This is a genomic window from Pseudoalteromonas luteoviolacea CPMOR-1 (assembly GCF_001625685.1).
Lineage (GTDB): Bacteria > Pseudomonadota > Gammaproteobacteria > Enterobacterales > Alteromonadaceae > Pseudoalteromonas > Pseudoalteromonas luteoviolacea_K.
In genome coordinates this window covers 1-57671 of the sequence record NZ_AUYC01000029.1, presented here as the reverse complement: position 1 = coordinate 57671, position 57671 = coordinate 1, and the positions used below count along the sequence as shown (strand labels likewise).

General features: G+C 43.6%; 53 protein-coding genes and 2 riboswitches. Of the genes, 38 read left to right on the top strand and 15 right to left on the bottom strand.

The annotated features are described in order from the left end of the window. Positions 1 to 37 precede the first annotated feature (37 nt). A complete protein-coding gene (locus N473_RS12115) occupies positions 38 to 868 on the top strand; it encodes a Dam family site-specific DNA-(adenine-N6)-methyltransferase (RefSeq protein ID WP_063368144.1) in 831 nt (276 codons plus the stop codon). Between the two features lie 14 nt (positions 869 to 882). Here the strand turns inward: N473_RS12115 and N473_RS12110 are convergent, their stop codons facing one another. Beyond that, a complete protein-coding gene (locus tag N473_RS12110; RefSeq protein ID WP_063368143.1) occupies positions 883 to 1077 on the bottom strand; it encodes a DUF2970 domain-containing protein in 195 nt (64 codons plus the stop codon). Positions 1078 to 1097: 20 nt separating this feature from the next. Beyond that, entirely contained in the window at positions 1098 to 1391 is a 294-nt protein-coding gene (locus N473_RS12105; RefSeq protein WP_063368142.1) for a hypothetical protein, read from the bottom strand. Between the two features lie 172 nt (positions 1392 to 1563). Between N473_RS12105 and rpe the strand changes: the two genes are divergently transcribed. The 3 genes from rpe to trpS are packed head-to-tail and all read left to right on the top strand — an operon-like array spanning position 1564 to position 3940. Then, positions 1564 to 2253, top strand: a complete 690-nt coding sequence (gene rpe, locus N473_RS12100) for a ribulose-phosphate 3-epimerase (RefSeq protein WP_063368141.1) — start codon at positions 1564 to 1566, stop codon at positions 2251 to 2253. Next, positions 2253 to 2921, top strand: a complete 669-nt coding sequence (locus N473_RS12095; protein ID WP_063368140.1) for an HAD family hydrolase — start codon at positions 2253 to 2255, stop codon at positions 2919 to 2921. Before rpe ends, N473_RS12095 begins: the two co-directional genes overlap by 1 nt. 14 nt (positions 2922 to 2935) lie before the next feature. Beyond that, positions 2936 to 3940 carry a tryptophan--tRNA ligase gene (trpS, locus tag N473_RS12090; protein ID WP_063368139.1) on the top strand — a complete coding sequence of 335 codons (1005 nt, stop codon included), beginning with the start codon at positions 2936 to 2938 and terminating at the stop codon, positions 3938 to 3940. Between the two features lie 391 nt (positions 3941 to 4331). Here trpS and N473_RS12085 read toward each other — a convergent pair whose 3' ends face one another. The 4 genes from N473_RS12085 to dapA are packed head-to-tail and all read right to left on the bottom strand — an operon-like array spanning position 4332 to position 8286. Then, positions 4332 to 5444: a succinylglutamate desuccinylase/aspartoacylase family protein gene (locus N473_RS12085; RefSeq protein WP_063368138.1), complete on the bottom strand. Its 1113-nt coding sequence runs from the start codon at positions 5442 to 5444 to the stop codon at positions 4332 to 4334. Positions 5445 to 5446: 2 nt separating this feature from the next. Beyond that, entirely contained in the window at positions 5447 to 6652 is a 1206-nt protein-coding gene (locus N473_RS12080) for a PLP-dependent decarboxylase (protein WP_063368137.1), read from the bottom strand. After that, positions 6652 to 7392 carry a 2,3,4,5-tetrahydropyridine-2,6-dicarboxylate N-succinyltransferase gene (locus N473_RS12075; protein WP_063368136.1) on the bottom strand — a complete coding sequence of 247 codons (741 nt, stop codon included), beginning with the start codon at positions 7390 to 7392 and terminating at the stop codon, positions 6652 to 6654. The genes N473_RS12080 and N473_RS12075 overlap by 1 nt, the downstream gene beginning before the upstream one ends. A 9-nt stretch (positions 7393 to 7401) precedes the next feature. Then, positions 7402 to 8286, bottom strand: coding sequence for a 4-hydroxy-tetrahydrodipicolinate synthase (gene dapA / locus N473_RS12070; protein WP_063368135.1), 885 nt, complete (start codon positions 8284 to 8286; stop codon positions 7402 to 7404). A 121-nt stretch (positions 8287 to 8407) separates the two neighbouring features. Then, positions 8408 to 8584, bottom strand: a riboswitch (Lysine riboswitch). Between the two features lie 171 nt (positions 8585 to 8755). Between dapA and N473_RS12065 the strand changes: the two genes are divergently transcribed. Next, positions 8756 to 10510 (top strand): response regulator, encoded by a 1755-nt coding sequence (locus N473_RS12065; protein ID WP_063368134.1) that lies wholly within the window; start codon positions 8756 to 8758, stop codon positions 10508 to 10510. A 74-nt stretch (positions 10511 to 10584) separates the two neighbouring features. Here the strand turns inward: N473_RS12065 and N473_RS12060 are convergent, their stop codons facing one another. Next, on the bottom strand, positions 10585 to 11463 hold the full coding sequence (locus N473_RS12060) for a TraB/GumN family protein (RefSeq protein WP_231099564.1): 879 nt from the start codon (positions 11461 to 11463) through the stop codon (positions 10585 to 10587). Between the two features lie 517 nt (positions 11464 to 11980). Between N473_RS12060 and ilvG the strand changes: the two genes are divergently transcribed. The 8 genes from ilvG (at position 11981) to can (ending at position 21345) form a co-directional block, all read left to right on the top strand. Beyond that, on the top strand, positions 11981 to 13630 hold the full coding sequence (gene ilvG / locus N473_RS12055; RefSeq protein ID WP_063368133.1) for an acetolactate synthase 2 catalytic subunit: 1650 nt from the start codon (positions 11981 to 11983) through the stop codon (positions 13628 to 13630). Then, entirely contained in the window at positions 13627 to 13869 is a 243-nt protein-coding gene (gene ilvM / locus N473_RS12050; RefSeq protein ID WP_063368132.1) for an acetolactate synthase 2 small subunit, read from the top strand. Before ilvG ends, ilvM begins: the two co-directional genes overlap by 4 nt. 20 nt (positions 13870 to 13889) lie before the next feature. Next, positions 13890 to 14813 (top strand): branched-chain amino acid transaminase, encoded by a 924-nt coding sequence (locus N473_RS12045; RefSeq protein ID WP_063368131.1) that lies wholly within the window; start codon positions 13890 to 13892, stop codon positions 14811 to 14813. A gap of 69 nt (positions 14814 to 14882) precedes the next feature. After that, positions 14883 to 16739, top strand: coding sequence for a dihydroxy-acid dehydratase (gene ilvD / locus N473_RS12040; RefSeq protein ID WP_063368130.1), 1857 nt, complete (start codon positions 14883 to 14885; stop codon positions 16737 to 16739). A gap of 2 nt (positions 16740 to 16741) precedes the next feature. Further along, complete coding sequence (gene ilvA, locus N473_RS12035; protein ID WP_063368129.1) at positions 16742 to 18283, top strand: threonine ammonia-lyase, biosynthetic; 1542 nt, start codon at positions 16742 to 16744, stop codon at positions 18281 to 18283. Between the two features lie 71 nt (positions 18284 to 18354). Further along, positions 18355 to 19404, top strand: coding sequence for an ABC transporter substrate-binding protein (locus tag N473_RS12030; protein ID WP_063368128.1), 1050 nt, complete (start codon positions 18355 to 18357; stop codon positions 19402 to 19404). A 66-nt stretch (positions 19405 to 19470) separates the two neighbouring features. After that, positions 19471 to 20661 (top strand): methyltransferase, encoded by a 1191-nt coding sequence (locus tag N473_RS12025; RefSeq protein WP_063368127.1) that lies wholly within the window; start codon positions 19471 to 19473, stop codon positions 20659 to 20661. 9 nt (positions 20662 to 20670) lie between these two features. Beyond that, positions 20671 to 21345: a carbonate dehydratase gene (gene can / locus N473_RS12020; protein ID WP_063368126.1), complete on the top strand. Its 675-nt coding sequence runs from the start codon at positions 20671 to 20673 to the stop codon at positions 21343 to 21345. Positions 21346 to 21401: 56 nt separating this feature from the next. On the opposite strand, the gene ubiK is transcribed toward can, so the two are convergent. Beyond that, positions 21402 to 21665: a ubiquinone biosynthesis accessory factor UbiK gene (gene ubiK / locus N473_RS12015; RefSeq protein ID WP_063368125.1), complete on the bottom strand. Its 264-nt coding sequence runs from the start codon at positions 21663 to 21665 to the stop codon at positions 21402 to 21404. A 188-nt stretch (positions 21666 to 21853) separates the two neighbouring features. Here ubiK and rep point away from each other — a divergent pair, with 188 nt between their 5' ends. After that, the gene (rep, locus tag N473_RS12010; RefSeq protein ID WP_063368124.1) at positions 21854 to 23866 is read left to right on the top strand and encodes a DNA helicase Rep; all 2013 of its coding nucleotides are present in this window, start codon (positions 21854 to 21856) and stop codon (positions 23864 to 23866) included. Here the strand turns inward: rep and N473_RS12005 are convergent. The 3 genes from N473_RS12005 to elbB all read right to left on the bottom strand — a co-directional run bounded on the left by N473_RS12005 (position 23855) and on the right by elbB (position 27834). Beyond that, positions 23855 to 26425 (bottom strand): diguanylate cyclase domain-containing protein, encoded by a 2571-nt coding sequence (locus N473_RS12005; RefSeq protein WP_063368123.1) that lies wholly within the window; start codon positions 26423 to 26425, stop codon positions 23855 to 23857. The two genes, rep and N473_RS12005, sit on opposite strands and share 12 nt — an antisense overlap. Before the next feature lie 159 nt (positions 26426 to 26584). After that, positions 26585 to 26974, bottom strand: coding sequence for a c-type cytochrome (locus N473_RS12000; RefSeq protein ID WP_063368122.1), 390 nt, complete (start codon positions 26972 to 26974; stop codon positions 26585 to 26587). 206 nt (positions 26975 to 27180) lie between these two features. After that, positions 27181 to 27834, bottom strand: a complete 654-nt coding sequence (gene elbB, locus N473_RS11995; protein ID WP_063368121.1) for an isoprenoid biosynthesis glyoxalase ElbB — start codon at positions 27832 to 27834, stop codon at positions 27181 to 27183. Between the two features lie 420 nt (positions 27835 to 28254). Here elbB and polA point away from each other — a divergent pair, with 420 nt between their 5' ends. The 3 genes from polA to N473_RS11980 all read left to right on the top strand — a co-directional run bounded on the left by polA (position 28255) and on the right by N473_RS11980 (position 32575). Then, positions 28255 to 31005, top strand: a complete 2751-nt coding sequence (gene polA / locus N473_RS11990; RefSeq protein WP_063368120.1) for a DNA polymerase I — start codon at positions 28255 to 28257, stop codon at positions 31003 to 31005. 474 nt (positions 31006 to 31479) lie between these two features. Next, positions 31480 to 32046: a YceI family protein gene (locus N473_RS11985; RefSeq protein ID WP_063368119.1), complete on the top strand. Its 567-nt coding sequence runs from the start codon at positions 31480 to 31482 to the stop codon at positions 32044 to 32046. Continuing rightward, positions 32036 to 32575 (top strand): DUF1285 domain-containing protein, encoded by a 540-nt coding sequence (locus tag N473_RS11980; protein ID WP_063368118.1) that lies wholly within the window; start codon positions 32036 to 32038, stop codon positions 32573 to 32575. Before N473_RS11985 ends, N473_RS11980 begins: the two co-directional genes overlap by 11 nt. Here the strand turns inward: N473_RS11980 and yihA are convergent. Further along, positions 32572 to 33216 carry a ribosome biogenesis GTP-binding protein YihA/YsxC gene (yihA, locus tag N473_RS11975; RefSeq protein WP_063368117.1) on the bottom strand — a complete coding sequence of 215 codons (645 nt, stop codon included), beginning with the start codon at positions 33214 to 33216 and terminating at the stop codon, positions 32572 to 32574. The two genes, N473_RS11980 and yihA, sit on opposite strands and share 4 nt — an antisense overlap. A gap of 352 nt (positions 33217 to 33568) precedes the next feature. Between yihA and N473_RS11970 the strand changes: the two genes are divergently transcribed. The 12 genes from N473_RS11970 (at position 33569) to speD (ending at position 44928) form a co-directional block, all read left to right on the top strand. Continuing rightward, on the top strand, positions 33569 to 34201 hold the full coding sequence (locus tag N473_RS11970; RefSeq protein WP_063368116.1) for a c-type cytochrome: 633 nt from the start codon (positions 33569 to 33571) through the stop codon (positions 34199 to 34201). Positions 34202 to 34837: 636 nt separating this feature from the next. Continuing rightward, positions 34838 to 35488 carry a class I SAM-dependent methyltransferase gene (locus N473_RS11965; RefSeq protein ID WP_063368115.1) on the top strand — a complete coding sequence of 217 codons (651 nt, stop codon included), beginning with the start codon at positions 34838 to 34840 and terminating at the stop codon, positions 35486 to 35488. Positions 35489 to 35514: 26 nt separating this feature from the next. Then, positions 35515 to 36093: a Der GTPase-activating protein YihI gene (yihI, locus tag N473_RS11960; protein ID WP_063368114.1), complete on the top strand. Its 579-nt coding sequence runs from the start codon at positions 35515 to 35517 to the stop codon at positions 36091 to 36093. Beyond that, positions 36090 to 36605: a DUF2489 domain-containing protein gene (locus N473_RS11955; RefSeq protein WP_063368113.1), complete on the top strand. Its 516-nt coding sequence runs from the start codon at positions 36090 to 36092 to the stop codon at positions 36603 to 36605. Before yihI ends, N473_RS11955 begins: the two co-directional genes overlap by 4 nt. Positions 36606 to 37078: 473 nt before the next feature. Then, complete coding sequence (locus tag N473_RS11950) at positions 37079 to 37660, top strand: anthranilate synthase component II (RefSeq protein ID WP_063368112.1); 582 nt, start codon at positions 37079 to 37081, stop codon at positions 37658 to 37660. 45 nt (positions 37661 to 37705) lie between these two features. Next, positions 37706 to 38881, top strand: a complete 1176-nt coding sequence (locus tag N473_RS11945) for an HDOD domain-containing protein (protein ID WP_063368111.1) — start codon at positions 37706 to 37708, stop codon at positions 38879 to 38881. 323 nt (positions 38882 to 39204) lie between these two features. Continuing rightward, the gene (locus tag N473_RS11940) at positions 39205 to 40416 is read left to right on the top strand and encodes an aspartate aminotransferase family protein (RefSeq protein WP_063368110.1); all 1212 of its coding nucleotides are present in this window, start codon (positions 39205 to 39207) and stop codon (positions 40414 to 40416) included. A gap of 85 nt (positions 40417 to 40501) precedes the next feature. Further along, entirely contained in the window at positions 40502 to 41530 is a 1029-nt protein-coding gene (gene astA, locus N473_RS11935) for an arginine N-succinyltransferase (RefSeq protein WP_063368109.1), read from the top strand. Positions 41531 to 41543: 13 nt separating this feature from the next. Continuing rightward, positions 41544 to 43016 carry a succinylglutamate-semialdehyde dehydrogenase gene (gene astD, locus N473_RS11930; RefSeq protein WP_063368108.1) on the top strand — a complete coding sequence of 491 codons (1473 nt, stop codon included), beginning with the start codon at positions 41544 to 41546 and terminating at the stop codon, positions 43014 to 43016. Between the two features lie 195 nt (positions 43017 to 43211). Beyond that, positions 43212 to 43550 (top strand): DUF3802 family protein, encoded by a 339-nt coding sequence (locus tag N473_RS11925; protein ID WP_187301397.1) that lies wholly within the window; start codon positions 43212 to 43214, stop codon positions 43548 to 43550. Positions 43551 to 43618: 68 nt separating this feature from the next. Continuing rightward, positions 43619 to 44032, top strand: a complete 414-nt coding sequence (locus N473_RS11920) for an OsmC family protein (RefSeq protein ID WP_063368107.1) — start codon at positions 43619 to 43621, stop codon at positions 44030 to 44032. An 86-nt stretch (positions 44033 to 44118) separates the two neighbouring features. Then, complete coding sequence (gene speD, locus N473_RS11915) at positions 44119 to 44928, top strand: adenosylmethionine decarboxylase (protein WP_039607607.1); 810 nt, start codon at positions 44119 to 44121, stop codon at positions 44926 to 44928. Between the two features lie 44 nt (positions 44929 to 44972). Here the strand turns inward: speD and N473_RS11910 are convergent, their stop codons facing one another. Then, the gene (locus N473_RS11910; RefSeq protein ID WP_063368106.1) at positions 44973 to 47087 is read right to left on the bottom strand and encodes a TonB-dependent receptor; all 2115 of its coding nucleotides are present in this window, start codon (positions 47085 to 47087) and stop codon (positions 44973 to 44975) included. A gap of 107 nt (positions 47088 to 47194) precedes the next feature. On the opposite strand from N473_RS11910, the gene N473_RS11905 reads away from it, so the two are divergent. The 8 genes from N473_RS11905 to N473_RS11870 all read left to right on the top strand — a co-directional run bounded on the left by N473_RS11905 (position 47195) and on the right by N473_RS11870 (position 54707). Further along, on the top strand, positions 47195 to 47584 hold the full coding sequence (locus N473_RS11905; protein WP_063368190.1) for an acyl-CoA thioesterase: 390 nt from the start codon (positions 47195 to 47197) through the stop codon (positions 47582 to 47584). 97 nt (positions 47585 to 47681) lie between these two features. Beyond that, positions 47682 to 48089: an META domain-containing protein gene (locus tag N473_RS11900; protein ID WP_063368105.1), complete on the top strand. Its 408-nt coding sequence runs from the start codon at positions 47682 to 47684 to the stop codon at positions 48087 to 48089. 32 nt (positions 48090 to 48121) lie between these two features. After that, a riboswitch (TPP riboswitch) is annotated at positions 48122 to 48223 on the top strand. Positions 48224 to 48402: 179 nt separating this feature from the next. Beyond that, a complete protein-coding gene (thiC, locus tag N473_RS11895) occupies positions 48403 to 50355 on the top strand; it encodes a phosphomethylpyrimidine synthase ThiC (protein WP_063368104.1) in 1953 nt (650 codons plus the stop codon). A 50-nt stretch (positions 50356 to 50405) separates the two neighbouring features. Beyond that, entirely contained in the window at positions 50406 to 51428 is a 1023-nt protein-coding gene (locus N473_RS11890; RefSeq protein WP_063368103.1) for an FAD-dependent oxidoreductase, read from the top strand. Further along, entirely contained in the window at positions 51425 to 51622 is a 198-nt protein-coding gene (thiS, locus tag N473_RS11885; protein WP_063368102.1) for a sulfur carrier protein ThiS, read from the top strand. Before N473_RS11890 ends, thiS begins: the two co-directional genes overlap by 4 nt. Then, a complete protein-coding gene (locus N473_RS11880) occupies positions 51623 to 52420 on the top strand; it encodes a thiazole synthase (RefSeq protein ID WP_063368101.1) in 798 nt (265 codons plus the stop codon). 17 nt (positions 52421 to 52437) lie between these two features. Beyond that, complete coding sequence (thiD, locus tag N473_RS11875) at positions 52438 to 53958, top strand: bifunctional hydroxymethylpyrimidine kinase/phosphomethylpyrimidine kinase (protein ID WP_063368100.1); 1521 nt, start codon at positions 52438 to 52440, stop codon at positions 53956 to 53958. Further along, complete coding sequence (locus tag N473_RS11870; RefSeq protein WP_063368099.1) at positions 53955 to 54707, top strand: HesA/MoeB/ThiF family protein; 753 nt, start codon at positions 53955 to 53957, stop codon at positions 54705 to 54707. The genes thiD and N473_RS11870 overlap by 4 nt, the downstream gene beginning before the upstream one ends. A 62-nt stretch (positions 54708 to 54769) precedes the next feature. Here N473_RS11870 and asd read toward each other — a convergent pair whose 3' ends face one another. Next, positions 54770 to 55636 (bottom strand): archaetidylserine decarboxylase, encoded by an 867-nt coding sequence (gene asd, locus N473_RS11865; RefSeq protein ID WP_063368098.1) that lies wholly within the window; start codon positions 55634 to 55636, stop codon positions 54770 to 54772. A gap of 87 nt (positions 55637 to 55723) precedes the next feature. Then, a complete protein-coding gene (rsgA, locus tag N473_RS11860) occupies positions 55724 to 56776 on the bottom strand; it encodes a small ribosomal subunit biogenesis GTPase RsgA (RefSeq protein WP_063368189.1) in 1053 nt (350 codons plus the stop codon). A 174-nt stretch (positions 56777 to 56950) separates the two neighbouring features. Here rsgA and orn point away from each other — a divergent pair, with 174 nt between their 5' ends. Further along, complete coding sequence (gene orn, locus N473_RS11855) at positions 56951 to 57496, top strand: oligoribonuclease (RefSeq protein WP_023397748.1); 546 nt, start codon at positions 56951 to 56953, stop codon at positions 57494 to 57496. Positions 57497 to 57671 lie beyond the last annotated feature (175 nt).

Below are 57671 nucleotides of genomic sequence, written 5' to 3'. Positions count from 1 at the left end.
TGTAAAATCCCGCTACTTTTGGGTAATTAGATCGATCATGCAAAAAAAGACCAGAGCCTTTCTTAAATGGGCAGGCGGAAAATATAGTTTAGTGGAAGAGATCACTAAACGATTACGCAGTGCAAACAGTGAGGCAGATACCTTAGTTGAGCCTTTTGTAGGCGCTGGCTCTGTGTTTTTAAACAGTGACTTCAAACGTTATATTTTGAACGATATCAATGCCGATCTGATCAATCTGTACAAAGAAATTCAGCGTGCGCCTGATGAGTTTATCAGCGATGCGAAAAAGTTATTTGTCGAGCAAAATAATTGTGCTGATGCATACTATGAGTATCGCAAGCAGTTCAACGAATGTGTTGATGTGTATGAACGCGCAATCCTGTTTTTATATATGAACCGCCATGGTTATAATGGTCTGTGTCGATATAATTTGAAAGGTATTTTTAATGTCCCTTTCGGTAAATATAAAAAGCCTTATTTTCCAGAGAATGAACTGTATCACTTTGCAGCAAAAGCCCAAAACGCGACGTTCACTTGCTTAAGCTACGAGCAGGTATTTAAGCGTTTACCCGCAAACTCCGTAATATATTGTGACCCACCTTATGTACCTCTGAGTAAGACTGCGTCTTTTACCAGTTATGCAAAAGGGGGATTTAACCTTGATGATCAGGCACAACTGGCGAACTTAGCAGAACGTGCTGCGTTTGAGAGCAATAAACCGGTATTAATTTCAAACCACGATACTGTGTGGACGAGAAAGATTTACAGTGAAGCGTCACTCGATGTTATCCAAGTCAAAAGAACCATCAGCCCTAAGGGCAATGGGCGAAATAAAGTGAACGAGTTGATGGCTTTATATAATAAGTAAACATCATGGTGTGATTAGCTTCGTGATGCAGAGATAACGCCATTAACCAAGATGATGAGACCAATCACCAGTAGTACAACGAAAATTGTACCAACAACGGCATAGGGCCAAAAGTGTGTTTTATTGAAGTCGTGGTGATATTTTTTGTCGCTTTGTACACCAAACATAGCGGCAAGGACGCTCTGAAAGATGCTTAGAAAAGTCATCATGATGCGTCCTGTTACTTAGATTAGATATCAGAAATGCTTGAACTGTCTTGTTGATCATCAGAGCCGATCAATAGCTCTAACAAATCGAGGTAGTGAAATTGTGCGTTACTACTACCACCAGTTAACCACGCATACCAACTCGTGTGTGCCTCGCGCTTACAATGTTGTTCATTATAATTATACATTGCGTCGATGCATTCACATTGGCTGGTTTGTGTAACTTCGATATCGTCATTGCCAAACGAAAATACCCCTATCGAAACCACAGCTGCGATTGCCAACAATACTGTCCGTGTTTGAAGCCATGTTGCCATAACTATCCCCTCAGCGATTAGCTATTACTAAATCTTACACTATGGATATTTATTAAACAATCAATTTGTCTATTTTCTCTGTTTGTTGGGCTCAATTGGTCCCGAGCTTAGTCGTGTATTTCTCGACTATTTGGGTTAAAGTAGCGACGACAGCAAACTTTAAGGGGATCTCATGTCATTAGCGAATGCACAATCTGAATTTTTAATTGCGCCATCTATTTTATCGGCTGATTTTGCTCGTCTGGGGCAGGACGTAGAAAAAGTGATTACAGCGGGTGCAGATGTGGTGCATTTTGATGTAATGGACAATCATTATGTGCCTAATTTGACCTTTGGTCCGATGATTTGTGAAGCACTGAGAAACTATGGCATTACTGCACCCATAGATGTGCACCTAATGATTAAACCCGTAGATGCTTTGATCCCAAGTTTTGCAAAAGCTGGTGCAGATATTATTACTTTTCATCCAGAAGCCAGTGAGCATGTTGACCGCAGTCTCGCACTGATCAAGGAGCTAGGGTGTGAAGCTGGTTTAGTGCTGAACCCTGCAACGCCACTGCATTGTTTAGATTATGTCATGGATAAAGTCGATCAAATTTTATTAATGTCGGTCAACCCTGGATTTGGCGGACAAAGCTTTATTCCGAGCACACTGGATAAATTAAAGCAGGTGAGAGAGCGTATTGAAGCCTCAGGCAAAAAAATTCGTCTTGAAGTAGATGGTGGTGTGAAAGTTGACAATATCGCCGAAATCGCTGCAGCGGGGGCAGATATGTTTGTGGCAGGCTCTGCTATTTTCAATCAACCTGACTATAAAGCCGTGATTGATGAGATGCGTCAAGAACTAGCGAAGGTACGTTAATGAGTGTATCAGGCGTTTTATTCGATTTAGATGGCACCTTGGTCGACAGTGTAACAGAGATGCACTTGGCGTTAAATTTAGCACTTTCTGACGTGGCTTTTCCCGTTGTATCTCACGGGCAAGTACAGCAATGGGTAGGCAATGGCATTGATGTACTGGTCAAGCGCGGTCTGAGCTGCGATCTTGAGATCAACCCAGATCTATCTGATGCCTTGGTGACACAGGCCATCGCACGCTTTAAAGTACATTATCAGGCGTTAGTTGGCGAGTATGCTGCACTTTATCCTGGCGTTGAAGTCGGGTTGTACGAACTGGGGGCTTTACCAAAAGCACTTGTGACTAATAAAAATAGAGCATTTACCTTACAGCTTTTGCAAAAGCTTAACATTGCCAAGCATTTTGATGTTATTGTATGTGGAGATGATGGAAACAAAAAGCCGGATCCATATTTGCTTAAGCTTGCATGTGAACAGTTGGGCATAACAACTGAGCAAGCGATTATGATAGGGGATTCTAAGAGCGATATTTTAGCTGCACAAAGCGCTGAGATGCCTGTGATCGCGGTGAATTATGGATATAATCAAGGTGAACCGCTCTCACAGTTTAATCCACAGTACCTCTGTGAGCAGTTCTCGGATATAATTCCCATTTTAACAAACCAGAATTGATATAAAGGAACAAGATGACAAAACCAGTAGTATTAAGTGGCATTCAGCCAACCGGTGGTATGACTATAGGCAATTACGTAGGTGCCATAAACCAGTGGCTTAAGCTACAAGAAGATCACGATTGTTTCTTTATGTTAGTAGATCTTCACTCTTTGACGGTACGTCAAGATCCAGCGGTATTGCGTGAGCGAGTATTAGATGGGATCGCAATGTATACTGCCTGTGGTATTGACCCGAATAAATCTTCGTTATTTGTACAGTCACAAGTACCAGAGCATGCTCAGTTAAGTTGGGTATTGAACTGTTATGCTCAAATGGGCGAATTAAACCGCATGACACAATTTAAGGATAAGTCGGCAAAACATTCTAACAATGTCAATGTTGGCTTGTTCTCATACCCTGTGCTGCAAGCAGCAGATATTCTTCTTTATAACACAGATCAGGTACCTGTAGGCGAGGACCAAAAGCAGCATTTGGAGCTGACTCGTGATATCGCCACTCGTTTTAACAACATTTATGGCGAGGTTTTTAAAGTACCAGAACCTTACATCCCAGAATTGGGCGCTCGCGTAATGAGTTTACAAGATCCGCTAAAGAAAATGTCTAAATCTGATGACAATCCAAATGCGTTTGTGATGCTGTTAGATGAGCCGAAAAAGATAGAGAAAAAGCTGAAAAAAGCGGTGACTGACTCTGATGAGCAAGCACGTATTTATTTTGATCGACAAGAAAAACCAGGTGTGTCTAACTTATTGACGTTATTATCAGTAGCAACAGGGCGTTCAATTGACACGCTAGTACCTGAATACGAAGACAAAATGTACGGGCACCTGAAGAAAGACACTGCGGCCGCAGTCGTTGAAATGTTAGAGCCTATCCAAGCTCGCTTCCGCGAAATCCGCTCAGACCAAGCTCTGCTAGACAATATTATGCGCAGTGGTGCGGAAAAAGCGAGTGAACGAGCAGAGAAGACACTGAAGGCTGTGTATGATGCAGTCGGTTTTATCCCTCGTCCGTAGCATTCAACGCTGATCGCATATAAGAGCCAAAGCCCATACATGCTTTGGCTTTTTTGTTTTTAATGCCATTGCCATATAAGGGTGCCATTGAGTAAATCCCGCAGTTTTTCATGCAAAGCTCCCAGTTGAACTGCACCTTTAAGGCTGACAGCTGATAGTCGGTAAACCTGAGGCTGTGGGACTCCCTTAGCGCGTTGTTTACGCTGCCAGTACGTTGGTAATTTAACACGCGCTCATGCGTTTAACTATATAGTGAGACAGTTATCAAAATGTGTACATTGGCAGGGGTATAAGTGCGAGAAGCACTGTCATCAGAGGGGTAAAAAAGGGGAATGACAAGTCATCCCCCTTAGCAAGTAAGTCTGAGACCTACCTACTCTCACGCAATTTTTTATAGTTCAAAGTAGTTGGTGAACAATTTATATAATTCTGTCCCTTGGTTCACACTGGCAGAGGCAAAATGTAAGATGGCGATTGCATCTTGATCAAATGTGATTGGGTTCAATGCTTCACCTTGTGCGTATTTATCCAAGCGTAAAATATTCACCAATGTGTCACCTGCTTTTATGTGCCCACCAAGTGGTGCTTGGTATTCCACCATGCCACCCATAGGTGCATAAAACGCCGTGTAATCTTTTAAATAGCAGGCATAACGTGTCATAGGTTGAGGCTGACATCCGCCCTCTAAAATCACTTCTTTATGCGTCAGGTAGCTGAGAATACTCTCTGCATCATACTGAGCTTCGTTGAGATCAATGTGCTCTTGAGAGCCCAATTCCACAGTAAATGCTTCAGTTAATACGTCTAAATGCTTGCCATGTTGCGCAAGCGCTTCACTTAATTTCCACCAAGGGCAAAAACACGCTTCATCCATTGCACCATCAAATTCATTGGGGATCAGCAAGGTATGCGCAATATTAAAATAGTGTGCGCTTGTTAGTGCATACTCTGGACAATACAAATGTTTGGAAGACACAGGGCCAGTATGCAAATCCAAAACAAGATCTGCTTCGTGGGCAAGGCGCTGTAAATTGACCGCGATCCGTTTGCCTGTTTTCATTGTATGCATTGGCTGGGCAAGCAACGCGTCTGTTTGCTCAATTAACAGCTTTTTAAACTCGTTGCGGATCTCCTGTTCAGATGATTGAGCATGGCGTAATGCAAAGTCTTCTACAAGGTGCCCATGATCATGGTACAAGCGGTTCCAATTTTCACCAGTGATTGGGTCAAAGCGGCCAAGCGTAAATTCCCCTGATTTTTGGTTGCACCCTATAGGGTTTGCATAAGGGACTAAGGTGATTGAGCCGGATATATTCGCTGTTTTTAGTTTTTCTAATAAGGCATAAATAACGGCATTACCCTGTACTTCAGCGCCATGCATATTGGCTTGTATGTAAACTTTGGGACCTTGATTTTCATTTCCAATAGTAAACACCGGAATTGACATAGCTTGTCCATTTGCCAGCTCCGCAACTTGAATGGATGTTTGAGTGATCTGATTCATAGTTACCTCAAGTAATTCTCTGGTGTTAATGGTGGTCTGACACAGCGTATTTGGCCGGACTGATAAATGTATTCGCTCGGGAGGGTATGGCATAAAAAGTAAGGCATGCTTTCTGTAAACCCATAAGCGCCGCATTGGCCAAAGACCACCCAGTCATGCTCATCGATATCGTTGGGTAAGGTGTGCTCCCCTAAGTGATCCAGTGCAGTGCATAGCGGACCATGTAACGTGTAGGGCGCTGTGGTGCTCGTACTTTCACGCAACAATGAAGCCGGGAAAGCTTGTGATGTCACCGCTGGGCGAAGTATATGATTGATGCCTCCTGCTAAAATGAGTTGATTGCTGCCATAATTTTGCTTTTGTTCGACAACTGGGTTGACATAATAACCACATTCACCGACGGCGTAGCGACCTAGCTCCATCCAGAGTTCGTCAATATTTGTTTGTGTTTTTATATGCTCTAAGCTGCGTAAAATCGCCGGCCAATCAATATGAGGCTGCCCGTCAGCGTATGGGATGCCCAATCCACCACCCAAATCTAATACACGCAGATTTATCTTGAGTTGTTCAGCAAGCGTCATTAACGGGTCAACCATTTGCTGCCAAAGTGAAGCAAGTTTTTCGGCTTCAAGCATATTGCCCCATTGGAAAATGTGTAAACCGACAAAGTCTAAGTTAGAGTAGTCGCTTACTGTGAGTGCGCCCCATTCTTGTGTGCCTAATCCAAATGGCGTTAAGCTATCTCCTCCAAGCGGGTTTTTTTCATTGTCAGGCCAGCGTAACTGCACGCGTAATAAGATACGCAGTGTCATGTTATGTCGCTTAGCTGCTTCTTGCAGCCATGCGACTTGATTGAGGCTTTCGGCAACAAAGGTATTTACACCTTGATCTAAAAAAGCCTCAATTTGGCGTTTGGACTTGGCAGGTCCAGTGTTGAGTACGCGCTTTGCATCGATGCCTTGAGCCAATACTTGCTGTAGCTCACCGCTACTGGCAACATCAAAGTTGAAACCTGCTTGATCTAACGTTTGGATAACGCTGGACAGTGGGTTTGCTTTGACAGCATACCAAAGCTTTACAACAGATTGCTCTGTCAATCGCTTTAAATGATGGCTCAATGCATCTAAATCGTAAAGATAAAATGGCTCATGCTGACTCTGTGTCAGTGCTGTGATGGCATTTTTTACTGGCGTACTCAAGGTGGACATTAGCGAAGCACCTCTTCAAGCTCAAGGGCTGCATCACTCTGTTCGTCACGATATTTTACAATCAACGCACAGGATAAGCTTAGTCCCTGTTGCTGAGCCCATTCGCCTTTAGCTGGACGTGAACCAGGGATCACGATGGCATTTTCAGGGATCGCCTCACCTTTGTCTAAAGTACGTTCATTGACGCAATCATAGACAGGGACACTAGCAGACAAGCGAACGCCAGGTGCAAGTACAGCCCCTTTTTTGACAACAACGCCTTCAACAAGCACACAGCCTGCGCCAATGAACGCATCATCTTCAACAACGACTGGGCTGGCACCAACAGGCTCTAACACGCCACCTACTTGCACAGCGGCACTGAGGTGCACATTTTTACCAATTTGGGCACATGAACCAACCAATGCATGACTGTCAACCATGGTGCCTTCGTTTACGTAAGCGCCGATATTTACATATGCTGGAGGCATGATAATGGTGCCAGGTGCGACATATGCGCCACGACGAACACTACTGCCACCAGGTACCATACGTACACCAGCTTCTGCGGCAAAGCCCTGTGGTGCTAAGTTATCTTTATCAACGAAGCCACCAGGATATTCGGTATTTGTGCCATTTCTAAACGCTTCTAAGATACCTTCTTTGACTTCGACATTTGCATGCCAGTTGCCTTGTTCATCTTGCGTTGCTGCGCGAACAGTGCCGTTTTCTAGATTGTTTAATAGGGTTAACCAGCTCATGATACTTCCTTAACTCCAAGATAAAATTGTTGAATTTGCGGTTTTAATAAATGTGGTGTCACTGAGTTCTAAGTGAGTCAGTGGTGGGCGCAGACGCGGTGTTTCTAGCTGACCTTGTAAATGCATTAAGACTTTGACCGGGATCGGGTTTGCTACGCTAAATAAGCTATTTACAGCGTCTGTCCACGTGGTAAATAAATTAGGGTAAGTCCCTGCTAATGAGCGCTGGACAAACTCTGCTGTTTGCTGTGGCCAAGCATTCGCTGCAACAGAGACCAAACCTGCGGCACCTGCTTGTGCAAAATAAGGCATCAATCCGTCATCGCCGCTATAAATTGCAAGTTTGGGAGACGCTTTGCGAAAAGACTCAAACGTTGCGATATCGCCACTGGCCTCTTTAAGTGCCCACAAATTAGGGTGTGAAGATAAGTTTTCAATGACATTTGGGCTTATCGCGACCGCGCTACGTCCCGGTACGTTGTAGAGCATACAAGGATACTCGCTGGCATCCAAAAGCGTTTTGAACCAGTGTGTCAGACCCACGTTCCCAGGCTTTGCATATAGTGGAGAGCCAACTAAAAATGCGTCGATTGGCTGAGCGTTACAAAACTCAACCCAATCTAGTTGCAGGGCAAGATCATGTCCGCCAATGGCAACCATTAATGGTACAGTCGGTGAAAGCTCACAGACAAATTGCACAATATCACGCTGCTCTTGCTGCGATAAAGCAAGGCCTTCGCCGGTACTGCCAAGCAAAAGTATGCCATTGCCCGCCGCTTGTTGTGCGCGTACAAGCTGCGCCAAAGTGGCGAAATCAACATGATTATTATCGTCGAACGGCGTAACAAGCGCAGTCCATAACGGGTAGTCAGATAAGTTGTATTTAGGTTTCATCTCTACCGAACTTAAATGCTGCTCGGCGACATGGGGTATGAAGTGCTAGCCCAGCTTCCGAACAATTAAAATTCGAAGAGCAATGGACTTAAAATAGAAAAAGGCTTGGCCTTATCTTTCTAAGACCAGAAGCTCTCCACCAAGTGTGTTGGTGACAGTCGTTGGGATTCAGCCCAAGCGCCCGAAAAAGTCAGTTAGCAAAAGTGACTTCTTCTCGGCGTTAATTCCCCTCGCTAGTTGTCATCGGAGTTTGCTCTCCTCGTTCTAGCTACCTGAATAACGCACCTCTTCCAGCCCTCAAAACAGCGTATGATGCTATTTTGCGATATTAGGGTCAGCGGGAATTGAAACATTTCAGCCATCTAGGTGTCAAGCTTCAAACTGTAAAAGATGAAAATTAAGCTACACTTGATTATGAAAGCTGCGTGCTCAATTACTGTGTTTTTGCATCCAACAAGGAGGCAAGCGGTTGCTTAAAATACTGAAAAACTTTCGTTTTAGATACATACTTGCGATTTCGATTATGGTGATTGTGATCACCACAGCAATGGCAACGATGCAGATCTTATTATCACAACAATCCGCCAGTGCTCGGGTCATTAATACCGCAGGTATGCAAAGAATGTTGTCGCAGAAAACGGCATTATTATTGGGGGCTGAGTATATTCGCCAGCATCCCGGTACATTCGATGAGCAGCAAATGCTGCGTGATGCTTTGGCGATGATGGCTGAAAATCAAGCGTTTTTGTTGCAGCAATCAGATGAGCGCTACATGCATTTGTCTGCAGATCTACTCTCTTTTTATTTTCAACCTCCCGCTTTATTGGCTACGCGAGTTAATGAGTATATTGCATTAGTCACCACAGCACATGAGCAAGCTCTGTTGGGACAGTTAAAAGTAGAGAAGTTAATACAGGTACAGACGCGAGCGAATGAACTGCTGGTTTTGTTAGATCAAGCAGTGACATTGCATGAACTCGTCGCGACGGATAAGGTAAAAAAATTACAAAATGTAGAGTTGTTAATTTGGGTATTTGGGCTGCTGATTTTATTTCTGGAGGCGAGATGGATTTTTTACCCGATGGAAAAAAGTATCCAGAAGAAAATTACACACCTGCAGAAACTGAGGCTGGAAGCAAATCGATTAAAGCGCAGTAAAAGCGAGTTTTTAGCGCGCGCTAGCCATGAAATGCGCACACCATTACAAGCCATTATGGGCTATCTCACTTTGTATAAAGAGTCGGGCCATGAAGCGTATTTAGATGTTGTAGAACATGCAGCAAAGCAATTAAATATCCTGCTGTCCTCAATCGATGATTACAATGTATTGTCGGAAAAAAAAGAAATTAAACTTGATAGCAAAGTGGCGTGTCTTTCAGAGACGATATCTCATGCGCTGGCAATATATAAACCACTATTACAACATAAAGCACTGTTATTTAATACTGAGTTGGGAGAGGGGTTATCACTGCCAGTTGAATGTGACCACAATCGTATTGCTTGGTTGGTCGGTCAAATTTTAGATAATGCGGTGAAGTTTACAGAATATGGTGAGGTCAGTCTGGAAGCAAACTGTGTGGTAACAAAAAGTGGTGAAGCACTGTTTCGTTGTGTGATCGGTGATACAGGTCCTGGCATAGCGCAGTCACAAGCCAATATTGATGAGGAAGAGAATTACCAAGGTATGCAGCTCGGTCTAACGAGGGCACAGCTGATAGTGACCATGTTGGGAGGTAAAATTATTTTTACTGACAATGAGCCTCATGGCACGCGTGTTTTATTAGAGTTACCGGTGACAGTTGCAAAGCAACCGATGTCCAATGGGACTGAAATTCAACGAGATGCGCCTGCATTATTGGTCGAAGATAATTTGCTTAACGCCCGTGTGGTGGTGACGTTATTAGAAAAATTAGGCTTATCTGTTATTCATGTTGTAAACGGTCAAGAAGCACTTTCTGAGCTGCAAAAGCAGGATTTTAGCCTCATATTAATGGACTTAAATATGCCGATTATGGATGGCTTTACAGCGATAAAAATGATACGTCATAATCTGGGGTTAGAGGTGCCTATTTTGGTACTTACTGCAAATACATCCGAGCAAGCTGTGAGTCGTGTGTACGAGTTAGGTGCCAATACACACCTTTATAAACCCGTAGATATGAAAGCACTGCAAGAAAAAGTCGAAATGTTAATCATGCCCTCTGCTGTGAGCAATACATTGTGAAATCTGAGTGCTGGTGAGTGAGCGGTGTAAATGTATGTGGTGAGACAGCGTAGTCAGGACTCACCACACAAATGCTAGATACGCTTAACGGTGAATCCTTGTGCCTTTAGTAGTGCTATTAAGCCATGTTTTTCAGGTAAGTGCAGTGCGCCTACGGCGATAAAGTGAGACTTCTTTTGCATTTCAGGCAGCAGAGTTCGAACCCATGCATGATTTCGTTCAATCACTAATATTTGTTCTGCAAGTCTTGCGTATTTTGAATCGTCAAAGCTCAAGTCATAGTATTTATTTAATTTGCTATCATCACCCGTTTTCCAAGCGTTAATCATATCAGTAATGAATGCATTGGCATCTTGCATTTGAGCCAGCGTTTGAGACACCATTTCATCACTCAAAATGGCAACTTGGCTGAACATTTCTAACTGCTGCTCAAATAGTTCCAACGCTTGGATATGCTTGTTATGTTTCTGTGCATAGGTAATTACTTGCTTATCTATACCATAAGTATCTGTAAACCCAGCTTGTTGGTATTCTAACTGCACGACTGTGAGTATCACTGCCCATACTGGCATATTATCAAACAGTACGATATTGATATTACGTTTTGTGAAGTAGGATTTTAATTGTTGGTAAACCTCTTTTGATAGGGCTTTTTGTAGCGGGCGGCTGTTCGAGCTGGTGATGAACGCTGCCGTTTTATGCTGAATTTCTAAAGGAGATAGGGCACTCACATTGATTTCTACCACCGTGTTTTGTGATTTTTTTATGGCACTTTTTACCTTTTCAGGTAGCCCTTTCATACTTGGGTCGCCCACATGGACGGTACCAAAAAGATAAGATGTCACACCATTTTTTTCTACACTCCAAAGCGCAGGAGATGCATAGCTTACGGCGCTGAAAAATAGTACAAAGCAAAGTGATAAAGGTAATTTGAAGAGCAATAATTGTTTCACTGCTGTGATCCTTTTATATCTTAGAGTGGACATCATAATCAATTAAAGTTGTAAATCACAAAAATTTAATACAAAAACATGATGTGCATAATTGTCTTCATTATTCTGAAGGCGTTTACCCTAAACGGAGTTTATTTATACTGGTTTGGATTAATAATCCTAAAATGCCTTTTTTTAAGGTTTTTTATTCTTTTTAACTCACTTTGAACTCTGTATTTGGCATAGTTTTTACTGTTGACTTGTCGGCTCAAGCGGGTTACTAATAGAATAAAGCACGAGCAGAGAGTTATTGTCTGCCGTCTAATGTTAATAAATGCAGTATATTTTTTTAGGTTCAGGTTTATGTTACTAACAGCAAAACTACTAGTCGTGATTATCAACGTGGTGATTATTATTACCGCGGGGGCTTCGTAGTGCTGTAGGAAAAGAATCAGCTAAGAGCCCCCCGCACTGAAAAGTTCGGGGGGCTCTTTCGTTTTAGGGCAAAAAAACAGAGCAAAGGGTAATGAGCAAAACAATGACAGGCGCACAGATGGTGATTGATATCCTTGTTAATCAAGGTGTTTCAGATGTATTCGGTTACCCCGGCGGGGCCATTATGCCGATCTACGATGCGCTTTATGGTGCACCACTGAAGCATTATTTAACTCGCCATGAGCAAGGCGCTGGATTTGCTGCTGTGGGTTATGCGCGCAGTACTGGCAAATTAGGGGTTTGCTTTGCGACGTCAGGACCAGGCGCCACGAATCTCGTCACCGCATTGGCAGATGCCATGATGGACTCAGTCCCATTGCTGGCAATCACAGGTCAAGTACCAACCGCGGCGATCGGATCAGATGCATTCCAAGAAGTGGATGTACTGGGGATGTCGCTTTCTTGCACAAAGCATAGCTTTATGGTTGAGCGTCCAGAAGAATTAGCTGAGGTACTGCAACAAGCGATGCATTTGGCTGTTTCTGGTCGACCAGGTCCTGTTTTGGTTGATATTCCAAAAGATATCCAACAAGCACTTGTGCCGTTTTCGCCATGGTCTGCACACAATGAAGAGCAGGTTGCGCCTCTTTTACATGAGTTGAACTTAGCAAATGAGCTGCTTAGCAGTGCGAAAAAGCCCGTTGCCTATGTCGGTGGAGGTGTACAAAACGCTGATGCACAGCCGGCCTTAATGGCATTTTTAGAACAAACACACATGCCAGCGGTATCGACATTGAAAGCCCTAGGTAGTGTGTTACCTGAATATGAATATGACTTGGGTATGCTTGGGATGCACGGCACAAAAGCCGCTAATTTGGCGGTACAGGAGTGTGATTTATTGGTGTGTATCGGTGCGCGCTTTGACGACCGTGTAACCGGTAACTTGGCTAAATTTGCCTCAAAAGCAAAAGTGATACACCTCGACATCGATGCGGCAGAAATCGGAAAACGTAAACCCGCGGCAGCGTCATTGGTTGCGGATTTGAATGCCTCTTTACCTTTGCTCAAAGGTGTATTGGCCCCCCAAGCGTGGCGAGCACACATCAGCCGCATGAAACAAGAACATGCGTGGCGATATGATTACCCAGGGGAGAAAGTATTTGCACCGTATTTACTGAACAAGCTCAGTCAGGATGTGCCCCGCGATACCGTGGTGTGCTGTGATGTTGGTCAGCACCAAATGTGGGTCGCACAGCATATGAAGTTTGCTCATCCTAGTAATCATCTCAGTAGCGGTGGTGCAGGTACAATGGGGTTTGGCTTACCTGCGGCCATTGGCGCGAAAATAGCACGTCCAGACAATATGGTGATCACCGTATCTGGTGATGGTTCAATCATGATGAATATTCAGGAATTGGCGACCATCAGAAGAAACAACCTTGCGGTTAAAATTGTGATCTTAGATAACCAGAGGTTGGGCATGGTGAGGCAGTGGCAAGAGCTGTTTTTCTCAGCGCGTTACAGTGAAACAAATTTATCTGACAACCCTGATTTTGTGCAACTTGCTGCTGTATTTGGCATTCCAGGGCAAACCATAGCTCATGCATCAGAAGTGGATGATGCAATTGAACAACTCGTAAATAGTGAAGGGCCTTACATCTTACATGCGTGTATAGATGATAAAGAAAATGTATGGCCACTGGTTCCGCCGGGCGCGGCAAACGATGAAATGTTAACGGAGAGTACACAATGAAACATCAATTAACTGTAGCTGTAAAAAATCAAAGCGTGGCTGTTGAGCGTTTCTTGCGTGTGGCGCGTCACCGTGGGTTTCGTCTAATGCAGCTTCAATTAGAAGGTCACGATGAACTGTTTCACGTCAAAATGACAGTAGATAGTGACAGGCCCATCTATCTATTAACGTCACAATTAAATAAGCTAGTGGATGTGCAATCAGTTGATTTGCATACATTACAGCAGCAGGCAATATAACAAAATTAAGGTTTAAAAGAATGACACAAACATCTGAATTAATTTGGCACAACGGCGAAATGATCCCTTATCAAGAAGCAACGACGCATGTATTGAGTCACGCACTTCACTACGGGAGTTCCGTTTTTGAAGGGATCCGCGCATATGAGACGCCGAATGGCCCAGCCATTTTTCGCTTAGATGACCATATTCAACGTTTATTTGATTCAGCAAAAATTTATCGTATGGAGATCCCTTTTTCAAAAGAAGAGATCAAAACAGCGTGCAAGCAAGCAGTAAAAGAAAATGGTTTTAGCAACGCATATTTAAGACCGTTTGCCTTTTTAGGGCATGTTGGTTTAGGGCTTAATCCAAAATCGCATCGTGCGGATGTCACGGTAGCGGCAATGGAATGGGGAGCATACTTGGGTGAAGATAGCTTGGCACAAGGTGTTGATGTCTGTGTGTCTTCATGGAGTCGACTTGCGCCAAATACTATGCCGACTGCAGCAAAAGCCGGCGGCAACTATCTATCATCTCAGCTGATTTCAGGTGAAGCAAAGCGCAACGGTTATGTAGAAGGTATTGCGCTAGATGTGAATGGCTATCTGAGCGAAGGTGCGGGTGAGAACTTATTTGTGGTTAAAAAAGGTGTGCTTTATACACCACCCACAACCGCGTGTATTTTGCCTGGCCTGACGCGCGACACGATTATTCATCTAGCCAAAGAGCGCGGTTATGAAGTTCGTGAAGAGCCGATTGCCCGTGAAGCACTGTATCTTGCTGATGAGTTTTTCATGGTAGGGACAGCAGCAGAGGTGGTACCTGTGCGCAGTGTTGACCAAATTCAAGTGGGTGAAGGTCAACGCGGTCCAATTACAGCAGAATTACAGCAAGCCTATTTTGATTTAGTGAAAGGGCAGTCAAGCGATCCTCAGGGCTGGTTAGATTACGTAAACAGCTAGTACTGAGAGCATATATTTTTGGGAATGAGGGTTTACCGAGCATCGGTATTTAAATAAAAAGGGGTCAACATGGCTAAGTTACGTAGTAAAACAACGACTGAAGGACGCAAACGAGCAGGCGCAAGAGCGCTTTGGCGTGCGACAGGAATGACGGATGAAGATTTTCACAAACCGATGATCGCGGTCGTCAATTCGTACACACAATTTGTACCTGGCCATGTTCACCTCAACCAACTGAGTGATTTGATGGCGGATGCCATACGCGAAGCTGGAGGCGTTCCTCGTGAATTCAACACCATCGCGATTGATGATGGTATCGCCATGGGTCATGGCGGAATGTTGTATTCATTACCATCACGCGATCTGATAGCGGATTCGGTAGAGTACATGGTGAATGCGCACTGCGCAGATGCCATGGTCTGTATTTCAAACTGTGACAAGATCACGCCGGGGATGTTGTTAGCCGCTTTAAGGCTAAATATTCCCGTCATCTTTGTATCGGGTGGACCAATGGAAGCGGGTAAAACTCGGCTTGCAGACATCGACTTAAAGTTGGATTTGGTCGATGCCATGGTAAAAGGTGCAGATCCGACGGTCAGTGATGAAGATTCTGAGCAGGTTGAGCGTTCAGCGTGCCCAACATGTGGCTCGTGTTCAGGTATGTTTACCGCTAACTCAATGAACTGCCTGCTTGAATCGCTAGGCTTGGCATTACCAGGCAATGGCACAACCCTTGCGACCCATAAAGATAGGGGGCAGTTATACAATGGTGCAGCAAAGCGTATTGTTGCGCTATGTGATGAATATTACCGTCAAGATAATGAAGCGGTTTTGCCGCGTAATATCGCCAACCAAGCGGCGTTTAATAACGCAATGACACTCGATATCGCGATGGGCGGATCTTCTAATACGGTGTTGCATATTTTGGCAGCTGCACAGGAAGCTGGTGTCGATTTTGATATGGCGGACATTGACCAGTTATCACGAAACACGCCGTTCTTATGTAAAGTTGCGCCAGCAACGCAGCAGTATCATATTGAAGATGTGCACCGTGCTGGTGGCATCATGGCGATTTTAAATGAGCTGGCAAAAGCGGGTAAGTTAGACCTCAATGTTGGCCATGTGGCGGGGGGGACATTAGGTGATGTTTTGGCTCGTTGGGATGCCAATGATAGCAGCAATGAAAGAGCGCAAAAGTTTTATCGTGCAGGTCCAGCTGGGATCCGTACAACGCAAGCAATGAGCCAAGAATACCGTTGGGATACATTAGATTTGGACCGAGAAGGCGGGTGTATTCGCAGTGCTGAGCATGCATTTCGTCAAGACGGCGGCCTTGCGGTCTTAACCGGTAACCTTGCGCCAGATGGCTGTATTGTGAAAAGCGCTGGGGTAGTGGATGAGATGCTTGAGTTCACGGGGCCTGCGGTGGTGTATGAATCTCAAGACGATGCGGTTGAGGGGATCCTAGGCGGTCAGGTGAAAAAGGGCGATGTCGTGGTGATCCGTTATGAGGGGCCAAAAGGCGGTCCAGGCATGCAAGAAATGCTTTATCCAACCAGTTACTTAAAATCTATGGGCCTTGATAAAGACTGTGCGTTACTTACCGATGGTCGCTTTTCTGGGGGCACCTCTGGTTTATCAATTGGTCATGTTTCACCGGAAGCTGCGAGCGAAGGCACATTGGCATTGATTGAAAATGGCGATTTGATAGCGATTAACATACATACACGTGGCATTGATGTGTTACTCGATGACACTGAGCTTGCTCTGCGCAGAGAGAAGCAACTTGCGCGCGGCAAAGAGGCGTATAAGCCTGTGGATCGTGAGCGTGTTGTGACCCCCGCACTAAAAGCTTACGCGTTGCTGGCAACCAGTGCAGATAAAGGGGCTGTGCGTGATTTAGAGAAATTAGAGGAGCTCAGTTAGCGATGGTGGCACAAGAGCTAGATTACTTTCGGGCAATTATTCAAGCGAATATGGCCCCACTGGTGAAACAAACGGATGTGAGTCACTTAAAAGGGTTATCGGAACGGCTCAATCACCAAGTTTGGCTAAAGCGGGAAGACCAACAACCTGTTTACTCTTTCAAACTCAGAGGCGCATTTAACAAATTGCGCCAATTACCTGCTCACTCTCATGTCATCACTGCGTCAGCAGGTAATCATGCACAAGGGGTGGCACTGAGTGCTGCCCACCTAGGTCATCAAGCAACCATTGTTATGCCTGTAACGACCCCTGAAATAAAAGTGAATGCAGTCCGTAATCTGGGCGGCCATGTTGTATTACATGGTCATCATTTTGATGCGGCGAATACATATGCGCAATCGTTATGTCAGCAAGAAGGCGGGGTGTTTGTACCGCCATTTGATGACAAAGATGTGATCGTTGGTCAGGGGACTGTTGCACGAGAAATGATGCAGCAATTAGACAAGTTAGATGTGGTGTTTATCCCAGTTGGCGGCGGCGGGCTACTAGCCGGCATGGCGGTATATATTAAATCTTTGCGTCCAGATATACGTGTGATTGGCGTCGAAGCGACGGAAAGCGCGTGTTTGCATGCCGCAATGCAGCAGGGTCAACCGGTAGAGTTGGATCAAGTAGGCTGTTTTGCTGACGGGATCGCGGTGAAGCGGATCGGTGAAGAAACATTTCGACTTGCGCAGACCTATTGCGATGAAGTGATATTGGTCTCCACCGATGAAATTTGCGCAGCAGTACAAGATATATTTGTAGAGACAAGGGCAATCGCAGAACCATCAGGCGCAGTTGCATTAGCTGGATTAAAAAAATGGAGCGCTCAGCATGATGAGTCTGCACTGTCTTTGGCAGCTGTACTCTCAGGTGCTAATTTAAACTTTGACCGATTGCGGTATATTGCTGAACGCACCGCGTTAGGTGCTAAGAGTGAAGCCTTATTTGGGGTGACGATTGATGAGCAAAAAGGCAGCTTTAAGCAGTTTTGCCAAACCCTAGGTGGTCGCTCTATTACTGAGTTCAATTATCGGTTTGCTGGTGGTAGCCGAGCGCAAATTTTTGTTGGTGTTGGGCTTCGCAATGCTGAGCAGGAACTTCAAGATTTGAAGCAGAGCCTCACTGAAAGTGGGTATGAATACACGGATTTATCCGATAATGAATTAGCGAAACTGCATATTCGTTATATGGTCGGTGGAAAACCGCCAGTCGAGGTCCAAGAACGATTGCTTCGTTTTGAATTTCCTGAGTATCCAGGTGCTTTATTAAGATTTCTCGAGACTTTAGGGTGTGAATGGAATATCACCTTGTTCCATTATCGTAATCATGGCGCTGCAAAAGGTCATGTCCTTGCCGGGTTTGAAATGGCGCCACAAGAATATGCCAAATTTGAAGAGCATTTAGGCCGGCTGGGTTATGATTATCGTGATGAAACCGACAACCCATGTTTTTCACAATATTTAAAATCCGATCAGGACTATGCACTTAAAGTGAGTTAAGTGACGCGATGTAATTGTCTTTTCTGTCCTTGGAGTTCTATATTCAAAGATGAATATACTAAGGACAGCTTATGCTCCGTTGTTTCATTGTTATTTTGTTTGTCTTTTTTTGTACATGTGCAACAGCACTTGAGCCAGTGACACTGCAGTTAAAGTGGGTGCATCAATTCCAGTTTGCTGGTTATTATGTTGCCAAGCAAAAAGGCTTTTATCGACAAGTTGGTTTAGATGTCAATATTGCCCCTGCGTTAAAGCACCAGCCTGATGAACAGTTTAAAGTGCTCTCAGGGCAAGCTCAGTTCGGGGTTACTCACTCTGGTTTGCTCGAACAGCGCATGCAAGGCAAGCCTTTAGTTGCGCTTGCGTCAGTATTTCAATCCTCTCCTTATTGCTGGATGGTCCGTGCCGACAGTGATATATATTCACCAAAAGATTTCCAAGGAAAAAAAATAAGTCATTTGGGGCGAACTGAAGGGGCTGAGTTAGTGCTTATTTTAGAGCGTGCTGGTATCAATGTGAGTCAACTGCCTATTTACTCGGGGTTGTCACCTCTTGAAGATTTTAAAGCAGGTAAATTTGATGCGCTGCAGGTGTATGTATCGAATGAGCCATTCAAAATGGCACAACAAGGGATCGCAACGCGACAGATCTGCCCCAAGCATTATGGCATCAATGTGTATGCAGACATTTTGTTTACTTCAGAAGATGTCTATAAATATCGTCCAGATATGGTCTCCAAGTTTCGTAGTGCAAGCCTCAAAGGGTGGCGTTATGCGTTGGCCAATTTGGATGAAGCGCTACAAATAACAAAGTTATATGCTACGGAAAAGAATTTTGAAGAGTTAGCCAATGAAGCTGATAAGTTAGTACCTTTTATTAAAGCGCCAGGGATCCCAATTGGGAATATGTCATTGGCACGCTGGCAGTGGATCGCCCAGCTGTATCACCTAGACATTACCAGTTTTCATGAGCATAAAGGCGCATTTTTATATTCTGAGAAAAGCCAAACAGAGATTAACTGGTCATGGATGCTAATCTTAGCCATTGTGATGAGTGTGTTATGCATTCCCATGTATGTGAGCTTAGTACTGCAAAGAAAAAATTATCGTGTGATGGATTAGTGTAGCGTTTTCTATCATGATGTAGATAGCATACAATGTAGCGAATTGCAGTAATCAATAAAGCTTATGATCTCGTCTTACATCACGCATTTTCAGTCACTTGATAGGCTACTCCATGAAACACGTCAGTATTGGCAACTGATTGCCTTTGATCATCTTGTCACACCATGGCCTGAATTGGACGACTATCTATCGGGGTTGGATGAGGCGACTTTGAGCGCATTAGATATGGATCAAAGTGCGTTGCAACAGACTCTGTCAGATTATATCCCGCAGCTTGCTGAGATAAGCACACTGACACAGATACACTTAACTGAACGTCATCGACCTGAGTTACCCTTTTGGCTGAGCAATGGCATAAAAGGGAGAAAAGTAGGGCAGTTACAAGACTTTGTATCTGCTTTAAATGAGCGTCAATTGCCAGTATTAGAATGGTGTGCAGGTAAAGGGCACTTGGGTAGGATCTTGGCTTATACGGGGGTGCCTCATGTGGACAGTATTGAGCTGCAAGCACACTTGTGTGAGCAAGGTGCACAAAGTGCTGAACAACAAAAATTAGATATGACTTTTCACTGTGCTGATGTATTAACAGAACCGGTGAGTCATCACTTTAAAGCTCAGCAACATGCGGTGGCATTACATGCATGTGGCAAGCTTCATCAGAACTTTATGCGTGAAGCTGCGGCTGCAGGGTGTGAGAAAATTAGTTTATCGCCCTGTTGTTATCACTTGTTCACGAGCGATGAATACCAGCCGATGAGTGAGGTAGGCAAAGGCAGCACAGTACGTTTAACGCATAATGACATGAAATTGGCACTACAAGAAACCGTGACAGCACCGTCACGTGTTGCAAAAGTGCGTAAAAAAGAGGTGTTATGGAGATTAGCTTTTGATGCACTGCGCCGTGAGATCACACAAACAGATCTCTATGTGAGCGTACCATCCGTGAATAAGGCTGTTTTTTCTGGTGAGTTTGCAGACTTCTGTGCATGGGCTGCACAAAAGAAAGGCATCGAATTACCAGATGAGATAGATTATCCGCGGTATTTGGCGCAGGCTGAAAAAAGGCAAAAAGTGACTGAACGCATAGAGTTAGTTCGCCATGGTTTTAGGCGTGCCATTGAATTGTGGCTTGTGTTAGATAGAGTGTTATATTTACATGCTAAGGGGTATGACGTGACACTTGAGCAGTTTTGTGAAAAGTCACTGACACCAAGGAATTTACTGATACAGGCGACGAAACGTCGGTCGCTATGAGGAAATAGAATGTGCCATCAACAGACCAGTCATTTAGCACATTTGTTGGAAAATAATCGCCAATGGGCTGAGCGTACACAAGCTCGTGATCCTGCGTTTTTTAAGACGTTGTCGATGCAGCAAAATCCTGATTATTTATGGATAGGTTGTTCGGATTCTAGAGTCCCTGCAAATGAAATCGTTGACCTCTTACCCGGCGAGTTATTTGTACATCGCAATGTAGCCAATGTGGTGGTGCACACGGATCATAATTGTTTGTCAGTCATGCAGTATGCCGTTGAAGTATTGAAAGTGAGCCACATTATGGTCGTAGGGCATTATGGGTGTGGTGGGGTCAAAGCGGCGCTGGATGGAGCCAAATTCGGCTTAATCGATAATTGGTTGAGACATGTTGTTGATATCAAAGAAAAGCATCAAGCACTTTTACGCGAAGTCTCAGTGGTTGAACGCAGCGATGTATTGTGCGAACTGAATGTGATTGAGCAAGTCAGGAATGTATGTCGCACAAGTATCGTCCAAGATGCTTGGCAGCGCGGTCAGCAATTGGAAGTACATGGTTGGGTGTATGGGTTGGCCGATGGGTTACTCAATGAGCTGGTGCCTGCGGTTGACTCAGAGGCATGTTTATCATCCAGTTATGAGCAAGCGATTTTGTCACTGGTAACACGTCATCTCGATAAATAAAATGGCAGTTTTGGCACACAAGCACGGCGTGTCTGTGTGCTTATTCCTGCAGCAGATCATTCAGTGTCGTTTTGTTGCGCTAGCTTGGCTTCAAGTTCTGCTACTTTGGCTTCTAGTTCAGTCAATTTTTCGCGCGTTCTGATCAATACTTTGCTCTGAATATCAAATTCTTCACGACTAACAAAGTCCATTTCTGTCAGCTTAGTTTGAATGGCTTGTTTGGTCTTTGCTTCGAACGTTTCTGCTAAATTACGCACACCTTGTGGCATGTTGCTTGAGATCTGTTTTGCGATCTCTTCGATTTTTGCTGGGTTTATCATGTCAGTGCCTTATAGCTAGTTAATGCGCAATATCTTACCGTAAACCGCCATGTCGATAAACGCATTTTAGTTTGTCTTACGTATCTAACCGTCTTAATGTTTAATCATAATCAAAACATTGCAAATTGGTATTGTGGCATGAATAAGATAAACTAGGCGGCTCCAGTTACTCAGGGTACTCACCTTTTATGAAACTCAATCCCAAACAAGATGAAGCCGTTAAATATATTAGTGGTCCATGCCTCGTATTAGCAGGAGCAGGCTCAGGAAAAACCCGTGTGATCACCAATAAAATTGCATATTTGGTTCAGCAATGTGAATACAAAGCGCGCAATATTGCCGCGGTGACTTTTACTAATAAAGCGGCCAAAGAAATGCGAGAGCGTGTATCGCAGACACTTGGGAAGCAAGACGCAAAAGGCCTATGGATCTCGACATTTCATACCTTGGGATTGAACATCATCAAAAAGGAAGTGAAAACTTTGGGGTTTAAACCCGGCTTTTCACTGTTTGATGACCAAGATACCAATCAGTTGCTCTCAGAGTTGACTGAAAAAGAGCTGGAAAAAGACAAAGACTTGCTTAATTTGCTGAAGATGCAGATCGGTAACTGGAAAAATGATCTGATATTACCTGAGCGTGCCATTAGAGAAGCCCGTGAACCGCAAAAAGCACTTTTTGCGCAGTTGTATGCTCGCTATCAAACACAGCTGAGAGCCTATAATGCGTTAGACTTTGATGATCTGATCATGGTTCCAACGCTATTGTTAGGGAGCTCAGCGCAAGTGAGAGAGCGCTGGCAAAATCAGTTTAGATACTTGCTGGTGGATGAGTATCAAGATACCAATACCAGTCAATATCAACTGGTTAAATTACTTGTGGGTGAGCGCGCACGGTTTACGGTGGTCGGCGATGATGACCAGTCGATTTACTCATGGCGTGGTGCAAAACCGCAAAACTTGGTGTTGTTGAGCAAAGATTACCCTGGACTGCGGTTGATCAAGCTGGAGCAAAACTACCGAAGTGCAGGTCGTATATTGAAGTCTGCGAATATCCTGATTGCCAATAACCCCCATGAATTTGATAAAAAGCTATTCAGTGAATTAGGCTATGGCGATCCTTTGCGTGTGATTGCTACCCGTGATGAAGAGCATGAAGCTGAGCGAGTGGTGGCAGAAATCATTTCGCATAAATTTATGAAGCGTACCAGCTATAAAGATTACGCCATTTTATATCGAGGCAACCACCAAGCGCGCGTGTTTGAAAAAGCCCTCATGGCTAACCGCATTCCTTATAAGATCAGCGGTGGTATGTCATTTTTTGCGCGCAGTGAAATTAAAGACATCATGGCCTATCTGCGTCTACTGGTAAACCAAGACGATGACAATGCATTTTTGCGTATCGTTAACACGCCAAGGCGAGAAATTGGTCCTGTGACACTCGAAAAGCTCGGCAGTTTGGCAAATGACAAACATATTAGCTTGTTTGAGGCGTGCTTTGATAGTGACCTAACACAGCGTTTGACTGGCAAAGGGTACAATGCCTTGGCGGGCTTTGCGCGTTGGGTGGTGGAGTTGAGTGATCGTGCAGTACGAGGAGATACGCTCGAAGCGGTGAAGGATATGATCCGTGAGATCAATTATGAGACCTACTTATACGAATCTTCAACCAGCGCAAAAGCAGCAGAAATGCGCATGAAAAATGTCTCAGAATTATATCGTTGGATCAGTGACATGCTTACTGGGGATGCTGATAACCCACCGATGACCTTGTCTGAAGTGGTGACTAAGCTTACCCTCAGAGATATGTTAGAGCGTAATGAAGAGGAAGATGAGAGCGATGCCGTACAGTTATTGACTTTACATGCTTCAAAAGGTCTGGAATATCCGCATGTCTTTATGGTGGGAATGGAAGAGGGGTTATTACCACACCAAACCAGTATTGATGAAGACAATGTAGAAGAAGAGCGGCGGTTGGCTTATGTTGGGATCACCCGTGCCCAGCAGACACTGACGCTTACTTATGCAAAAAGTCGTCGCCAGTTTGGTGAGCAGATAACACCAGAACTAAGTCGCTTTGTACAAGAATTACCGCAAGATGATCTCCAGTTTGAAGGCAAAAAAGCGGTGGTGTCGCAATCAGAAAGAATGGAAAAAGGCCAAGCGCGCGTGGCCAATTTGCGTGCGATGTTAAAACGTTAGAGTTTCTTGCTCGTCGATACCAGTGATGTTTTGACGAGCACTCTTTAAATTTTGCTGTTTGCCAAAAAACAGTTTTAACCCATGTTTTTCTAGTAAACTTCTAAAGTTCAAAATAGCAGGCCCTTTGGCGATAACCTGAATCGATTTTAATTTGGTGATCGCTAAAATGCCTTGTAATTGAATATCGTAACTGTTTTGCTGTAGCACGCGCTTACTGAATACTGAACTTAGTAAAACATATTTAAAATCAATACTACTCAAAAAAGCCAAATCACATCGCTCTTTGGCGAAATCATTGAGGCCAATATTTACGCCTAATTGTGGTAGCTCTTTGAGGTTTTCTAACTGTACGCTCGATGCATAGCGTACCTCATTTTCATCAAACATCAGGCATAGCTGCGTATCATTGAGGCTGAGCAACTGTTTTAAAGTTGAAAAAGCAGAAGATTCTAAAATGACCGTTGAACATGCGAAAAGCACGTCTTGATCATAGCTTTGGGCAATCTTTAAGGCTTTTTCTAACAACCCTAGTTCTATGTCTAAATGCTCATCTTTCGCGGCGGCGAACTTCTTCAATACATCAAAACTGGTGCTCCCTAGTACGGGGTGCTCGCCAAACGCTTCTAAGGTAATAATATGTGACGCGTGATTGGTAAAATCAACGATGTCGGTACTTCTAAAGTGCGTCGGTAAGGCCGTTAAATGGTGTTGCTCTTCCGGTTTATTTGTACTTCCTGCAGAAGCGGTGAGTAGCGGATGATAAAACTCATAACGACCGCGCCCAGCATTTTTTGCATAATACATCGCGGCATCAGCATCACGAATAATTTCATCGGTATTTTTGTAATTTTTATTGCTGTAGGTAATGCCAATACTGGCACCACTTTGCATACAAACACCTTTCATGCAAAAAGGCTGCTGCATCACTCGAATGAGTCGTTTTGCCACATCTTCCGCTTGTTGTTTGTCCGTGAGGTGATCGAGCAAAATGACAAACTCATCACCGGCGAGGCGTGCAAGCAAGTCGTGCTCGCGGATACACTCTGAAAATGCCGTGCTGACCCAGATTAAGAATTGATCGCCAGCTTGGTGCCCCAGTTCATCGTTGATCACTTTAAACTTGTCTAGATCAATAAAGAGCACCGCAAAGTTATGTTCAGGGTATCGTTGGTATTTTTGCAGCGTTTTTTCAAGCTGAGTTAAAAAGAGGCTGCGGTTTGGCAATGACGTAAGTGGATCGTGGTGTGCATCATGATAAAGCTGCTGCTCAATTTTCTTACGTTCTTCAATTTGCATTTGCAGGTGTAAATTTGTCTGACGCAACGCTTTGGTTTTTTCGGCTACGCGATGTTCCAATTCTTGGTTGCTCGCTTTGAGCGCTTGATTCGCTAAATGCGTTTGTAAAACAGATGCAATTTGGTTGGACACAAACGAGATCAGTTCAACATCTTCATGATTATATTCGTATTCATGGTTATAAGCTTGGCAAGCTATTAACCCAATAACCCCTTTGGCGGTTTTGAGTGGCGCACCTAACCAGCTGGTGGCCGTTTCCAAATCATCATAGTCAGGAGGGCGTCGTACCACACCACCGTCTATCAAAATTGCAGCACGCTGTGTGTCTATCAGCTGACTGCGCTCTGTGGTGATCACCAGTTCACTGTAGCCTTTGGCAAAAGGCCGTGGTCGATACTCAGTGACTTCATCGACGCAATAAGGAAAGCTCAACCAATTAGAGCCTGTATCGTGCAAAGCAATGTAGAGATTATTCGCAAAGGTAATGGAGCGAATTATTTTATGAACTTGTTTATATACATCATCGATATCGCTAAATTGGGTTGCCAATTCAGAAATCTTAAATAATATTTGTTGCCGCTCTAGTGCCCGTTTACGTTGTTCTATTTCTTTATTTAGTGCGTCGTTACTTTGCATTAATGCTCGAGTACGGATCTTAACTTCAGACTCTAGCAGTTCACGTTTTTTGACGCGCTCAATGGCTGTTGCTAGGTACAAAGACATCACCTCAAGAAGCTCAATTTGATGTTCACTATAAGCTTGTTGAGGTCGATAACTTTGCGAGACCATTACGCCAATAATATTTTTATCCCGGAATATTGGTACGCCTACCCAGTGTTCTGCTGGGCTACCCAAGGCTTTGAATTTGCAGTCGTCTATCATTTTCTGCATTTCACCCTTGGTTAAATACAAAACCTTCTTGGTATTAAATACATACCCTGTGACACCCTGATCAAAATGATGCGATTCATGCAGTGGCACGGAGATTCCGTCTTTTTCGTCGACGAAATAGGAGAGCTCTAAGGTTTGGGTAAACTGGTTCTGCAATACAACATAAAAGCTTTTGCTTGGTAAATGTTGCTCTAAAATGCTGTGAATAGCAGGGTATAGAAGGGTTAGCTCGGCAACTGTGCTAGCCTGCTCAGAAAGCTGTATCAAGGCATGTTGCAAGTGATAGTTTTGTTTGTATTTTTTCAACAAGGACTCTAAGCGGCGATTCTTTCGAGTAAGCTTGCGAATTGCAACGTCGTTTGGATCTTCCAATGATTAAACCAAAGGCTATTATTGTTTATTTATTAAACTTTATATTTTCACTTTTGACTTTAGGGGTCAAGTGTAAAATGTTAATTCAATTCTATGATAAACATTTTGCCTTAATAGAGACAAATAAGCGAGTATTTGTCTCTGTTTTTTATACGACTTTTATTTGAGCATAAAGTCGATAGCGGCTTGTATTTCATCGTCACTACAGTCCATACACGTGCCCTTTGGTGGCATCGCATTGAATCCATTTATAGCGTGATCAAGTAATACGTCAGCGCCTTTACTTAGACGGGTCGCCCATTCATCTGCTGTTTTAGGCGCGCCAAGTGCCCCTGTACCGTGACAAGCAAAACAAGATGCTTGATATACTTGCTCACCAGAGCGAGGGCCTGCTGGGGCTGCGGCAGCCGTATCTTCTGCACCAGCTAAGTAGACTGAACCTATTGGGGCTAAACGCTTTTTGATGGCTTCTTCGGTTAGAGAATTATCATACGGCTGGGCGACGGTGGCCGTGGATAGCATTAAGAGTGCTGCTGACAGTTTCTTCATTTACCTTGCTCACTTCAAATTTAATGTCTTCGATCACGAAGCACGACGGATGACGGTTCCTAATTGAGTATAACGTCACCACCTAATTAGTTAAAATTTAAACTTGATCTTAAGCGTATAAAAAACAAATTTTATTGCGTTAGGGCAAAGATTTGGTCTTTTGTGCTTAAAACCAAGCAAATTTTTTGGAGCAGATGACTGACGTGTTAAGCGATCAGTTGAGCGAGACGTGCAATCGCTTTTTCGATACCCGCAGAAGCTTCACTGATGTTGCTTGCTAACATATAAGCGGGCGTACTGATAACTTTTTGTTGCTCGTCTACAACGATATCCGTAACGGCGCAGTCTATGTGTGTGGCACCGAGTGCATTCACCGCTGCGGCGGTATCAGCATCATTACCTATCGTGGCTTTGGTACCTGTTTGGTGAATATGGCCTATGAGTGCGGGTGCAATGCATAAGTAAGTAATTGGTTTGTTCTGTGCATTAAATTGCTGGCATACAGACTTGAGCGAGTCGAGTACTTGAGATTCAGCGCCTTTAAAAGCAAAATCCGACAAGTTTTTAGCGACGCCAAAGCCTCCAGGGATCACTAATGCAGCAAACTCATCGACATTGAGCTGCGCTAGATCGGTGATATCACCTCGCGCAATGCGTGCAGCCTCGGTCAATACATTGCGAGACTCAGCTTGCTCTTCACCTGTGATGTGATTGATGACATGGTGCTGGTCAATGTTTGGTGCAAAACAACGATAGGCGATGTTTTGTTGCTCTAGATGCAGCATAGTTAAAACTGATTCATGGATCTCTGCACCGTCAAATACCCCACAACCACTAAAAATGATTGCTACTTGTTTCATTTTTTATCTCCTAAGGCTTATTGTGCCTGCTATATTCAATGTAAGAATGCCAACTGTGAAAAAAAATATAAAGGATCTGCTTTGATCTTTGATCAATTATGTTAGTATACGCCTCCGCTCAAAATAACGGGTCGTTTTATCACCAGTTTTCTAGGGTGAAAAATACATGAGTTATGATATTTCCACAAATTGATATTGTGGCGTTCAATATTTTTCTTTTGTATTTTATTTTATTTATCAGTTGTTTATATGTATTAGGCCACTAGCTTTATTTTATTGCTGGTGCTTTTCTTGTGTTTATCTACAAAGTTATCCACAGTTTTTCCTTGTTAAGTTTCATTGCACTCCTCTCGTTTTATGCTATGCCTTGTGGCATCCTTAGCAAGTTATTAAATTTCATTTATTAGGATCCAAAATATTATGCCTCAGATCCCAGAAAACCCATTAATTTTAGTGGATGGTTCTTCCTATTTATTCCGTGCTTATCATGCGCCACCCCACTTGACGAATTCTCAGGGTGAAGCCACTGGTGCAATCTACGGCGTGATCAATATGCTTAAAAGTTTGCTCAAACAATTTGATCCTAGCCACATGGTGGTTGTGTTTGATGCAAAAGGGCCGACGTTTAGAAATGACATGTATTCTGAGTACAAGGCAAATAGACCGCCTATGCCGGATGATTTGCGTACGCAAATTGAGCCAATTCATGAGATCATAAAAGCAATGGGTCTGCCACTGGTGAGCATCGCAGGGGTAGAAGCGGATGATGTGATTGGCACATTCTCGCGTATAGCGTCAGAACAACAGCGTCATGTTTTGATCAGTACAGGTGATAAAGACATGGCTCAGTTAGTCAATGAGCATGTGACTTTGATCAACACGATGACAGATACGGTTTTAGATCCTGCAGGGGTGGTCGATAAGTTTGGTATTGGTCCTGAGCTAATCATTGATTTCCTTGCCTTGATGGGTGACAAAGTCGATAACATTCCAGGTGTACCGGGCGTTGGTGAAAAAACGGCGTTGGCAATGTTACAGGGCTTAGGCTCAATTACAACGCTGTACGACAACCTTGATGAAATTGCACCACTCGGTTTTCGTGGCTCAAAAAGTATGGCGAAAAAGCTAGAGGAGCATAAAGCTCAGCTTGAGTTGTCGTATGAGCTGGCGACCATCAAACTAGATTGTGAAGTTGAGGAAGATCTGGACACCTTTAAGATCCAGCCAATGGATAAAGATCGATTGGTTGAATTATATGGCCAGTGTGAGTTCAAGCGTTGGCTTGCGGAGTTATTAGATGGCAAAGCAAACAAAGATAGCTCAGCATCAGCTGCTGTGGAAGCACCAGAACCAGTGGTTAAAGGCAATTACGAAACGATTCTGACGACCGAACAGCTGGATATTTGGGTTCAAAAGCTTAAAAGTGCAGAGGTGTTCGCTTTTGATACGGAAACGACCAGCCTAGATTATATGCAAGCGGATTTGGTGGGGATGAGCTTTGCTGTGGAAGCGGGTGAAGCGGCATATTTGCCTCTGACGCACGACTATATGGGCGCGCCACAGCAGCTAGATAAAGCCTTAGTATTTGAGCTGTTACAGCCGATCCTAGAAGATCACAGCATTAAAAAAGTGGGACAAAACTTAAAATACGACAAGAGCGTGTTGGCGCGCGCTGGTATCTCATTAAATGGCATTGAGTTTGATACTATGCTTGAGTCATATGTATTTAACAGTGTTGGTACCCGTCATGACATGGATTCATTGGCACTCAAGTACCTAGGTCATAAAAATATCAGCTTTGAAGACATTGCAGGCAAAGGTAAAAAGCAGCTGACATTCAATCAAATAGAGTTAGATAAAGCAGCGCCATATGCCGCTGAAGATGCTGACATTACTTTGCGCCTACATCAGCATTTATGGCCTTTATTAGAGCAAGAAAGCAGTTTAATCAGTGTGTTTAAAGAGATTGAGTTGCCATTGATCACTGTACTCTCTGATATGGAGCGCACCGGTGTTCAAATTGATAGTACGATGTTGGGTGAGCAAAGCTTAGAAATCGAAAAGCGCTTGGCTGAGCTTGAGCAAGAAGCGTATGCGCTTGCTGAAGAAGAGTTTAATTTAAGCTCTACTAAACAATTACAGGCAATTCTATTTGAAAAACAAGGGTTGCCAGTGTTAAAGAAAACGCCAAAAGGTGCCCCTTCAACTGCTGAAGAAGTGTTACAGGAGCTTGCGCACGATTATCCATTGCCAAAGCTAATCATCGAGCATCGAGGTTTGGCCAAGTTAAAGTCAACGTATACAGACAAGTTACCTAAATTGGTGAATGCGGATACGCAACGTGTGCATACTTCGTACCATCAAGCGGTGACAGCGACTGGGCGCTTGAGTTCTAGTGATCCAAATTTACAAAATATTCCAATTCGTAATGAGGCAGGACGTCGGATCCGTCAGGCTTTTGTTGCGGATGAAGGGCATGTCATTTTAGCAGCTGATTACAGTCAAATTGAGCTGCGTATTATGGCGCATTTGTCTCAAGATAAGGGCCTATTAAGTGCATTTGCTGAGGGCAAAGATGTACACAGTGCGACGGCTTCAGAGGTGTTCTCTGTGCCGCTTGAGGAAGTTACGTCAGATATGCGTCGCAAAGCCAAGGCGGTTAACTTTGGTCTGATTTATGGTATGAGTGCATTTGGTCTTGCTCGTCAGCTAGATATCCCCCGTAATGAAGCGCAACATTATATGGATAAATACTTTGAGCGCTTCCCTGGTGTATTAGAGTATATGGAAAGTACGCGTGAGAAGGCCGCTGAGCAAGGCTATGTTGAGACCTTGTTTGGTCGCCGTCTTTATTTGCCTGATATCAAAGCACGTAATGGCGCACGTCGCAAAGCGGCTGAGCGTGCTGCAATTAATGCGCCGATGCAAGGCACCGCTGCAGACATTATTAAAAAAGCTATGATCAAAGTGCACCAATGGTTGCAAGCGCATAGCCAAGATGAAATTAAGCTGCTTATGCAGGTGCACGATGAATTGGTATTTGAAATCAAAGCTGACAAAGTCGTTGAATTTAGTGAACACATTTGTCAATTAATGAGTGAAGCGGCGAAGCTTGATGTACCGCTTGTGGTTGAAGCTGATCACGGTGAAAACTGGGAACAAGCACATTAATTAGTCAAAGAGCTTAAGTTTGAATTTGTGGGCATGGCGGCGCTATGCCCTTTTTGTTTTTATTGTCTATTTGTCCTCTACGTCCCGAATTTACTGGCTTGGTGTAAAGTTAAAGTAAAAATTATCACTTCTTTGTTTATTAATTATCAAATTGGCTCGTTATTTGCTTTGTGCTGTTTATTTCTAGATGGCTATTTGCTAAAGTTCGCGCCGTCCTCATCCTGTAGGACATCCTGTTGATGATGTATCTCTCGAAAGAGGATACTGTGTATTGATAGCTTCTCCCCAGATTGCTATAACGGCTCGTAAAAGGTTTATACGAGCCGATTTTTCATTTCTGATTACCCTGAACGATATGCTTACATAACCCTGTTCAAGGCGTGCATTATAATTTTTCAATCGACTCATGGCTGGCCTAACTCTCTCCATATTTATTTGTTAAGATGTGAAAAAATTTATAAATAGGAATGTGTCATGCTTAAGCCTTTTTTAGTGGGTAGCTTGTGTTTTATGTCTCAGGCTGTGTCTGCTTGGCAGCTGGATAATGAGTTGAGTGATCTCAGTTTCACCTCAATTAAGTTGAATAGTATTGCTGAAAATCATCACTTCACATCTCTATCAGGCGCGATAAATGATGCAGGTCAAGTGAGCATTGATATCGATTTAAGCAGTATTGAATCTTTGATCCCAATTAGAAATGAACGTATGAAGAAGGTGTTGTTTGAAGTGTCACAATATCAAACTGCCAGTATTGTTGCGGACATCAAGCCTTGGTTATCCCAGCTTGCATCGGGCCCACAAGTACTCAAAGCGGTACCTGTGACGCTTAATTTACATGGGAAAAGTTTGGTTTTGAAACTTGATTTGATGGTCAATAAGCAAGATAAGATATTGCAGGTTTCACCTCTGCGCGCCGTGTTAATTAACAGCCATGACTTTGCAATGACGGATGGTATCGAAGCGCTGCGTAAACTGGCTGGGTTGAACAGCATTGCGCATACGGTCCCTGTGACATTTAATTTGGTCTTCCATGACAAATAAACTAGACAAGCTGATAGCGCACTATGTGTCAGCGCATTCTCCCACTGAGCATTGGCATGCCACTGAGTGCGGTGTAGGCACATTTTTAATTGATAGTGCAGGTCGTTGGTTTCATCAAGGCGATGAGATAAAACGTCCTGCGCTGGTGCGTTTGTTTGCCAGTGTCTTAAGTTTTGAGCAGGGTAAATATGTTTTAAAAACCCCTTCTGAAACTTGCGCGGTTACGGTGGAGGAAAGCCCTTTTGTGATTGTCGCTTGGCATGTGTCTGAGGTCGCTGGGCAATATGGTTTCGAACCGACAATTATTTGTGAAGATAATTTGGGTAGGCTGTGGCCTATTTGCCAAGTGTTTCCCTTGCATATGGCGTCATATAAAGGACAAACTATCCCGCATTTGCAGCTTAATTATGGATTGAGCGCCCGCGTGGAACGGACTGTTTACTATCAATGGGCGGAAATCGCGAAGTACAATGAGCGACAAGGGTCAATGACATTATACTCCGCAGGACAGGGGTACGAATTGACTTAGTCGTTCGGTGCCTCTTCGTCTATTTCCTCTTTCACATAGGGTCCCAAGAACCAGTCATCTAATTTCCAAGCAAGCTCTTTTAAACCCAGCCCCTTTAATGATGAAAATGCATGTACCGTAATATCGCCGTCTAGCTCGGAGAGGGCTTTGCGTACTTGCAGTACTTCAGCATTGCGTTTGCCTTGTTTTAATTTGTCCGCTTTAGTGAGTAGCGCGAGAACAGGAATATTACTGCCTACAGCCCAATTAATGAGATCCATATCTAAGTCTTTCATAGGGTGACGGATATCCATTAACACCACAATGCCTTTTAGGCTTTGACGTTTTTGTAAATACTCGCCCAGTGATTTCTGCCATTTCTTCTTCATTTCAATGGGTACTTTGGCGAAACCGTAACCTGGTAAGTCGATCAGCCTTTTGTCTTCGTCTAGCGCAAAGGTATTGATCAGCTGTGTACGCCCTGGTGTTTTACTCGTACGTGCAAGCTTTTGGTCAGTTAAGGTATTTAATGCACTAGATTTGCCTGCATTAGAGCGCCCTGCAAATGCGACCTCTATGCCACTGTCTGCGGGAAGGCGGGAAATATCTGGTGCGCTGGTAATAAAGGTAGCGCGATTATATGGCATGCGAGATTTTAACACTCTAACTCCTAGGCGGATTATTGATTCTTAAATTCATACGTATTTTATTACATCTGCCACACAATGCAAAAGGAGAGAAAGTCTACAATTTTAAGCAGCGTCAAGAGAATTTCTGGACTAAGTTTAATCTATGTCAATTACCGATAATTTAGCAGTTTTATAATAGGGGCAAAGCATGGCGGTGCTGTTTTTATTGTGTAGTATTTAAAAATAGCAAAATAGTGCGAAATAACATTGAGCGTCACTTAATACACATTAAGTCAATGTGCATAGATGAGTATCTGCCCAGCATTGTGAAGTTTAGCGTATTTCACTGGGTTGATAGTTACAGGGTCGGAACAGAGAATTTACCATGAAAAAAATAGCATTATCTTTAACTATGCTGCTGAGTACGTTGTCATTCAACAGCGCAATAGCATTCGATGGGGACGCCGAGGCAGGTAAGGCGAAGGCGGCAACATGTGCAGCTTGTCATGGACCGAATGGCAACGCCCCGATAACTATGTATCCGAAAATAGCTGGTCAGCACGCTGATTATATTTACAAGCAGCTCAAAGAATTCAAACTAGGTATGACTTCAGGTGGCGCTAAAGGCCGCATGGATCCAGTTATGAGTGGTATGGCAATGCCGCTGTCTGACCAAGATATGAAAGATTTATCAGCTTATTTTGCAAAGATGCCAATGAGTGCAGGTACCACGCCTGAGAGTGCGGTGGTACAAGGGCAGCAGCTATATCGTGCAGGTGACGCTGAGCGTGGTATACCATCTTGCATGGCTTGTCATGGTCCAAGAGGCAATGGTACTTCTTTGGCTAAATTTCCTAAAATATCTTTTCAACATCCTGAGTACATCAAAGCCCAACTTGAGAAGTTTAGAGATGGCAGCCGCAACAATGATGCCAATGGTATGATGCGTGATATTTCAGCAAAATTAACCGATAAAGATATTGAAATTTTGTCTAAATATCTCGGTGGTTTGCATTAAAGTCGTATTTATTTTTGTGCTATAGAGCATCGACTTTTGACAGTGAAAAAGGCAACAGGATCGTTGCCTTTTTTTGATCTGTTGAATGTGAGATATATCTTACTTTAACTGTAGGATAATGTCGTTCCTAATTTGTAGGACTTAACGCAAATTGAATTTGTGTTTTTTTGTAAGTGTATGTATTTAATTTGTTTTTATTTTAAACTCTGTTGCAGAGGTAATAATTTTGTTATGGATTAGTTGTAACTGTTTAAAATAAGCGTAGATTAATCCCTGTCGTCAAGACAATACAAAAACAGGGACAATTCGAGACGGAAGCGTAGACGACATGATTGAGTATTCGGTTGAATACATATAAACAAGGATGAGTACAAAAGCGTTAGGAAGACCGAAAATAAAAAAGGCAATGGAAGTTTGATAACAAAAACAATATGGAAAGTGTCACGGAAGTAACAATAAAAACAAAATGGATGATAAATAATAAAAAAAATAATGACTAAAAGTCGAAGGGAGAAGTGTCCAGATTGAGACGCTCAGATTAGCAGGCGGTAGAGAGAAATCTCTGCCGTCTTTTTATTTGTACACTTTTTAATTGCTGGTACAATACTCTTTTTAAGTACGTTTGGTTCATCACCTTTGCAAAATCCACAAGCGCTTCACTGTGGCCTCTGTGACTCAGAGTCGCTCGAACATTATCACCGAGACAAATTTCGCGATTACTGGCAGTGTCAGAGCTGTAAATTAGTCAGTGTAGCGCCATGCGACAGGCTGTCACCACAAGCAGAAAAAGCGATTTATGACAGTCATGAAAATGACCTTAATGATAGTGGATATCGGCGCTTTTTATCACGTGTATTTGACCCTGTTAATTCGCGTTTGCCTAGTAATCGACAAGGACTTGATTTTGGCTGTGGACCCGGTCCACTGTTAGCTAAAATGTTTGAGGAAAAGGGCCATTCAGTTGCACTGTATGACTTATACTATGCAAATGATAGTGCGGTGCTGGATAAGCAGTATGATTTCATTACATGTACAGAAGTGATAGAGCATATTGGACAGCCTAAAGTGGTGTTTGAGCAATTGATTAGCATGCTAAAACCACAAGCGCCACTTGCGCTGATGACCAAACTTGTAATTGATCCGGAACGTTTTGCATCTTGGCATTATAAGAATGACCAAACCCACATTTCATTTTTTAGTCGCGAAACGTTTGAATATGTAGCAGAGCAATTTGGCACCAAGCTAGAGTTTATTGGAAATGATGTGATCATCTTGAGTAAACATTAGTCGGTTAGAGTAAATGGTAGAGAAGCATGACTAGAAAGAAAAAATCACGCAAGTTAGGTGAAAATGGTACACCGAGATTAAGTAAGGAAAAGCTTCGTGAATTGCGCGCAATGAAAGAGCAGCGCACGAAAAAGAATAAAGGAAATAAAGCGGGTACTCGTAATGCCCAAGAAGCAAAAGTTGAAGTGACATCTCAATCTGGGATGCAAAAAGATCCGCGCGCGGGTAGTAAGAAAAAAATTGCGTTGACACCTGAAGTGCAAACCCCGAAAGCTGAGCCGCAGATGAAGCGTCATTTAACACCACAAGCAGTGTTAACCAAGGCTAATGAACCAGAATTAACGCTGGAACAAGAGCTTCAGCAGCTAGAAAATGATGAGCGTTTAATGAAGCTATTGGAGCGACATGAACGCGGTGAGCTACTGACAGGTAAAGATGCTAAATTCTTTAACCGTGCGATTGCTCGTCACCAAGAGCTATGTGAAATTCTGGGCATCGATGATGAGTTCGAAGAAGAAGATATGATAGACGCTGATCCGTTGGCCGATATTGTCAGTAACGATTTAGCGGACGAATGGTTAAATGATGACGAGGATGAGCGATGAGCATGATTTGGGTGATCGCATTAGTCGTTGGCGCACTAATTGTCGCAGGGCTGGCTTTTTATGCTGGTAAATTACTGTGGCAGTTAAAAGTTCAAAAAGACACGATTGCTAAATTAAAAGAAGAGCAGGCGAAAAAACTGGAGCAATCCAGGCAAGAGCGCAATGGAAAGCTTGCAGATAGCATTAACTTAATTGCAAAAGCAATGAAGCAAAAGCAATGTGAGTACTCTGAAGGGTGTTTGCGTGTTTGGGTGTTGATATCTCAGTACAGCTTTGACTCTGAAGTGGCATTAGAGCAAATCTACCCTGGGGTGTTTGAGATGTACGATGAAGTTAAAGAGATGCCAACGCATGACGCTCGTAAAAAATATTCAAAAAAGGAAATATTTAAAATGGATACCCAACGTTGGCGTGCTGAAGAGCGACTTGAAGCGCAAATATTGAAAGATTGCGACAAACTTTTGGAAGAGTTTAAAGCCTTGCCAGGCAGTGAGAATGTTGTCTTTCAATAAGGACTAATGACAATCGCTGGGCCTAGCGGGCCCAGCTTGATTTGTGTTTATGCTGTTTTACAGGTGTTTTTTTGGTCGAATGAAAATTCAGATCAGGTACTTGGAAGGCTGCACCGCCAGCGATGTATACTGGCTGCTATGTACTGATGGCCTGTTCAGTAGATAGCTTATTGATGCGTTTCTTTTTGACTGTGAGCTTCATTTTTTACTCCTTTATTGTGTGAATGCACTTTCATACTATTCTCATTCTTCCCTGTTGTTTAGTTACTTATAAAGTCGTATCTGTTTGTATTTTTGTGCTTGTAAATTTGCAGTGTAAGAGGTTTTGCCAGTGAATTTATAAATTGTGTTATCATGCTCGGCCAAAAGCCGCGCTTGAGTGAACGTTACTGTCGTGATGGTAGCGCAGTAGTACTTTGACTTTAATGTAGTAAAAGAATGGTGAGTCTTAAAAGTTTAGAGGTAAAGACGGAATGTTATTAATGATTGACAACTATGATTCGTTCACGTTTAACCTCGTCCAGTATTTTCAAAAGTTAGATCAAGAAGTTTTGGTCAAGCGAAATGATGATCTTTCTATCTCTCAGATTAAGCAGCTCAACCCTGCGCATATTGTGATCTCCCCAGGCCCGTGTAGCCCGAATGAAGCGGGTATTTCTTTGCAAGTTGTACAACAGTTACAAGGCCAGTTTCCCATTCTGGGTGTTTGTCTGGGCCATCAAACCATTGCACAAGCAATGGGTGCCCGAGTAGGCAAAGCAAAGTCAGTAATGCATGGTAAAGTGTCACGTATTTTTCATGCGAATAAAGGCGCGTTTTCAGGGTTGCCAAGCACGTTTAATGTATGCAGGTACCATTCACTGGCTGTGGATGCTGAGAGTTTACCTGATAAGCTTGAAGTGACCGCCTGGACGCAAACTGAAACCGGTGCGCTAGATGAAATTATGGGCATATGTCATACTGATCTAGCACTGGAAGGGGTGCAGTTTCATCCTGAGGCGATCTTAACTGAGCATGGTCTAGAACTACTTGATAACTTTATTGCTCGCTTCTAACCTTTAAAGAGCTTTCTTTCAATATACCAAAAAAGATGATAATTGATGACACAAGATATTAGGCAGTCGCACATTGCTCAAGCAATCGCTCAGCGTGCACATGACGTTCTAATTAGCCATAACTTTGCACAGCAGCAAATAGGTTATATCCATACTTTTGATATGAACTTTGGGGAGTCTATCCCACAGCGCACTATGCTCGAAGTGGAGCTGGCTGCGGCAGCTAAACGTCAAGAAAAAAGCACCAGTCATCACAAGTACATTGCAAAAGCGAGTAATCACTTACATCAAGTTATTGAAAGTGGAATTGAAACTCAGCTAAGTGATCTGGATTCCATTTATTCCGATGTGGTTGGCATTCAAGATGCGGTGCCAACGGTGTTGGATATTTTAGCTGTAAAGTCAGCGTCAGTGGGCCGTCTAGAACCTTTAGTTAATGACTTATCATGGCTTGGTCGTGATCTGGTTTCTTTAGTGAATTTACCTCAGTATCGTAAAGTGAATAGTAAAGGGACATCGGTCAAGGTGGATACTCCAGCGTTAGCATTGCGCTATCTTGGATTAGAAAACCTGCAGATGGTCATCCCAACATTTGCTGTACGGCATTGGATGCCACACTCAACAGAGCCATTTCCTTTACTAAAAAGAAAACTCAGAGATATCAGTATGGCCAGTGCGATAGCTGCCAAAGCATTAGCACCTTTATATGATGTTAAAGAGCAGCATGCATTTACTCTGGGGATGTTATTAGATTTAGGTAAAATCGCGTTGACCCGCTTATATTTGCGCACTTATGAGCGAGTTTGGCAGGGCAAAGTTAAAATTGCGCGAGATAAAAATCAGAAAGACTTACATACAGCATTATTAGAGCTGGGCCCCGATCCATTATTTTTACGAAATTTGTTAATTGAGCACGCGCCCGTTGTATCGCAGCGCTTAATAGAGCAAATGTCTTTTAAATACTTACCATTTAGCGCTGCTATGTCGGAGTTTGCGCAAAGTTATCTGCCGAACGTGAATAACAACCCAGCGGACTTACTCCCATTGACGCAAGTGTTGAAGAAAGCGTATGGCTATGCACAATATCAACTTCTTAAAGACAGTCATTTAATTGAACCGGATGAAGCGAAAGATTGGTTTGCTCATCTCAATTTGACTGAGCAGGAGCAAAAATTGTTGTCAAAAATGTCTCTGCAGAGCCTTCAGCTGACAATTTTGTAAAAAAACTGGAAATTTTTTCTCGCTTATTCATTCATTCGCCCCATTGCCAAGGATCGACTAAAATCCTTGTATGATGGGGACGTATCCAATCACGACGCTAATAGTTATTCACTGTTCTTGAAATAATATACTAAAGCCTTGAATATCAAGGGGTCCAGGAATGTTTTCTATGAGACATAAAGGTATTTTTTTGGAATAATGTGCGTATGAAATTTGCGCCGATTTGGGTAATTTCGGATCTTTTACAGTGTTGCTGAAGGTAATTCTTTGTAATTCCGAGCGCCCATATGTCAGTGCTGAACTCGCTAAAATGAGGATTTAAAATGACTATTAATCGTGAATTATTCGATCAAGTAATGGTACCTAACTATTCACCTTCTGCTGTTATCCCTGTAAAAGGTGAAGGCTCTCGCGTTTGGGACCAAGAAGGTCGTGAATACATCGATTTCGCAGGTGGTATCGCTGTAAACTGTTTGGGTCATTGTCACCCTGCGCTTGTTGCTGCATTAAAAGAGCAAGGCGAAAAAATCTGGCACTTATCAAATGTCATGACCAATGAACCAGCACTTAGATTGGCTAAAAAACTAGCTGATGCAACATTTGCAGATAAAGTTTACTTTGCAAATTCTGGTGCAGAAGCGAATGAAGCGGCACTTAAACTTGCTCGCCGTTGGGCACTAGATAAGTTTGGCGCTGAAAAATCTCAAATTATCGCATTTAACAAAGGTTTCCACGGCCGTACTTTCTTCACGGTTACTGTAGGTGGTCAAGCTGCATACTCTGATGGTTTTGGTCCAAAGCCAGGCGATGTTGTCCACTGTGACTATAATGACCTAGCGGCATTCGAAGCGCTTATCTCTGACAAGACTTGTGCTGTGATGATGGAACCTTTACAAGGTGAAGGTGGTATCGTTTCACCTGAGACTGAATTTGCTAAGGGCGTTCGTGAGCTGTGTGACAAGCACAATGCACTGCTTATTTTTGATGAAGTACAAACGGGTGTTGGTCGTACTGGTGAGCTATATGCATACCAAGGTTTAGGTGTGACACCTGACATCTTAACGACAGCAAAAGCGCTTGGTGGCGGTTTCCCTATCGGCGGCATGATCACGACAACTGAAATTGCACAGCACCTTAAAATTGGTACACATGGTTCAACATACGGTGGTAACCCACTGGCTTGTGCGGTTGCAGAAGCGGCATTCGATACAGTGAATACACCTGAAGTATTAAATGGCGTAAAAGAAAAAGAAGCGCTTTTCCGTGAGTTACTAACTGCAATCAATGACAAGTACAACGTATTCTCTGAAATTCGTGGTAAAGGCTTATTGATCGGTGGTGTTGTCACTGAGCAATACGCTGGTAAAGCAAAAGAGTTCTTAACTGAAGGTGTTAAAGAAGGCGTTATGTCACTGGTTGCTGGTGCTAACGTAGTGCGCTTTACACCATCGCTTGTTATTACTGATGCGGACATCCGCGAAGGTATGGCACGCTTTGAAAAAGCAGTTGCTCGCGTTGTAGAAAATAACGCATAAGTTGTCGCACAAACCAAGCGATAACCAACGTGACGCTCGATAGAGCGTCACCTGTCTAAAGGTTTACTGAGGAGTAAGCGGGCTCATGATGATCCTTCGCCCAATCCAAAAAAGCGATTATCCAGCGCTTTTGAACATTGCCCAAGAGTCGGGGCATGGTTTTACTTCATTACCTCTAAATGAAGAGTTGTTACAAAACAAAATTGCACGTTCTATGACGTCTTTTGCTAAAGAAACTGATGTACCTTTTGATGAAGGTTACCTGTTTGTGCTTGAAGACTCAGAGACGGGCGAAGTTGTCGGAACCAGTGCTATTGAAGCCGCAGTGGGGTTAGATGACGCGTTTTATCACTATCATTTAAGTAAAGTTATCCATTCTTCTCGTACTTTAAATGTTTATAAAGCAGTGGATATTCTGACGCTGTGTAATGACTATACCGGTGCGACAGAGCTATGTACTTTATTCTTAAAAGATAAGTACCGTAAAGGCTTCAATGGTAAGCTTTTATCTAAATCTCGTTTTATGTTCATTAATCAGCATAAAGCACGCTTTGCAGAAACAGTGATTGCAGAAATGCGTGGTGTTTCTGATGAACATGGCAGTAGTCCATTTTGGAAATGGTTAGAAGAACACTTTTTCTCAATGGATTTCCCAACAGCGGATTACCTCACAGGTATTGGCCAAAAGGTATTTATTGCTGAACTTATGCCAAAATACCCGATTTACGTCAATTTATTAAGCAAAGAAGCGCAGGCTGTAGTCGGTGAAGTACACGACAATACGCGTCCAGCGATTGAATTACTGAAAAGTGAAGGCTTCACGTTTAACGGGTATGTCGATATTTTTGATGCAGGCCCAACAGTAGAAGCCAAAGTCGATAATATTCGCACAATTCGTGCAACGCAGTTCTTTAAGGTGCGCCTTGCCGAAAATGTACCAGCACAGACAAATGGTTCCCCAGTGCTTATTGCTAATGATAAACTAGCAGGCTATCGTGCTACGGCAGTTGAGCTTGATGTGCCACAAAGTGGTGAAGAAATCACCATTTCGGCTGAATTGGCAAACGCACTTCAGGTCACTGAAGGCGACACTGTAAGCATCGCAACTCTTTAATCGGGAAAGAATTATGACAACACATGCAGCACAATTTATCAATGGTAAATGGTCAGCGGGTGAGGGTGCAGAGTTTGCATCTGTAAACCCAGCAAACAATGAACAGATTTGGTCTGCAAATGCAGCAACTGCGGAGCAGGTTGATAGCGCAGTAAAATCAGCACGCGAAGCGTATTACCTGTGGAGCGACCTGAGCTTTGAAGCACGTTTAGACGTAGTGAAACGCTTTGCTGAGGTTTTGAAAGAGCATAGCGAAGAGCTTGCAATCGCAATTGCCAAAGAAACAGGTAAGCCACTTTGGGAAACGCGTACTGAAGCAGGTGCAATGGTCGGTAAGATTGCCATTTCAGAAAAAGCATATAATGAGCGTACCGGTGTTGTAGAAAATGCAATGCCTGTAGGTCGTGCTGTTATTCGTCATAAAGCACATGGTGTTGTTGCGGTATTTGGCCCTTATAACTTCCCAGGTCACTTGCCTAATGGTCACATTGTGCCTGCGCTTATTGCTGGTAACACTGTGGTATTTAAGCCGTCTGAATTAACGCCATATGTTGCTGAGCTAACATTAAAGCTGTGGGAAAAAGCGGGTCTACCAGCTGGTGTTATTAACCTAGTACAAGGTGAAGTAGACACAGGTAAAGCACTTGCATCGCACAAAGGTATCGATGGTTTATTCTTCACCGGTTCATCTCGCACAGGTCACTTCCTGCATGAGCAATTTGCCGGTCAACCTGGCAAAATCTTAGCGCTTGAGATGGGTGGTAATAACCCATTAATCGTTAAAGATGTGACAGATACTAAAGCGGTTGTACACGATATTATCCAGTCTGCATTTATCTCAAGCGGTCAGCGCTGTACATGTGCACGTAAGCTATTTTTACCGCATGGTGAGCAGGGTGATGAAATTCTAGCCCAGCTTCTGCGTGCGACTAAAGCGATTAAGATTGGTCACTTTGACGATGCTGATCAGCCGTTCATGGGGTCTATGATTTCTGAAGCGGCGGCGGCTGGTATGGTTGCAGCACAGCAGCAACTTATCGACCTTGGCGCAGAGAGCTTACTTGAGCTGACACATACAGCGGGTACAGGTTTTGTCACACCGGGTATCATCGAATGTACAAAGGTTTCTGATTTCCCTGATGATGAGCACTTCGGTCCGCTACTGAAAGTATTCCGTTACACTGACTTTGACGCAGCTATTGAGCTTGCCAATGATACCAGCTTTGGTTTATCAGCAGGTCTATTAAGTGACAATGAAGCAGATTATGACCATTTCTTACGTCGTATTCGTGCGGGTATTGTTAACTGGAACCGTCCAATCACGGGGGCATCAAGTGCTGCACCATTTGGTGGTATTGGCGCATCTGGTAACCACAGAGCAAGTGCATATTATGCAGCAGATTACTGTGCATACCCAGTTGCTTCTGTTGAACTTGAAAAAGTTACACTACCAGGAAGCTTGAGTCCAGGCCTATCATTAGATTAAAATTACCTGCATTAGGTAATTCACAACATAGCTAAACGCAATGTTGTGATGCGGAGATTAAGTCTCACGCTTTATTCTTAAAAAGCAGCATTTGCTGCTTTTTTTATTTTTCTGGGCCGCTCAAAAGTAGCAATCAGATCGAGTTTCTGCTTAAATCAATAGGAGATGTCATTGGTAAACTCAGGTGGGCAATATATGGTTTTAGATAAACAAGGATATGATGAGTTAGTCATGTATCTGACACAAAATTTAGCCTTGTTTGAAAAGCCGGGTGTGGTAAAGCCAAATGCACCTAAGGTCGTTGAATTAATTGAAGACGTTATCGCTGAACACGTGATCCGTTTGTGTGAACAGCACACTGGCTTATCAACCGAACAGCGCGGCTTGATCGTACGTGAAGTTGATGGCATTGTGTACGACCTACAGGAAGTGTTATCTAGTGTTGTTGATCAACGTGTAACAGAAGAACAACAAGAGTTTATCGAAGAGTTTGCTGGTTTGGTTAAAAATTTATTTGATTCTGCCATTCAGTAAACTGGAATAGATTTATATTTTTAATAGCACCGCCTTATGGCGGTGTTATTGGTTTTAGAAGGTGTACTATGCAAGCAAGTGTAAAATGGGTTGGTGGCGATACGTTTTTAGGTCGTTCTCACTCTGGTCATAATGTGGTATTTGATGCAGGTGCTGACAGTGCAGCGCCTAGTCCGATGGAAATGGTATTAATGTCGGCGGGCAGTTGTGCATCTGTGGATGTTGTCAGCATTCTTAAGAAGGCAAAGCAATCTGTTGAGAGTGTGGAAGTCAAACTTTCTGCAGAGCGTGCAGAGTCTGCGCCTAGAGTATTCACCAAAATCAATCTACACTTTGTTGTTACGGGTGACAATGTGTCTGAAAAGCACCTTGCTCGCGCCGTTAATTTGTCTGCCGAAAAGTACTGCTCAGTTGCCTTAATGCTTGAAAAAGCAGTGGAAATTACGCATACCCACGAGGTTGTACAAAGCGAAGAAAAATAACGCTTTTTAAGCTGTTACTTTTCGTATAAAATCCGCGAACTTTTAGTTCTGCAGCGCAGATTTTCTTGTTTTAAGGTGGGTCTATCGTGAACAAGCCCTTTAATAAAATTAAACTCCATGGCTTTAACAACTTAACAAAGAGTTTAAGCTTTAGTATCTACGATATTTGCTACGCCAAAACTGAGCAACAGCGAAAAGAATATATCGAATATATCGACGAACAGTACAGCGCTGAGCGTTTAACGGATATTCTTAAGGAAGTTGTCGATATCATTGGTGCGAATGTCTTGAACATCGCGCGTCAAGATTACGACCCGCAAGGCGCAAGTGTAACTATCTTAGTTTCAGAAGAGCCTGTAGAGGGCACCATGCCACATTCACAGGAGACGCCTGGGCCTTTACCTGACTCTGTGGTAGCACATTTGGATAAAAGCCATATTTGTGTGCATACTTATCCTGAGGCGCACCCGCACGATGGGATCTGTACGTTTAGAGCGGACATTGAGGTGTCTACGTGTGGGATTATTTCTCCGCTTAAAGCGCTGAACTTCCTCATTCATTCACTGGAGTCGGACGTGGTCACGATTGACTATCGTGTGCGTGGCTTTACTCGTGATGTAAATGGTGTAAAACACTATATTGATCATCCAATTCACTCAATTCAGAACTTCATGACCGAAGATACGAAAGACGCTTACCAAATGGTGGACGTGAATGTGTATCAGGAAAACTTATTCCACACGAAGATGATGCTCAAAGAAACCGATTTAAATACGTATTTATTCGGTATCACTACGGATGAGCTGACTGACGAGGAAGAGGAAGAGATCCGCAACAAATTAAATCGTGAAATCCAAGAGGTATTTTACGGTCGCAATTTACCTGATCCAGAATAAGATAACAGGCAGTGAAAAAACGGCGCTTACAGCGCCGTTTTTTATTAAAGCGTATAGTTAAACGTTAAACCATAAACGCGAGGTTCTCCATACTGCACATATGTGTCAGTGACCCAACCATTTCTCGGGTCATTACCGAATTGGAAACCACGTACGGGTACGTCTCTGTCCGCTAAGTTTCTTCCCCATGCTGTTAGGCTCCAGTTATCACTGTAGTAAGAAACACTGGCATTGATCAGATTTTGGTTCGGTGCTTGAGAATCATGACTATCAGAGAAGAAGTAGTCATCTTTTCCTTCAAGCCCCAGCTGTGCACTTATGTTGTCTGTCACGTCATAGACAAAGGTGAAGGCATATTGATATTTAGGGGACTGCGCTTGTTCTCGGCCATCAAAATCATCGCCATTGACGGTAATGAAATCTTCAATCTTGGTATCTAAATAACCCAGGCTGTATTGAAGTGAGAGCGCATCAAGTAGCTGGCTAGTACCTTCGATCTCGAGACCGTAATTTCTGCCTTTGCCCGCATTGCTGATGAAACCGGCAAATTGCACGCCCTCTAGCTGCCACTGCTTTAATTGCATGTCTTCTCTGTGCATATAAAATGCGCTGAGATTTAAAGTATGGCGTTTGTCTTCAGATTGGCCTTTAACACCAAATTCAAAGTTCCATAGGTACTCTGGGTCGAACGTGAAGCCTGATTGTGGAATCGTGATGCCATCATCTTTGGCTTTAGCGAGGGCTTCACCGTTCACACCACCCACTTTGTAACCGCGGTTTAAGCTGGTATAAATCATTGTTTGGGGTACAACTTGGTACTCAAGTGCAACTTTGCCGCCGACCATGGTATCGTCTGTATCCAAGTTGAATGCATTGCTATCCATGTAATCGCTTGAGTAAGATTCAACGCGAATACCTGTGATTAATCTGACATCGTTTTGTAGCTCTGTAACCTTGTGGGCAAAAAGTGCGTGGTTTTGTGTTTCAAAGTTAGATTTAAACTGTGCAGGGAGATCACCATGTTTGCCTCTTTGGCGGTCCAAGTCGACATCATGTCTGCGACTTACTACGCCAATGACCCAAGATTTATCTTTGCCTTTCACTCTGACTTCCACAGCGCCTCTTTCATGATCTCTAGTATATGCATCAAAGTATTGACCATAATAAGCGATATGATCTGGGTGTAGACCTGCTTCACACAGTGTTGGCTGCGCGGTATCTGCACAGACCCAGTCTTCATCATAGCTATATACAGTATCTGCTTGCAGGCCACTGGTGAGTATTTCAATGTCGACAGAAGATAAGCCTGTGTAGTCAGCTGTGAAAGAAAATGCATCACTTTGTTGTGTATCTTGTCCTGGCTGGCTTGCAACGCTCTGACGTGTGTTGTCTAAGGTAAAGCCATCATAACCATTTTCAATATCAATGTGATGATAGACAAAACCAAAGGTTAAATCCTCGCTCGCGGTATAGTTGAGCTTGAATCTAGCGATGCTTTCATCTAAATCTTGCGTGTCATCGCTTAAATACACATTATCGACAAAACCGTCGGATTGTTTTTGATAAATACTGGCACGTGCCGCAATCGTGTCAGTTAGACCTGCACCGACAGCAATTCCTGCTTCGTGTGTACCGTAATTGGCAGCACCCAACTTGAGGTTGAGACTTGGCGTTTGAGTTGGCGAGTTTGAATGAATATCAATAATTCCGCCCATGGCATCCGCCCCAAACTTGGTACCTTGTGGGCCGCGATAAATTGCTACCTGATCTGCATCAAATAATAATGCGCTGCCACCTAGGCCCGAGTAATTAATATTGTCGATTAATACACCGACACTTGGGGTGATTGGGTCGACAAACTGTGAACGAAGGCCAACCCCACGAATTTGCACAAAGCGGCCTCGAGAGGCACCCGCAGTAAAGTTCACATTTGCGGCACTGTTTAGGATCTCATCTAGGTAGCTCGCACCACGCGTTGAAATCTCGGTTTCACCAAAAACGGATGCACTGGCACTCAATGTTTGTAGAGATTCTTGCTGAAAATCGCCAGTCACCTCGATGGTTTCAATGCTATTTTTTTCCGTTGAGGCTACGTCGTCAGCTGAGCTAGAAAATGCCACCATCAGACCCATTGTGAGTAAAGAGAGTTTTAATTTCATTCGTTTATATATGTCCCGTGTTATTTGCGCACTAGTTTAGCAAAAGCCCGACCAGATCACTGAAAATTTGTGATATAAACTTTTGCAATCTAATTTGAGGACGAATGATGACGTTTAAAGTTGACTTTAAAGTAAGAGATTATGAATGCGATCTCCAAGGGATCGTAAATAACAGTGTCTATTTTAATTATCTAGAACATGCACGACATGAGTTTTTGGCACATAAAAATATTGATTTTGCTGCATTGGCTGAGCAAAAAATAAACTTAGTCGTTATTCGTTCGGAAATGAATTACAAAGACTCACTGCGTCCTGGTGATGCGTTTTATGTTGAAGTTGAAGTGGAAAAAGTCGGTAAACTGAAGTTTGCATTTCATCAAAAAGTACTAAGAAGCCGAGATGATAAATTGATGTTGGATGCTATCGTAACAGGTACATCTGTCAATGAGCGCGGTCGTCCGTTCCTACCTCAGGAAATTGAACAACTATTTTCGTAATTTTTAGCAAGATAGGCAATTTATTACATATTTTTACTGCCTATTATGGTGAGCCAAGCGTTATAATTAGCGCTAATTATCAAACGATTGGTTTACCATGAAATATTCCTTTTTATTATGCTTATTGAGTGTGGTGTTGATGGGATGCTCAAGTACAGGGACGGTAAACACAGATGCACTCAAATATTCAAGTTGGCAGTTTGTATCAGAAGATATAAGTGCCGAAACTCAGCCTATACAGTTCGAATTTTTAGATGCTTTTCGAGTGAACGGTTTTGCCGGTTGCAATCGCTTTTTTGGTCAGGGTGAAATCAGGGAAGGACAATTGTTCGTGTCGAATATTGGCATGACTAGAAAACTCTGTGATGAAGTGACGAACAAACACGAAGCTGCATTTCTTAACTTATTGCAAGTGGGAGCGCCATTGCAATATAGCGAAAATGAATTAATCCTCAGTGGGGACGTCAAGTGGCGTTTTAAATCGGTGAAAGGTCACTTTGACTAATGGGGTGACATTCAGTAGACTTTGTCTCAATTCGTTACTTGTCGGAGTGCCCTAGCGGGCTGAGATCGCTGTATTGCGGGATCCGTGGACCTGATCAGGTTAATGCCTGCGTAGGGAACAAGCTGCTTTAATGGTTGTACCAAAGTGTGTATGGATGTTAAAGCTGCCAAGTTTGTTAGCGTCGTGCTAGTAAATTTATCCACCAATTTCACTTTGCTGTCTGCGTATTATTACGCCGTCATGTTCAGTGAGCCCTATCTCTTCCAGTTTTTGGAATTCTGACAAGACACCTTAACTAACAATGAGGCATGTCATGTCAAATAACAGTAGCAAGTTGTCACGTCGCGAGTCACGCGAAGCGGCTTCAGAATTTATTTATAACCTTAAAGGCCAACCTTTTCCAAATTCAAAGAAAATCTATGTTGATGGAGAGCAAGATGGTGTTCGTGTTGGGATGAGAGAGATCTCATTGAATGACTCTTTTGTTGGGGGCACAGAAGAAGAACCTGTCTATGAAAAAAATGAGCCAGTTCGAGTGTACGATACATCAGGCCCTTATACAGATCCTGAGTTTACGTTAAACGTCCGTGAAGGTTTACCAAAGTATAGAGAGAATTGGATCGTCAACCGTGACGACACAGAGTTGCTTGATTCAGTAACCTCAAAGTTTTCTCAGCAACGTATGGCGGATGAAGGTTTAGATCATATTCGTTTTGAAAACCTACCTAAGATACGTCGTGCAAAGCCGGGCAAGAACGTCACGCAAATGCACTATGCGCGTCAGGGTATTATTACACCTGAAATGGAATTTGTTGCGATCCGTGAAAACATGGGCCGTGCAAAAATCCGTGAAGAGTTACTTGCTGAGCAGCATGAAGGTCAGTCTTTTGGTGCAGAGATCCCAGACTTTATCACACCAGAATTTGTTCGTTCAGAAGTGGCGCGCGGTCGAGCGATAATTCCAAACAATATCAACCACCCAGAATCTGAGCCTATGATTGTAGGGCGCAACTTTTTAGTGAAGGTGAATGCCAATATTGGTAATTCATCGGTCACGTCATCAATCGAAGAAGAAGTAGAAAAGCTAGTTTGGTCAACGCGTTGGGGCGCTGATACCGTGATGGACCTCTCTACAGGCCGTTATATCCATGAAACCCGCGAGTGGGTAGTACGTAACTCGCCAGTACCAATTGGTACCGTACCTATCTACCAAGCGCTTGAAAAGGTAAATGGGGTTGCAGAAGATCTGACATGGGAAATTTTCCGCGATACCTTAATTGAGCAAGCAGAGCAAGGCGTTGACTACTTTACCATCCATGCAGGTGTGCTTCTACGTTATGTGCCTATGACGGCAAAACGTGTCACCGGTATTGTGTCGCGTGGTGGTTCAATTATGGCGAAGTGGTGTCTTGCACATCATAAAGAGAATTTCCTTTACACGCACTTTGAAGACATCTGTGAAATCATGAAGCAGTATGATGTCTGTTTCTCATTAGGTGATGGTTTGCGCCCAGGTTCCATTGCAGATGCCAATGATGACGCGCAGTTATCTGAGCTACGCACTTTAGGTGAGCTGACAAAAATCGCGTGGGAGCATGACGTGCAGGTCTTTATTGAAGGTCCAGGCCATGTGCCAATGCACATGATCAAAGAGAATATGGATGAGCAATTAAAGCACTGTCATGAAGCGCCTTTCTATACACTTGGCCCACTGACAACGGATATTGCCCCAGGTTATGATCATTTCACTTCTGGTATCGGTGCTGCGCAAATCGCTTGGTATGGTACAGCGATGCTGTGTTACGTAACACCAAAAGAGCATTTGGGCTTACCGAACAAAGAAGATGTAAAAGAAGGCTTAATTACCTATAAGATTGCTGCACATGCTGCTGATTTAGCCAAGGGTCACCGTGGTGCACAGATCCGTGATAATGCGTTATCTAAAGCGCGCTTTGAATTCCGCTGGCATGATCAATTCAACTTGAGTCTTGACCCGGAAAGAGCCTTGTCTTACCACGATGAAACGCTGCCACAAGAGTCAGGTAAGGTAGCGCACTTCTGTTCAATGTGTGGACCTAAGTTCTGTTCGATGAAAATTACCCAAGATGTGCGTGACTACGCAAAAGAACTAGAAGCGCGTGGTATTGACCCGAATAACGTGGGTGATGCAATTGAAATTAAAATGGTTGATGTTGAAGCTGAAATGAAAGCGAAATCAGAAGAGTTTAAGAGCACTGGTTCTGAGATTTATCACAAAGCTATTTAACTTTATAGCGCTACAGCTTAGTGCTGTAGCGCACAACAACTGGAATTCTCATGACAGAGTACGGAGCAAAACCATCCGTTGCTATCGTTGGGTTTGGCTTAGTTGGCAGGGTCGCAGCATTGGCGTTGATGGACCGTTATCAACTCACCATTTTTGAAAAAGATCCGCAAGATGCGCAAACGGGGGCCGGTACTTTGGCCGCCGCCATGCTAGCGCCTTTGGCAGAGTCGGTGATTTGTGACCGAGCACTTGCTGAGCAAGGCTTGAAAAGTATTGCTCTGTGGCCAAGTTTACTCGAAAAGTTAGACACCTCAGTGTTTTTTCAGCAACAAGGGAGTTTGATTGTTGCTCATCAACAAGATAGAGGCGATCTTCAAAGTTTTGAACAGCGTTTAAAACCTTTGGGTGAACATCAAGCAAAACGGGTGAGTCAACCTGATATTGCCGCATTAGAGCCTGAGCTTGGCAGCAAATTCAACCAAGGACTGTTTTTACCCTGTGAAGGGCAATTAGATAATTTAGCTTTCTTTACAAGTAGTTATGAGACACTGTACCGTCGCGGTGTCAATTTTCAGTTTACGCAAACTGCCGTAATTGAAGCAGGTAAAGTCAATGGTCACGCATTTGATTGGATCATTGATTGTCGAGGAGTAGGTGCCAAGCAAGATAAACCGGGACTGCGCGGCGTGCGTGGTGAGGTGGCGCGTATATTTGCACCAGAGGTAAATTTACAACGTCCTGTGCGCTTAATGCATCCGCGTTACCCTATCTACATTGCACCTAAACCAAATCATCAATATGTGATCGGTGCAACTGAGATTGAATCTCAAGATGCGAATGAGATCACTGTACGCTCTACCTTGGAGCTATTATCAGCGGCCTATACGGTGCATAGCGGTTTTGCAGAGGGGAGAGTGATGTCCTTAAATGCTGGTTTGCGGCCTGCATTTGTCGATAACCATCCACATATCGAAGTTCAAAATAATGTTATTTCAATTAACGGTTTATATCGACATGGGTATTTACTTGCGCCCGTTGTTGTACAGCAAGCACTTTCAAAGGGGCTACTATGAATTTAACTTATAATGGCGAGACTATTTGTGTTGAAAACGCACAGTCTTTGCAGCAAATCATCGTCAGTAAGGGAGCTAAGCCGCCATTTGCAGTGGCACTCAATGGGCAGTTTGTACCCTCAGCTAAGCTTTCTGATACCATGCCTAATCAGGGTGACAGCATTGAAGTGCTTTCACCTATTCAAGGAGGCTAGGTGAATAATTCAAACTCAGAACAACTTAATATCTACGGTGAATACTTTAATAGCCGTTTATTAATAGGCTCTGCACTATATCCTTCACCGCAAATTATGCAGCAAGCGATACAAAGCTCAGGGGCGGATATCGTGACCGTGTCACTGCGTAGACAAAACTCAGTTTCAGCGGGCGAAGACTTTTGGCAGTTGATAAAAGAAACTGGACTGAAAGTGCTGCCTAATACGGCGGGCTGCCACAGTGTGCAAGAAGTCGTTACTTTAGCGCAGATGTGCCGAGAAGTTTTTGATACCGATTGGATAAAGCTAGAGCTGATCGGTGATGAATATAATTTACAGCCGGATCCTTTTGGTTTGCTTGAAGCGACGGATATTTTACTGAAAGAAGGCTTTAAAGTATTACCCTACTGCACTGATGATCTCGTGCTATGTCAGCGATTGGCAGATCTTGGCTGTGAAGTGTTAATGCCATGGGGGGCACCCATTGGGACTGGTAAAGGGCTCATTAATGCGTATAACTTGAAGACCATTCGTGAACGTTTACCTGAGCAAACCTTGATTGTGGATGCCGGTCTTGGATTACCTTCGCATGCTTGCCAAGCTCTCGAATTAGGTTACGATGCCGTGTTATTAAACAGTGCTGTTGCCGGTGCCGGTGATCCGGTCAAGATGGCGGCGGCATTTTCTCATGCTGTGGAAGCGGGTCGTATGGGCTATGTTGCACAAGCAATGCCTGAAAAAGAGGTTGCAGCGCCTTCAACGCCTACTATGGGCATGCCTTTTTGGCATCAAAATTAAGAAAATTAGGAGTCCAAGTGTCAAAAGTTGTATGGAGTATTGCTGGTTCTGATTCCGGTGGTGGTGCAGGTGTGCAAGCAGATTTAAAAGCGATGCACAGCTTTGGCGTACATGGCTGCACTGCGATCACGGCATTGACCGCACAAAACAGTCTAGGTGTAGAGTCTTTAAATGCGGTATCAACTGAAGTCATAGAAGCGCAGCTATTGGCGCTTGAGTCGGATATGCCTGCTGCGGTCATAAAAATTGGTATGTTGGCCAATGTGCAGCAAATTCAACTGGTTGCAGAGCATCTAACACGCTATAAAGCACGTTGGGACACGCCACCTGTGATTGTATATGACCCTGTAGCGATTGCGACCAGTGGTGACTCGCTCACAGAAGAAGATACTGTTGAGGCTCTAAAAACTCACTTATTGCCTTTAGTGGATGTGATCACGCCAAATACCCATGAAACGCAGTTATTGACGGGCGTCTATTTGATCGGACCTGAAGCGGTGCGGGAAGCGGCCCAAAAGCTGTTGTCATTTGGAGTGAAGTCTGTGGTGATTAAGGGCGGACATTGGGATTACCCTAAAGGTTACTGCATTGATTACTGTTGGCATCAAGAGGAAGAATATTGGCTGGGCAATGAGTCTGTCAATACACCGCATACACATGGTACTGGATGTAGCTTGTCCTCGGTAATTGCGGCCTGTTTGGCAAAAGATTATCCACTCAAAGATGCTTTTATTTTGGGTAAAGCGTATATCAACGCAGGGCTTAAAGCGGCTAAGCGCTATGGCGAGGGAATTGGGCCCGTCGCACATACTCATTTCCCCGAATCTATCGAGGATTATCCTCAGGTGATTGAGCCTGGCAGTTGGCTGGGCGATGAGCTTGAATTTTTGGTACCTGATGAGTATAACTACGCCGCTGGGTTTACACCCATTGAAGGCGAGTTAGGCCTGTACGCGGTGGTGGATACTGTTGATTGGGTTGAACTTTGCTTAAAGAATGAGGTTAAAACAGTTCAATTACGGATAAAAGATGCTGACTCTCCTACCCTAGAGCAGGATATTGCCAAAGCAATTGAGCTTGGCAACACCTATGGTGGTCGCGTGTTTATTAACGATCACTGGGCGCTTGCGATAAAACATGGTGCGTACGGTGTGCATTTGGGTCAAGAAGACTTAAATGTCGCGGATTTAAATGCCATCAAACAAGCTGGTTTAAGGTTAGGGCTCTCGACGCATGGTTTTTACGAAATGCTACGCGCACACAACTATCGCCCAAGCTATTTGGCCTTTGGCGCAATTTACCCAACAACCACAAAAGATATGACTGGCCAGATCCAAGGCTTGGAAAAACTGCGTCACTTTGTGCCTCTCATGCGTTCTGAATATCCGACAGTTGCTATTGGTGGTATTGATTTGGTTCGCTCCAGCGAAGTTGCCGCGACGGGCGTTGGCAGTGTCGCTGTGGTTCGTGCCATTACCGAGGCGCAGTCACCTGAACAAGCGATTATCGACCTTAAGCAGGCTATAGGCGAGCAATGAGCGAAGAATTAAGCGATAGAGAGCGGCTGAGATATAGTCGCCACATCTTGTTAGACAAAGTGTCAGAAACGGGTCAAAAACAGCTTAAATCGGCGCATGTAGCAGTCATTGGCTGTGGAGGGCTCGGTAGCCCGGTGTTATTTTATTTGGCAGCCAGCGGCGTTGGTACCTTGTCATTTTATGATGATGATCAGGTTGAGCTGTCTAATCTTCAGCGTCAAATATTGTATAAGGTTAATCATTTAGGGCAGGACAAAAGTCTTGCTGCTAAAAAAGTGTTGGCCAGTTTGAACAATGATATTCAACTTAACCCGCATAATCTTCGCCTTTCTAAAGACAACATTGAAGCGCAATTGAAAGAGGTTGATTGGGTGGTGGATTGTAGTGACAACTTCACCACACGTTATTTACTCAATCAATATTGCTTTGATAATGGCAAAGTGTTGATCTCGGGCGCAGCGCAAGCCACCAGTGGGCAATTTGGCTTTTTCGATTACCGTGAACAAAGTGCGTGTTATGCATGTTTATTTCCCGAAGCTGAGCAGGGCAGTGAAGGGCTTAACTGTCAGAATGCAGGGGTGATGAGCCCACTACTGGGCATGGTTGGTTCAATGCAAGCACAAGCGGTGTGTAATGCGATATTAGGTTTGCAAAAAAGAGAAAGCTTTTTTGTGAGTATTGACGCGTTAACGCTGATGCAAAGACGGTTTACTCTAGCGAAAGATCCCACTTGTAAGGTGTGTAATTAAACTCATTTTTGCGAAGTGTAGGTGAAGATAATAAAAAGGCCCAGAGCGGGCCTTTTTAGTTGTTATTGATTAATGGTGGCAAATGGCGTGCCCATTCTTGTTACTGTTTCTGGCTGTTGATCTGCTAGGAATTCCGCAGTGTCTGCACCCCACGATAAAATCACGGTTGAGCCCAGCTTAAAGCGGCCCATTTCATCGCCTTTTTTCAATTTAATGGCTTGCGGCCCTGTCGTTGGGTAATCCCAACTAAAGACATCTTTGCCTGCAGGTGGCGTGACGGTGCCTGCCCACACTGTCTCAATGCTCGCTACGATGGTGGCGCCCACTAATACCATTGACAATGGGCCAATGTCGGTATCAAAAATGGCGACTACACGTTCGTTGCGTGCAAATAAGTTTGGTACATTTTGTGCCGTTAGAGGGTTAACCGAAAATAAATCACCAGGCACATAGATCATCTTTTTTAACACGCCATCTACTGGCATATGAATGCGGTGATAATCTTTTGGTGCCAAATAAATAGTCGCGAACTTACCACCTAGGAAAGGTGCAACATCTTGCTCGTTACCACCTAATAGCGTTTGCAAGCTGTAATCATGGCCTTTTGCTTGAATGATCTGACCATCAACTACATCGCCAAGTTGGCTGATTGCACCGTCAACAGGATGGGCAATGATATGCTCTTCAGTGGCTAACGGACGAATACCAGGCTTTAGCGGGCGAGTAAAAAACTCATTAAACGTCTTATAATGCGCAGGATCTTCGTGCAATGCCTCGGTCATATCAATTTTATATTGCTTGATGAATAGCTTGATCAACTGAGTTGTCAGTGCGCCAGCTTGGGCTGCAGCGAGTTTACCCACTAAACGTGATACTGCATGTTTAGGTAGCGCATATTGCAGAGCAATTTTAATTTTATCCAAATTCACATTATTTTCCTGAAGTCTCTGCCAAGTGCACCGTCGCTGCCATTGGCGTTATTTACATAAATTATCTAAAACCGGTAACGGATAATATCAAACTCTTGGCGCGCGCGCACCTGCACGGCCATCGGCCATTGACTCTAAAATACGGTGATAGCTATCAAAACGCAGTTCACTGATTTTGCCCTGTTCAACAGCTTCTGTGATCAAACAGCCTGGGTCGTTAAGGTGTTTACAGTCTCTAAATCGACAACCACCGATGAATTCTCTGAACTCTTTAAAACACCAGGTAACGCGTTCTACTTCCAAGTGCCACAGGCCAAACTCACGGATCCCCGGGCTGTCGATAAGGTTACCGCCAGTTGGTAAGTGATGAAGTTTAGAAACTGTGGTTGTATGCTGTCCTAAGCCACTGTTTTCTGATACTTCTTGAGTTAAGATATCTGCATCAGGCAAAACTGTGTTAACCAGCGTAGATTTGCCGACACCGGATTGACCAACAAATATGTTGTTTTTGTCCTTTAATAACTCTTTAAGCTCGTCGATACCCTCCCCTGATTTATTACTGACAAGCAGCACGCGGTAACCTAATTCACGGTAGATATCGAGCACCTCATCGACATATTCGAGACCTTCAGGGTCTAAAAGGTCAATTTTATTAAGCAGTAAAATAGGCTCGATACCCATATCCTCACAGGCAACTAAATATCTGTCTATGATCTGCGGGGTGAATTCCGGCACGACCGCGGAGACCATTAATATTTGGTCGATGTTCGCGGCCACGACTTTTACACCGTCATAAAAGTCTGGACGTGTTAGCTGCGTGCGCCTTTCTTCTACGGCTTCAATTACGCCGGCTAAGTCGCCTTCACTGACTTTCGCGCGACGGAAAATGACATTATCACCGCAGACAAGACTGTTCACGGTACGGCGGATATTACAGCGCAGTACTTCGCCATCTTCTACTTCAATATCTGCGTGCTGACCAAAACGGCTTACAACGATAGCCGGCTCGGTGGGGCCGAGGTTGTCTGATTGCCACTGTAATTCAGCGGTTTCATTATGTTTGGCTTTAGCCAAACGCTTCTGTTGGTTGGCCTTAATCCGTCTGGATTGGCCATGACTGAGTTTTTTTCGTTTTGCCATATCTGTAAACTCACGAGACGAATTATTGCGAATGATTGGTGTATAAGCCATTCATAGGCTATAACTCAATAAAAATGCCCCGCTTTGTAAAAAAAAGCTTTTGGTCGAGTGATGAAGCTAATATGATATATCTAATTGCATTGGATCTAAAGGAAAGTACCGTTAAGGTAGTGTATGTCTTTTCATGAATCAAACTTGGTCTGGCTCGACCTAGAGATGACAGGGCTAGAACCTAAAACAGATAAAATTCTCGAAATTGCAACTGTGATAACAGATTGCGATTTAAATGTGCTTGCTGAAGGTCCAGTGATTGCCATTCATCAAAGTGATGAGTTGCTTGATAATATGGACGAGTGGTGTACAAACCAACATGGCCGCTCAGGGCTAACCGCGCGTTGTAAAGCGAGTACGTTTAGCGAAGCAGACGCGATAGCGCAAACTCTCGACTTTTTGAAGCAGTGGGTGCCACCGGGTAAATCACCTATGTGTGGTAATTCCATCGGGCAGGACCGTCGTTTCCTTCACAAGTATATGCCGGAACTTGAGGCATACTTCCATTATCGCAACCTTGATGTGAGCACGATTAAAGAGCTTGCAAGGCGTTGGCGACCTGAACTTTTAAATGATATCAAGAAGAAAAGCTCGCATTTAGCATTGGACGATATCAAAGACTCCATTATGGAGTTGAAGGTTTATCAAGAAAAATTCTTCAATTTATAAAAAAAGCTTGCAAAGCATTTTGTATCTTGTAGAATCCTGCCCCGCTTGAAACGACAAGCTTTTAAAACTAAGAGCGGGTTTTTTTGAGTGGGTTTTGTTAAGACAAAACTATGAAGCGGCACTAGCTCAGCTGCTAAAACGTTAGACGCGACCTGTCGCGCTCCAGCGGACAATT

Excerpts from the sequence above, each read along its gene's own strand:
- N473_RS12115 (WP_063368144.1), top strand. The coding sequence starts at position 38 with ATGCAAAAAAAGACCAGAGCCTTTCTTAAATGGGCAGGCGGAAAATAT.
- N473_RS12110 (WP_063368143.1), bottom strand. The coding sequence starts at position 1,077 with ATGATGACTTTTCTAAGCATCTTTCAGAGCGTCCTTGCCGCTATGTTT.
- N473_RS12105 (WP_063368142.1), bottom strand. The coding sequence starts at position 1,391 with ATGGCAACATGGCTTCAAACACGGACAGTATTGTTGGCAATCGCAGCT.
- rpe (WP_063368141.1), top strand. The coding sequence starts at position 1,564 with ATGTCATTAGCGAATGCACAATCTGAATTTTTAATTGCGCCATCTATT.
- N473_RS12095 (WP_063368140.1), top strand. The coding sequence starts at position 2,253 with ATGAGTGTATCAGGCGTTTTATTCGATTTAGATGGCACCTTGGTCGAC.
- trpS (WP_063368139.1), top strand. The coding sequence starts at position 2,936 with ATGACAAAACCAGTAGTATTAAGTGGCATTCAGCCAACCGGTGGTATG.
- N473_RS12085 (WP_063368138.1), bottom strand. The coding sequence starts at position 5,444 with ATGAATCAGATCACTCAAACATCCATTCAAGTTGCGGAGCTGGCAAAT.
- N473_RS12080 (WP_063368137.1), bottom strand. The coding sequence starts at position 6,652 with ATGTCCACCTTGAGTACGCCAGTAAAAAATGCCATCACAGCACTGACA.
- N473_RS12075 (WP_063368136.1), bottom strand. The coding sequence starts at position 7,392 with ATGAGCTGGTTAACCCTATTAAACAATCTAGAAAACGGCACTGTTCGC.
- dapA (WP_063368135.1), bottom strand. The coding sequence starts at position 8,286 with ATGAAACCTAAATACAACTTATCTGACTACCCGTTATGGACTGCGCTT.
- ilvG (WP_063368133.1), top strand. The coding sequence starts at position 11,981 with ATGACAGGCGCACAGATGGTGATTGATATCCTTGTTAATCAAGGTGTT.
- ilvM (WP_063368132.1), top strand. The coding sequence starts at position 13,627 with ATGAAACATCAATTAACTGTAGCTGTAAAAAATCAAAGCGTGGCTGTT.
- N473_RS12045 (WP_063368131.1), top strand. The coding sequence starts at position 13,890 with ATGACACAAACATCTGAATTAATTTGGCACAACGGCGAAATGATCCCT.
- ilvD (WP_063368130.1), top strand. The coding sequence starts at position 14,883 with ATGGCTAAGTTACGTAGTAAAACAACGACTGAAGGACGCAAACGAGCA.
- ilvA (WP_063368129.1), top strand. The coding sequence starts at position 16,742 with ATGGTGGCACAAGAGCTAGATTACTTTCGGGCAATTATTCAAGCGAAT.
- N473_RS12030 (WP_063368128.1), top strand. The coding sequence starts at position 18,355 with ATGCTCCGTTGTTTCATTGTTATTTTGTTTGTCTTTTTTTGTACATGT.
- N473_RS12025 (WP_063368127.1), top strand. The coding sequence starts at position 19,471 with ATGATCTCGTCTTACATCACGCATTTTCAGTCACTTGATAGGCTACTC.
- can (WP_063368126.1), top strand. The coding sequence starts at position 20,671 with ATGTGCCATCAACAGACCAGTCATTTAGCACATTTGTTGGAAAATAAT.
- ubiK (WP_063368125.1), bottom strand. The coding sequence starts at position 21,665 with ATGATAAACCCAGCAAAAATCGAAGAGATCGCAAAACAGATCTCAAGC.
- rep (WP_063368124.1), top strand. The coding sequence starts at position 21,854 with ATGAAACTCAATCCCAAACAAGATGAAGCCGTTAAATATATTAGTGGT.
- N473_RS12000 (WP_063368122.1), bottom strand. The coding sequence starts at position 26,974 with ATGAAGAAACTGTCAGCAGCACTCTTAATGCTATCCACGGCCACCGTC.
- elbB (WP_063368121.1), bottom strand. The coding sequence starts at position 27,834 with ATGAAACAAGTAGCAATCATTTTTAGTGGTTGTGGGGTATTTGACGGT.
- polA (WP_063368120.1), top strand. The coding sequence starts at position 28,255 with ATGCCTCAGATCCCAGAAAACCCATTAATTTTAGTGGATGGTTCTTCC.
- N473_RS11985 (WP_063368119.1), top strand. The coding sequence starts at position 31,480 with ATGCTTAAGCCTTTTTTAGTGGGTAGCTTGTGTTTTATGTCTCAGGCT.
- N473_RS11980 (WP_063368118.1), top strand. The coding sequence starts at position 32,036 with ATGACAAATAAACTAGACAAGCTGATAGCGCACTATGTGTCAGCGCAT.
- N473_RS11970 (WP_063368116.1), top strand. The coding sequence starts at position 33,569 with ATGAAAAAAATAGCATTATCTTTAACTATGCTGCTGAGTACGTTGTCA.
- yihI (WP_063368114.1), top strand. The coding sequence starts at position 35,515 with ATGACTAGAAAGAAAAAATCACGCAAGTTAGGTGAAAATGGTACACCG.
- N473_RS11955 (WP_063368113.1), top strand. The coding sequence starts at position 36,090 with ATGAGCATGATTTGGGTGATCGCATTAGTCGTTGGCGCACTAATTGTC.
- N473_RS11950 (WP_063368112.1), top strand. The coding sequence starts at position 37,079 with ATGTTATTAATGATTGACAACTATGATTCGTTCACGTTTAACCTCGTC.
- N473_RS11945 (WP_063368111.1), top strand. The coding sequence starts at position 37,706 with ATGACACAAGATATTAGGCAGTCGCACATTGCTCAAGCAATCGCTCAG.
- N473_RS11940 (WP_063368110.1), top strand. The coding sequence starts at position 39,205 with ATGACTATTAATCGTGAATTATTCGATCAAGTAATGGTACCTAACTAT.
- astA (WP_063368109.1), top strand. The coding sequence starts at position 40,502 with ATGATGATCCTTCGCCCAATCCAAAAAAGCGATTATCCAGCGCTTTTG.
- astD (WP_063368108.1), top strand. The coding sequence starts at position 41,544 with ATGACAACACATGCAGCACAATTTATCAATGGTAAATGGTCAGCGGGT.
- N473_RS11925 (WP_187301397.1), top strand. The coding sequence starts at position 43,212 with ATGGTTTTAGATAAACAAGGATATGATGAGTTAGTCATGTATCTGACA.
- N473_RS11920 (WP_063368107.1), top strand. The coding sequence starts at position 43,619 with ATGCAAGCAAGTGTAAAATGGGTTGGTGGCGATACGTTTTTAGGTCGT.
- N473_RS11910 (WP_063368106.1), bottom strand. The coding sequence starts at position 47,087 with ATGAAATTAAAACTCTCTTTACTCACAATGGGTCTGATGGTGGCATTT.
- N473_RS11905 (WP_063368190.1), top strand. The coding sequence starts at position 47,195 with ATGACGTTTAAAGTTGACTTTAAAGTAAGAGATTATGAATGCGATCTC.
- N473_RS11900 (WP_063368105.1), top strand. The coding sequence starts at position 47,682 with ATGAAATATTCCTTTTTATTATGCTTATTGAGTGTGGTGTTGATGGGA.
- thiC (WP_063368104.1), top strand. The coding sequence starts at position 48,403 with ATGTCAAATAACAGTAGCAAGTTGTCACGTCGCGAGTCACGCGAAGCG.
- N473_RS11890 (WP_063368103.1), top strand. The coding sequence starts at position 50,406 with ATGACAGAGTACGGAGCAAAACCATCCGTTGCTATCGTTGGGTTTGGC.
- thiS (WP_063368102.1), top strand. The coding sequence starts at position 51,425 with ATGAATTTAACTTATAATGGCGAGACTATTTGTGTTGAAAACGCACAG.
- N473_RS11870 (WP_063368099.1), top strand. The coding sequence starts at position 53,955 with ATGAGCGAAGAATTAAGCGATAGAGAGCGGCTGAGATATAGTCGCCAC.
- rsgA (WP_063368189.1), bottom strand. The coding sequence starts at position 56,776 with ATGGCAAAACGAAAAAAACTCAGTCATGGCCAATCCAGACGGATTAAG.
- orn (WP_023397748.1), top strand. The coding sequence starts at position 56,951 with ATGTCTTTTCATGAATCAAACTTGGTCTGGCTCGACCTAGAGATGACA.